This window comes from Rhizobium rosettiformans W3 (assembly GCF_004912135.1).
Taxonomy (GTDB): Bacteria; Pseudomonadota; Alphaproteobacteria; order Rhizobiales; family Rhizobiaceae; genus Allorhizobium; species Allorhizobium rosettiformans.
In genome coordinates this window covers 1-55855 of sequence record NZ_STGU01000009.1, presented here as the reverse complement: position 1 = coordinate 55855, position 55855 = coordinate 1, and the positions used below count along the sequence as shown (strand labels likewise).

At 62.3% G+C, this 55855-nt stretch carries 55 protein-coding genes and 1 riboswitch; of the genes, 35 read left to right on the top strand and 20 right to left on the bottom strand.

Going from position 1 to position 55855, the window contains the following annotated elements; genetic code table 11:
- Positions 1 to 39: 39 nt before the first annotated feature.
- Positions 40 to 2358 (top strand): Tex family protein, encoded by a 2319-nt coding sequence (locus tag FAA86_RS16260; RefSeq protein ID WP_136542244.1) that lies wholly within the window; start codon positions 40 to 42, stop codon positions 2356 to 2358.
- Positions 2359 to 2417: 59 nt separating this feature from the next.
- Here FAA86_RS16260 and FAA86_RS16255 read toward each other — a convergent pair whose 3' ends face one another.
- Both FAA86_RS16255 and FAA86_RS16250 read right to left on the bottom strand, forming a co-directional pair.
- A complete protein-coding gene (locus tag FAA86_RS16255; RefSeq protein WP_167495019.1) occupies positions 2418 to 2738 on the bottom strand; it encodes a TraR/DksA family transcriptional regulator in 321 nt (106 codons plus the stop codon).
- Between the two features lie 25 nt (positions 2739 to 2763).
- Complete coding sequence (locus FAA86_RS16250; RefSeq protein ID WP_136542242.1) at positions 2764 to 3174, bottom strand: universal stress protein; 411 nt, start codon at positions 3172 to 3174, stop codon at positions 2764 to 2766.
- A 213-nt stretch (positions 3175 to 3387) separates the two neighbouring features.
- Between FAA86_RS16250 and FAA86_RS16245 the strand changes: the two genes are divergently transcribed.
- The 6 genes from FAA86_RS16245 to FAA86_RS16220 all read left to right on the top strand — a co-directional run bounded on the left by FAA86_RS16245 (position 3388) and on the right by FAA86_RS16220 (position 8347).
- Positions 3388 to 4269 (top strand): VOC family protein, encoded by an 882-nt coding sequence (locus FAA86_RS16245; protein WP_136542241.1) that lies wholly within the window; start codon positions 3388 to 3390, stop codon positions 4267 to 4269.
- A gap of 146 nt (positions 4270 to 4415) precedes the next feature.
- A complete protein-coding gene (locus tag FAA86_RS16240) occupies positions 4416 to 5486 on the top strand; it encodes an AI-2E family transporter (RefSeq protein WP_210309845.1) in 1071 nt (356 codons plus the stop codon).
- 66 nt (positions 5487 to 5552) lie between these two features.
- On the top strand, positions 5553 to 6428 hold the full coding sequence (locus FAA86_RS16235) for a metallophosphoesterase (protein ID WP_136542239.1): 876 nt from the start codon (positions 5553 to 5555) through the stop codon (positions 6426 to 6428).
- 167 nt (positions 6429 to 6595) lie between these two features.
- Positions 6596 to 7039, top strand: coding sequence for a c-type cytochrome (locus FAA86_RS16230; protein WP_113460666.1), 444 nt, complete (start codon positions 6596 to 6598; stop codon positions 7037 to 7039).
- 90 nt (positions 7040 to 7129) lie between these two features.
- Positions 7130 to 8047 carry a cytochrome c gene (locus tag FAA86_RS16225; protein WP_136542238.1) on the top strand — a complete coding sequence of 306 codons (918 nt, stop codon included), beginning with the start codon at positions 7130 to 7132 and terminating at the stop codon, positions 8045 to 8047.
- A 75-nt stretch (positions 8048 to 8122) separates the two neighbouring features.
- Positions 8123 to 8347 (top strand): hypothetical protein, encoded by a 225-nt coding sequence (locus FAA86_RS16220; protein WP_113460664.1) that lies wholly within the window; start codon positions 8123 to 8125, stop codon positions 8345 to 8347.
- A 13-nt stretch (positions 8348 to 8360) separates the two neighbouring features.
- On the opposite strand, the gene FAA86_RS16215 is transcribed toward FAA86_RS16220, so the two are convergent.
- Together FAA86_RS16215 and FAA86_RS16210 are read right to left on the bottom strand one after the other, a co-directional pair.
- Positions 8361 to 8930, bottom strand: a complete 570-nt coding sequence (locus FAA86_RS16215) for a DJ-1/PfpI family protein (protein ID WP_136542237.1) — start codon at positions 8928 to 8930, stop codon at positions 8361 to 8363.
- Positions 8931 to 8960: 30 nt separating this feature from the next.
- Complete coding sequence (locus tag FAA86_RS16210; RefSeq protein ID WP_136542236.1) at positions 8961 to 9449, bottom strand: GNAT family N-acetyltransferase; 489 nt, start codon at positions 9447 to 9449, stop codon at positions 8961 to 8963.
- 262 nt (positions 9450 to 9711) lie between these two features.
- Between FAA86_RS16210 and FAA86_RS16205 the strand changes: the two genes are divergently transcribed.
- Both FAA86_RS16205 and FAA86_RS16200 read left to right on the top strand, forming a co-directional pair.
- Positions 9712 to 9978: a ribbon-helix-helix domain-containing protein gene (locus FAA86_RS16205; RefSeq protein ID WP_136542235.1), complete on the top strand. Its 267-nt coding sequence runs from the start codon at positions 9712 to 9714 to the stop codon at positions 9976 to 9978.
- Position 9979: 1 nt separating this feature from the next.
- Positions 9980 to 10309, top strand: a complete 330-nt coding sequence (locus tag FAA86_RS16200) for a type II toxin-antitoxin system RelE/ParE family toxin (protein WP_136542234.1) — start codon at positions 9980 to 9982, stop codon at positions 10307 to 10309.
- A gap of 49 nt (positions 10310 to 10358) precedes the next feature.
- Here FAA86_RS16200 and FAA86_RS16195 read toward each other — a convergent pair whose 3' ends face one another.
- On the bottom strand, positions 10359 to 10772 hold the full coding sequence (locus tag FAA86_RS16195) for a MerR family transcriptional regulator (protein WP_136542233.1): 414 nt from the start codon (positions 10770 to 10772) through the stop codon (positions 10359 to 10361).
- Positions 10773 to 10853: 81 nt separating this feature from the next.
- Between FAA86_RS16195 and FAA86_RS16190 the strand changes: the two genes are divergently transcribed.
- On the top strand, positions 10854 to 11576 hold the full coding sequence (locus tag FAA86_RS16190; protein WP_136542232.1) for a cation efflux transmembrane domain-containing protein: 723 nt from the start codon (positions 10854 to 10856) through the stop codon (positions 11574 to 11576).
- A gap of 71 nt (positions 11577 to 11647) precedes the next feature.
- Here the strand turns inward: FAA86_RS16190 and FAA86_RS16185 are convergent, their stop codons facing one another.
- The 3 genes from FAA86_RS16185 to FAA86_RS16175 form a co-directional block, all read right to left on the bottom strand.
- Positions 11648 to 11965, bottom strand: coding sequence for a hypothetical protein (locus tag FAA86_RS16185; protein WP_136542231.1), 318 nt, complete (start codon positions 11963 to 11965; stop codon positions 11648 to 11650).
- 220 nt (positions 11966 to 12185) lie between these two features.
- Positions 12186 to 14294 carry a S9 family peptidase gene (locus tag FAA86_RS16180; RefSeq protein ID WP_136542230.1) on the bottom strand — a complete coding sequence of 703 codons (2109 nt, stop codon included), beginning with the start codon at positions 14292 to 14294 and terminating at the stop codon, positions 12186 to 12188.
- A gap of 88 nt (positions 14295 to 14382) precedes the next feature.
- Entirely contained in the window at positions 14383 to 15270 is an 888-nt protein-coding gene (locus tag FAA86_RS16175) for a branched-chain amino acid aminotransferase (RefSeq protein ID WP_136542229.1), read from the bottom strand.
- Between the two features lie 288 nt (positions 15271 to 15558).
- On the opposite strand from FAA86_RS16175, the gene FAA86_RS16170 reads away from it, so the two are divergent.
- Both FAA86_RS16170 and ubiA read left to right on the top strand, forming a co-directional pair.
- The gene (locus FAA86_RS16170) at positions 15559 to 16356 is read left to right on the top strand and encodes a MipA/OmpV family protein (protein WP_136542228.1); all 798 of its coding nucleotides are present in this window, start codon (positions 15559 to 15561) and stop codon (positions 16354 to 16356) included.
- Positions 16357 to 16436: 80 nt separating this feature from the next.
- Entirely contained in the window at positions 16437 to 17390 is a 954-nt protein-coding gene (ubiA, locus tag FAA86_RS16165) for a 4-hydroxybenzoate octaprenyltransferase (RefSeq protein WP_136542227.1), read from the top strand.
- Between the two features lie 133 nt (positions 17391 to 17523).
- Here ubiA and FAA86_RS16160 read toward each other — a convergent pair whose 3' ends face one another.
- Positions 17524 to 18090 carry a DUF6101 family protein gene (locus tag FAA86_RS16160; protein WP_113460696.1) on the bottom strand — a complete coding sequence of 189 codons (567 nt, stop codon included), beginning with the start codon at positions 18088 to 18090 and terminating at the stop codon, positions 17524 to 17526.
- Positions 18091 to 18441: 351 nt separating this feature from the next.
- Here FAA86_RS16160 and FAA86_RS16155 point away from each other — a divergent pair, with 351 nt between their 5' ends.
- From FAA86_RS16155 to modC, 4 genes are all read left to right on the top strand, one after another.
- On the top strand, positions 18442 to 20625 hold the full coding sequence (locus tag FAA86_RS16155) for a DUF1217 domain-containing protein (RefSeq protein WP_136542226.1): 2184 nt from the start codon (positions 18442 to 18444) through the stop codon (positions 20623 to 20625).
- 107 nt (positions 20626 to 20732) lie between these two features.
- A complete protein-coding gene (modA, locus tag FAA86_RS16150) occupies positions 20733 to 21518 on the top strand; it encodes a molybdate ABC transporter substrate-binding protein (RefSeq protein WP_183954589.1) in 786 nt (261 codons plus the stop codon).
- A 49-nt stretch (positions 21519 to 21567) separates the two neighbouring features.
- Entirely contained in the window at positions 21568 to 22260 is a 693-nt protein-coding gene (modB, locus tag FAA86_RS16145; protein WP_425467443.1) for a molybdate ABC transporter permease subunit, read from the top strand.
- The gene (gene modC / locus FAA86_RS16140) at positions 22260 to 23345 is read left to right on the top strand and encodes a molybdenum ABC transporter ATP-binding protein (RefSeq protein ID WP_136542223.1); all 1086 of its coding nucleotides are present in this window, start codon (positions 22260 to 22262) and stop codon (positions 23343 to 23345) included. The genes modB and modC overlap by 1 nt, the downstream gene beginning before the upstream one ends.
- 15 nt (positions 23346 to 23360) lie before the next feature.
- Here modC and FAA86_RS16135 read toward each other — a convergent pair whose 3' ends face one another.
- The 3 genes from FAA86_RS16135 to FAA86_RS16125 are packed head-to-tail and all read right to left on the bottom strand — an operon-like array spanning position 23361 to position 26177.
- Positions 23361 to 23747, bottom strand: a complete 387-nt coding sequence (locus FAA86_RS16135) for a winged helix-turn-helix domain-containing protein (RefSeq protein ID WP_136542222.1) — start codon at positions 23745 to 23747, stop codon at positions 23361 to 23363.
- Positions 23748 to 23751: 4 nt separating this feature from the next.
- On the bottom strand, positions 23752 to 25179 hold the full coding sequence (locus tag FAA86_RS16130; protein WP_136542221.1) for an FAD-binding oxidoreductase: 1428 nt from the start codon (positions 25177 to 25179) through the stop codon (positions 23752 to 23754).
- A 5-nt stretch (positions 25180 to 25184) separates the two neighbouring features.
- Positions 25185 to 26177, bottom strand: coding sequence for an L-threonylcarbamoyladenylate synthase (locus FAA86_RS16125; RefSeq protein ID WP_136542220.1), 993 nt, complete (start codon positions 26175 to 26177; stop codon positions 25185 to 25187).
- Between the two features lie 219 nt (positions 26178 to 26396).
- Between FAA86_RS16125 and FAA86_RS16120 the strand changes: the two genes are divergently transcribed.
- Positions 26397 to 27476: a GGDEF domain-containing protein gene (locus tag FAA86_RS16120; RefSeq protein ID WP_136542219.1), complete on the top strand. Its 1080-nt coding sequence runs from the start codon at positions 26397 to 26399 to the stop codon at positions 27474 to 27476.
- 16 nt (positions 27477 to 27492) lie between these two features.
- Here the strand turns inward: FAA86_RS16120 and FAA86_RS16115 are convergent, their stop codons facing one another.
- Positions 27493 to 28098, bottom strand: a complete 606-nt coding sequence (locus FAA86_RS16115) for a DUF6656 family protein (RefSeq protein WP_136542218.1) — start codon at positions 28096 to 28098, stop codon at positions 27493 to 27495.
- A gap of 304 nt (positions 28099 to 28402) precedes the next feature.
- Positions 28403 to 28606, top strand: a riboswitch (cobalamin riboswitch).
- A gap of 104 nt (positions 28607 to 28710) precedes the next feature.
- Here FAA86_RS16115 and FAA86_RS16110 point away from each other — a divergent pair.
- The 7 genes from FAA86_RS16110 (at position 28711) to minE (ending at position 34441) form a co-directional block, all read left to right on the top strand.
- Entirely contained in the window at positions 28711 to 29955 is a 1245-nt protein-coding gene (locus FAA86_RS16110) for an aromatic ring-hydroxylating oxygenase subunit alpha (protein WP_136542217.1), read from the top strand.
- Between the two features lie 2 nt (positions 29956 to 29957).
- Positions 29958 to 31043, top strand: a complete 1086-nt coding sequence (locus tag FAA86_RS16105; RefSeq protein ID WP_113460644.1) for an FAD-binding oxidoreductase — start codon at positions 29958 to 29960, stop codon at positions 31041 to 31043.
- A gap of 223 nt (positions 31044 to 31266) precedes the next feature.
- On the top strand, positions 31267 to 31686 hold the full coding sequence (locus tag FAA86_RS16100; protein ID WP_167495013.1) for a BA14K family protein: 420 nt from the start codon (positions 31267 to 31269) through the stop codon (positions 31684 to 31686).
- Positions 31687 to 31891: 205 nt separating this feature from the next.
- Positions 31892 to 32380, top strand: coding sequence for a BA14K family protein (locus FAA86_RS16095; protein WP_113460642.1), 489 nt, complete (start codon positions 31892 to 31894; stop codon positions 32378 to 32380).
- Positions 32381 to 32568: 188 nt separating this feature from the next.
- Positions 32569 to 33339 (top strand): septum site-determining protein MinC, encoded by a 771-nt coding sequence (gene minC, locus FAA86_RS16090; RefSeq protein ID WP_136542215.1) that lies wholly within the window; start codon positions 32569 to 32571, stop codon positions 33337 to 33339.
- 29 nt (positions 33340 to 33368) lie between these two features.
- Positions 33369 to 34184, top strand: coding sequence for a septum site-determining protein MinD (minD, locus tag FAA86_RS16085; protein WP_136542214.1), 816 nt, complete (start codon positions 33369 to 33371; stop codon positions 34182 to 34184).
- The gene (minE, locus tag FAA86_RS16080; protein WP_113379454.1) at positions 34181 to 34441 is read left to right on the top strand and encodes a cell division topological specificity factor MinE; all 261 of its coding nucleotides are present in this window, start codon (positions 34181 to 34183) and stop codon (positions 34439 to 34441) included. Before minD ends, minE begins: the two co-directional genes overlap by 4 nt.
- A 108-nt stretch (positions 34442 to 34549) precedes the next feature.
- On the opposite strand, the gene FAA86_RS16075 is transcribed toward minE, so the two are convergent.
- Positions 34550 to 36460: a PhoX family protein gene (locus tag FAA86_RS16075; protein ID WP_136542213.1), complete on the bottom strand. Its 1911-nt coding sequence runs from the start codon at positions 36458 to 36460 to the stop codon at positions 34550 to 34552.
- Between the two features lie 394 nt (positions 36461 to 36854).
- Here FAA86_RS16075 and FAA86_RS16070 point away from each other — a divergent pair, with 394 nt between their 5' ends.
- The 5 genes from FAA86_RS16070 to FAA86_RS16050 all read left to right on the top strand — a co-directional run bounded on the left by FAA86_RS16070 (position 36855) and on the right by FAA86_RS16050 (position 43260).
- Complete coding sequence (locus FAA86_RS16070) at positions 36855 to 38633, top strand: acyl-CoA dehydrogenase family protein (protein ID WP_136542212.1); 1779 nt, start codon at positions 36855 to 36857, stop codon at positions 38631 to 38633.
- Positions 38634 to 38780: 147 nt separating this feature from the next.
- Positions 38781 to 39539, top strand: coding sequence for a crotonase/enoyl-CoA hydratase family protein (locus tag FAA86_RS16065; RefSeq protein ID WP_136542211.1), 759 nt, complete (start codon positions 38781 to 38783; stop codon positions 39537 to 39539).
- Positions 39540 to 39731: 192 nt separating this feature from the next.
- Positions 39732 to 41822 carry a methyl-accepting chemotaxis protein McpU gene (gene mcpU, locus FAA86_RS16060; RefSeq protein ID WP_136542210.1) on the top strand — a complete coding sequence of 697 codons (2091 nt, stop codon included), beginning with the start codon at positions 39732 to 39734 and terminating at the stop codon, positions 41820 to 41822.
- 214 nt (positions 41823 to 42036) lie between these two features.
- Positions 42037 to 42342 carry a hypothetical protein gene (locus FAA86_RS16055; protein WP_136542209.1) on the top strand — a complete coding sequence of 102 codons (306 nt, stop codon included), beginning with the start codon at positions 42037 to 42039 and terminating at the stop codon, positions 42340 to 42342.
- A gap of 96 nt (positions 42343 to 42438) precedes the next feature.
- Positions 42439 to 43260: an alpha/beta fold hydrolase gene (locus FAA86_RS16050; protein ID WP_136542208.1), complete on the top strand. Its 822-nt coding sequence runs from the start codon at positions 42439 to 42441 to the stop codon at positions 43258 to 43260.
- 39 nt (positions 43261 to 43299) lie between these two features.
- On the opposite strand, the gene FAA86_RS16045 is transcribed toward FAA86_RS16050, so the two are convergent.
- From FAA86_RS16045 to FAA86_RS16030, 4 genes are all read right to left on the bottom strand, one after another.
- The gene (locus FAA86_RS16045; protein ID WP_246035114.1) at positions 43300 to 44820 is read right to left on the bottom strand and encodes a peroxidase family protein; all 1521 of its coding nucleotides are present in this window, start codon (positions 44818 to 44820) and stop codon (positions 43300 to 43302) included.
- Between the two features lie 140 nt (positions 44821 to 44960).
- Positions 44961 to 46211: a class I SAM-dependent RNA methyltransferase gene (locus FAA86_RS16040; RefSeq protein WP_136542207.1), complete on the bottom strand. Its 1251-nt coding sequence runs from the start codon at positions 46209 to 46211 to the stop codon at positions 44961 to 44963.
- Positions 46208 to 47014, bottom strand: a complete 807-nt coding sequence (locus tag FAA86_RS16035) for a TlyA family RNA methyltransferase (RefSeq protein ID WP_136542206.1) — start codon at positions 47012 to 47014, stop codon at positions 46208 to 46210. Before FAA86_RS16035 ends, FAA86_RS16040 begins: the two co-directional genes overlap by 4 nt.
- Positions 47015 to 47330: 316 nt before the next feature.
- Positions 47331 to 47732, bottom strand: coding sequence for an acyl-CoA thioesterase (locus FAA86_RS16030; RefSeq protein WP_136542205.1), 402 nt, complete (start codon positions 47730 to 47732; stop codon positions 47331 to 47333).
- Between the two features lie 177 nt (positions 47733 to 47909).
- Here FAA86_RS16030 and FAA86_RS16025 point away from each other — a divergent pair, with 177 nt between their 5' ends.
- The gene (locus FAA86_RS16025; RefSeq protein ID WP_136542347.1) at positions 47910 to 48845 is read left to right on the top strand and encodes a histone deacetylase family protein; all 936 of its coding nucleotides are present in this window, start codon (positions 47910 to 47912) and stop codon (positions 48843 to 48845) included.
- Positions 48846 to 48847: 2 nt separating this feature from the next.
- Positions 48848 to 49099 (top strand): exodeoxyribonuclease VII small subunit, encoded by a 252-nt coding sequence (locus FAA86_RS16020; RefSeq protein ID WP_136542204.1) that lies wholly within the window; start codon positions 48848 to 48850, stop codon positions 49097 to 49099.
- Positions 49100 to 49197: 98 nt separating this feature from the next.
- Here the strand turns inward: FAA86_RS16020 and FAA86_RS16015 are convergent, their stop codons facing one another.
- Positions 49198 to 50169, bottom strand: a complete 972-nt coding sequence (locus tag FAA86_RS16015) for a TerC family protein (RefSeq protein WP_205910042.1) — start codon at positions 50167 to 50169, stop codon at positions 49198 to 49200.
- Positions 50170 to 50598: 429 nt separating this feature from the next.
- Here FAA86_RS16015 and FAA86_RS16010 point away from each other — a divergent pair, with 429 nt between their 5' ends.
- The 3 genes from FAA86_RS16010 to FAA86_RS16000 all read left to right on the top strand — a co-directional run bounded on the left by FAA86_RS16010 (position 50599) and on the right by FAA86_RS16000 (position 54151).
- Complete coding sequence (locus FAA86_RS16010) at positions 50599 to 51555, top strand: TAXI family TRAP transporter solute-binding subunit (RefSeq protein ID WP_136542202.1); 957 nt, start codon at positions 50599 to 50601, stop codon at positions 51553 to 51555.
- 92 nt (positions 51556 to 51647) lie between these two features.
- A complete protein-coding gene (locus FAA86_RS16005; RefSeq protein WP_136542201.1) occupies positions 51648 to 53780 on the top strand; it encodes a TRAP transporter permease in 2133 nt (710 codons plus the stop codon).
- Positions 53777 to 54151, top strand: a complete 375-nt coding sequence (locus tag FAA86_RS16000; RefSeq protein ID WP_136542200.1) for a DUF1850 domain-containing protein — start codon at positions 53777 to 53779, stop codon at positions 54149 to 54151. Before FAA86_RS16005 ends, FAA86_RS16000 begins: the two co-directional genes overlap by 4 nt.
- 37 nt (positions 54152 to 54188) lie before the next feature.
- Here the strand turns inward: FAA86_RS16000 and FAA86_RS15995 are convergent, their stop codons facing one another.
- Complete coding sequence (locus FAA86_RS15995) at positions 54189 to 54554, bottom strand: response regulator (RefSeq protein WP_113460694.1); 366 nt, start codon at positions 54552 to 54554, stop codon at positions 54189 to 54191.
- A gap of 243 nt (positions 54555 to 54797) precedes the next feature.
- On the opposite strand from FAA86_RS15995, the gene FAA86_RS15990 reads away from it, so the two are divergent.
- The gene (locus FAA86_RS15990; protein WP_136542199.1) at positions 54798 to 55724 is read left to right on the top strand and encodes a pirin family protein; all 927 of its coding nucleotides are present in this window, start codon (positions 54798 to 54800) and stop codon (positions 55722 to 55724) included.
- The last annotated feature ends 131 nt before the right edge of the window (positions 55725 to 55855 follow it).

Below are 55855 nucleotides of genomic sequence, written 5' to 3'. Positions count from 1 at the left end.
TTGCCAACGAAAGTCTGCTCAGCACAAGACGGATGACCCATGGCCGACGACATCAAGAGCATTGCCGCCCTCATCGCCACCGAGATCAACGCCCGTCCCGACCAGGTGACGGCCGCAGTTGGTCTGCTGGACGAGGGCGCGACGGTCCCCTTCATCGCCCGCTATCGCAAGGAAGTGACCGGCGGTCTCGACGATACCCAGCTGCGCAATCTCGCCGAACGGCTGATCTATCTGCGCGAGCTCGCCGCCCGCCGCAAGTCGATCTTCGAGAGCATCGATAGCCAGGGCAAGATGACGGATGAGCTTGCCCGCAAGATCGCTTCGGTGACGACCAAGGCCGAGCTCGAAGACCTTTATCTGCCCTACAAGCCCAAGCGCCGCACCCGCGCCGAGATCGCCCGGGAGAAGGGGCTGCAGCCGCTCGCCGATGCGATCCTCGCCGACCGCACGAGCGACCCGCAGCAGCTCGCAGCCGATTACATCACCGAAGAGGTGCCGGACGTGAAGACGGCGCTCGAAGGCGCCCGCGACATCATTGCCGAGCAGATCTCGGAAAACGCCGATCTCATCGGCCGCCTGCGCAACGACATGAAGGATCGCGCGATCCTCTATTCGAAGCTCGTCGACGGCAAGGCCGAGGCTGGCGCCAAGTTCGCCGATTACTTCGACCATTCCGAACGCTGGGCAACCGTCCCCGGCCACCGCGCGCTTGCCATGCTGCGCGGCTGGAACGAGGAATTTCTGTCGCTGTCGATCGAAGTCGATCGCGATGACTCGGCCCCGGTGAAGCCCAGCCAGCGCATGATCGCCAGCGCCTATCAGGTCGCCGGCAAAGGCCCCGCCGACCAGTGGCTCCTCGAGGTCGCCGGCTGGACCTGGCGCGTCAAGCTTTCCGTGTCCCTCTCGCTCGACCTGATGCGCGAACTGCGCGAGCGGGCCGAGGAAGAGGCGATCCACGTGTTCGCCCGCAATCTGAAAGACCTGCTGCTGGCCGCCCCCGCCGGCTCACGCCCGACCATGGGCCTCGACCCCGGCATCCGCACCGGCGTCAAGGTCGCCGTCGTCGATGGCACCGGCAAGGTGGTGGAAACGACGACCGTCTATCCCTTCCCGCCCAAGAACGACATTCGCGGCACGCAGGCGGAGCTTGCTTCGCTCATCCGCAAGCACAAGGTCGAGCTGATCTCGATCGGCAATGGCACGGGCAGCCGCGAGACGGAAAAGCTGGTGGCTGATATGCTGGCGCAGTTCCCGTCGACCGCGCCGAAGCCGACCAAGGTCATCGTCTCGGAAGCCGGCGCCTCGGTCTATTCGGCCTCGGAAACCGCTGCCAAGGAATTCCCCAATCTCGACGTGTCGCTCCGCGGAGCCGTCTCGATTGCGCGTCGCCTGCAGGATCCGCTTGCCGAACTCGTCAAGATCGAGCCGAAGTCGATCGGCGTCGGCCAGTATCAGCACGATGTCGACCAGGGCAAACTCGGTCGCTCGCTCGATGCCGTCGTCGAAGATGCGGTGAATGCCGTCGGCGTCGATCTCAACACGGCATCCGCCCCGCTGCTTGCCCGGGTCTCCGGTCTCGGTAAGACGACGGCGGAAGCCATCGTTGCCCATCGCGATGCCACCGGCGCCTTCGAAAGCCGCAAGGATCTCCTGAAAGTCCCGCGTCTCGGTGCCCGCACCTTCGAACAATGCGCCGGCTTTTTGCGTATCCCGAATGGCAAGGAGCCGCTCGATGCCTCCTCGGTGCACCCGGAAGCTTATGGCGTGGCAAAGAAGATCGTCGCCGCCTGCGGCCGGGACCTCCGCTCGCTGATGGGCGACAGCGCGACGTTGAAGAGCCTCGACCCCAAGCGCTTCATCGACGAGCAGTTCGGTCTGCCGACGGTCAAGGACATTCTCGCCGAACTCGAAAAGCCGGGCCGTGACCCGCGCCCGTCCTTCAAGACGGCAACCTTCGCCGAAGGCGTCGAGGAGATCACCGATCTCAAGGTCGGCATGACGCTCGAGGGCACGGTCACCAATGTCGCCGCCTTCGGTGCCTTCGTCGATATCGGCGTGCATCAGGATGGCCTCGTCCACGTCTCCCAGCTTGCCGATCGTTTCGTCAAGGATCCGCATGAGGTGGTGAAGGCCGGCGATGTGGTGAAGGTCCGCGTCGTCGAGGTCGACGTCAAGCGCAAGCGCATTGCGCTCACCATGCGGAAAGACGGCGGCGAGGCGCAACAGCCCTCGATGCGCGGTGACGCCCGCGGCAATGCCAATGCGATGAAGCATTCGAACGCCCGCCCGCCGAAGCCGGAGCAGCCGGCCATGGGCGGTCTCGGCGCCGCGCTCGCCGAGGCCATGCGGAAGAAGTAAACGAGAAACAGGCCGGAGCTCATCACTCCGGCCTGCCCATCGCCCCCGAAAGGCACCTCTCAAATAGTCGCTGCACAATCCTTGCAGAAAGGTGTGTGCGGCACGGCCTTAAGCCGCTCCATCGAGATCGGCTCGCCGCATTTCATGCACTGACCATACCGCCCCTTGGCAATCCGGTCCAGCGCGGCATCGATAGCCCTCAGTTCTTCCTCGCCCACCTGGCCGAATTCCTCCAGCACTTCGTCGTTTTCCGCCTCGGTCGCGCGTTCGGCACTGTCGGCGCTTTTCAACGTGCCGAGGTCATTGTCGATTTTCTTCAGCCGACGCTCGATCTCGTCCTTGCGGGCCAAGAGGATCCGCTCGAAATGGGCTGTGTCCATGGCTTGTACGGGATTGTCCATCGTCTCACCTGTCGACCAGAACCGAAATCTTGGAATGACGAACGACCCGGTCGGCCGTCGCGCCGATGAAGTAGTTGGAGAAATCGGGCACGTGCGACCCGACGATGATCAGGTCCGCCTTGTGCTCCTCGGCCGTTGCCAGGATTTCACGGGCCGGAGCGCCGGATCGGATCTCGATATGCGCCTTCACCTCGGCCTTTTCCTTTATCGCGACAAGCTTGGCCTTGGCGTCATTGATCGCACCTTCGATCAGGTCAACCGGCACGTCGATCGCGAGATAGCCGGGGATGTCCTCAATGATCGTGAGCAGCACGATCTCGCCACCCTCGTCCAGCAGGGACTTCGCCTTCGCCAGGATCTTCTCGCCGATCTCGACGGCTGCCGGATCGACCGGGACGATGATCTTCTTGTACATCTTGCTCTCCTTTGGCACCCGCCGGGTGTTTCCTCTTTATGGACTGAAGATGCGTCTCGGGAGCGCGAGCCGCATTGATCAGGATCAACTTTGGGACGGGTTGCTTTGTCAACTTTTGTCGAACGAAGTTTCGAAGAAATGCGATCTTCTGTGAACGAACGATCTGCACCATATTTTCGTAAAGCGCCGCCTCAGGCTGCAGGAGAAAACCCCATGACCGCCGCATCGAACGAACTCACCTCTTTCGCCACAAGCCGCCCCGTCCATGTCGGCCGTGCGCACCTCGTCGTGCGCGATCTCGATACGATGGCTGGCTTCTACGAGAAGGCGCTCGGCATGAAGCGGCTCGAAACGAGCGAGAGTGGCGTCGAACTCGGCGCTGGAGATCACGTCCTGCTGACGCTGACAACGCGGGGTGATGCGGCTCCCGCGCCCCGGAATGCCGCCGGCCTCTTTCACAACGCGTTCCTGATGCCGGATCGCGCCGAGCTTGCCCATTGGCTGGCGCATACTGCCAATCTTGGCCTGCAGTTCGACGGCGCGAGCGACCATCTGGTGAGCGAGGCAATCTATCTCTCCGACCCGGAAGGCAACGGCATCGAAGTCTATCGGGACCGCAAGCCCGAGGAGTGGACGTATCTCGCCGATGGCACGGTCGAGATGGACACGCGCCGGCTGGATCTGCAGGCGCTCTACGACAGCGCGGCAAAGACGCCCTGGGCCGGCATGTCGCCGGACGCAGCCCTTGGCCATATCCATCTGCAGGTTGGGAACGTGCCGGAAGCGGACCGCTTCTACGAAGGTGTGCTCGGTCTGAAGAAGATGGCGAGCTATCCGGGCGCAAGCTTCTACGCCTCCGGCAGCTACCACCACCATGTGGCGGCCAACATCTGGAACAGCCGCAACGCGCCGGCTCGCACCGGTGCCATGACCGGCCTGCAGGATTACGAACTCGCCTTCAACGACAAGGCTGTTCTGGACGGTGTTCTCGCCACGCTCGAGGGCCTCGAAATCAAGGTGGGCCGCACCGCGCGGGGCTACCACCTGCGGGATCCCTGGGGCATCGGGCTGACCCTGGTCGCACCTGCGGCCTGATCACCTCCGGATCCGCTGCAAGCCGGCGCGATCCGGCGTGGAACGGATATTGTTCCCGAACGTTGAAGGACGTCGCCCAGGGGGAACAACGTCATGTCGCCAATCTGCAGCCGAGACCATTTTCTGCCGGGGAGCGCCCGGTGAACATGCAGGTCAACCATCGGCACACGCCATCCCGCAAGGTCCGTTTCAAGAAGACGGGCCTTGATTACGTCGTCTCCTGGTCTGTGATCGGGCTTTTCCTGATCTTCGCCCTAATCGCGCTGCATCTCGCGTCCTTCATCCTCATCCCGCTCACCATGGCCGTGGTCGTCGGTCTGATCCTCGGCATTGCTGCCGACCGTCTCGGCAAGCTGGGTGTTCCCCCGACGCTGACGGCAATCATTCTTTCTGGGCTCTTCCTTGTGGTGCTTCTCGTATTGATCAGCATCGTCTGGACGCCGATCGCCATGCTGATCGAGAACGGACCGGACATGGTCAACCAGGTGATCGCCTATCTCGAGCAGATCCCGTGGATGGAGCGGCCTCTGGCGATCCTGTCCCGTGGACCGGACTCGCTCGAGACCATGATGGAAAACTCCGGCACGATTCTCTCGACCATCGCAGCCGGTGTCACGCCGGCCTTGCTGCAGGTCTTCATTTTCATCGCCGGCCTGCTGCTTTTTCTTTCCTGCCGGCTAGCGCTCCGCCGCGAACTGATCCGCGCTTTCGCGGATCGCGCCCGCCGCCTGAAGGCCATTCGCCTCCTGAACGAGGTTGAGGAGGCGCTTGGCTATTATTTTGCCACCGCCGTCATCGTCTATGGCCTCTTCGGTGTGGCAGCCGGCATCGTCGCCTGGCTTGGTGGACTCGGAACACCGGCGCTCTGGGGAGTGGCAGCTTTCCTGTTGAGCTTCATCCCCTTCCTCGGCATCGCCATGGTGACGATTGCCATGGTGATCGGCGGGCTCCTGGTGCACGAAAGCCTGTTCTGGGGGCTGATGCCCGCTTTCATCTTCTTCGTGCTGGACGGCTTCCTGGAGAACCTGCTCATCCCGGCCGTCATGGGCAAAAGGCTTCAGATGAATGCCTTCATGCTGTTTGGCGCGATTGTCTTCTGGACATGGCTCTGGGGCGCTGTCGGCGCCATGCTCGCGGTTCCGCTGACCCTCATTTGCATGACCCTCTATGCCGGCATCATGCCCCAGACGAAAATACAGCCGAACCTGCCCGGCTAGTCTCGCCTGTCATCTCGTCGTCATCGACAAGTCCTAGGCACCGCTTGAAACGAGCGGTGCCCATACATGACAAACGACCTCCCCCGCCTGCGGCTCGGCATTATCGCCGATCCGCAATATGCCGATCTTGATCCAAACCCGGTTCTCGACCGCCACTTCCGCCAGTCTCTGCCGAAGCTGCGGGAGGCGGTTGCGCACTTCAACACGCAGGCGCTCGATGCCGTCCTAGTGCTGGGAGACCTCATCGATCGCGGCTGGGACAATCTCGCGCCGGTCCTGGAAATCCTCGAGGGTCTTGCGGCGCCACGCATGCTGCTGCCCGGCAATCACGACTTTCTCGTCACGCCGGATCGTCTGCCCGACGTCCACGCCGCCCTTGGCATGCCGGCCCCCTATCACGAGGTGCGGATCAGGGGCCTGCGTCTCCTCGTAACCGACGGTAACGAGATCTCGCTCTTCGCGCCGCCGGAAGGCGATCCCCGGCGCGACGAGGCAAAGCAGCGTCTCGCCGGGTTGAAAGCGAAGGGCGCGCCCAATGCCCAGGAGTGGAATGCCGGTATCTCCAGTCGACAGATGAACTGGATCGCGGACCGGCTTTCGGCCGCGCAAGCGGATGGAGAGAAGGTGATCCTGCTCGGCCACTATCCCCTCCATCCCTTTTCGGATCATTCTTTGTGGGATGCCGAGGAACTGACCCGGCTTGTCACGGCATCGCCTGCCGTACTGGCCTATCTCTGTGGCCATCAGCACACCGGAAACTACGCCGAAAAAGACGGCGTCCACTTCGTCAATTTCAAAGGCATGGTGGATACCGAGCACGAGAATGCTTTCGCCGTGCTCTCGGTTTTCGAGGACCGCATCGAGATATCAGGGCATGGTCGCGAGCCGGATCGGCGGCTCGATCTGGTGCGTGAAAAGCGGCGTGTCGGCGTGGCTTCCTGACAGTTTGCTGACAGGCGCCTGACGCGAATTCGTCATAAATATCCGAAAGTTGATCGGGGGGTGACTTATCACTCCTTTGTGACTTCAATCGGCTCTCCCAAGCCTGCAAACATGTGTCGCCCGCAAATGATCGCCGGTGCGCCCGGCCGAACTCTGGAGAAAAGCTGATGAAGTTGAAAGTTGTTCTGTCCGCTGCGGCGGCGATCTGTCTTGGCGTGTCCGCAGCGATCGCTGCGGGCGAACCGCAGGTTGTCCGTCAGGAAGAGATGAAGAAGGTCGGCGGCGCCATGGGCACGCTCGGCGGCATTGCCAAGGGCGAAAAGCCCTATGATGCCGAAGCCGTGAGAGCAGCCCTCACCACGCTGGTCGAGGTCAGCAAGACCTTCCCCGATCACTTCCCGGCCGGCAGCGAAACCGGCATGGACAGCGAGGCTGCCCCGGCGATCTGGCAGAACATGGATGACTTCAAGGCAAAGTCCGCCAAGCTCACCGCCGCTGCTGAAGCGCAGCTCGCAAGCTTTCCGGCCGATCAGGCAGCCGTCGGCGCGGCCATGCAGGCCATTGGCGGCACCTGTGGCGATTGCCACCAGACCTACCGCCTGAAGAAGTAAGAGCTTTGCGGCGGGCGGAGTCCGGCTGATCCGGATCGCCCGCCGATCTGCGCTCTGAAGGGCGACGCGTGGTTATGATGGAGGCCTTTGATGGCATCGACTTGGGTCAAGGGATTGGGTGCGCTCGCCGTGCTCGGGATTGCCGGTTTCGGTGGCTTCCTGGTCGTCACGGCACCTGACCGCCAGGACCCGTCCGTCTGGGCCAATCTCGGCGAGCCGGATGTCGCCCATGGCCGCGAAGTCTTCTTCGCCGGCGGTTGCACGAGCTGTCACGCGCCGGCGGGAGCCACGGGCGATGCGCGGCTGACCCTGTCAGGCGGAGCGCCACTGAAGAGCGATTTTGGCACCTTCCACGCCCCCAACATATCGAGTGACCCGGAAGCCGGCATCGGCGCCTGGACGCTTGCCGAGTTTGGCGATGCCATGACCCGCGGTGTGGGTCGAGAGGGCGAGCATCTGTACCCGTCCTTCCCATACGGCTCTTATGCCCGCATGACGCCCGAGGATATCAACGACCTTTACGGGTTCATGAAGACGCTGCCCGCAAGCGACGCCGTCGCGCCGCCACATGAACTGGGTTTCCCCTTTAATCAACGTCTCGTGCTGGGGGGCTGGAAGTTCCTCTATTTCACCGATGCGCCTCGGGTCGAGCTCGCCGATGCCTCCGACATGGTCAAGCGCGGCCAATACCTGGTGGAAGGCCCAGGCCATTGCGGCGAGTGCCACACACCCCGCAACGCGCTTGGCGGCTTCCTCTCCGGCCAGTGGCTCGCCGGGGGACCCAACCCGGAAGGGGAGGGCACCATCCCGAACATCACGCCGGGCTCAAAAAGCATGGGCTCCTGGGGCGAGGGCGATATCGTCACCTATCTGGAAACCGGCTTCACCCCCGACTATGACAGCGTCGGCGGCTCGATGGTCGAGGTGCAGAAGAACATGGCCGAGCTTCCCGCCTCAGACCGCGAGGCGATCGCCGCCTATCTGAAAGCCATCCCCGCGGTTCAGTAAGCTCGCATAGCCTGTTCAGCATCGCGCAAGCCTTGCCTGTCATCATCCTGTCGTCGAAATGACTTCGGAGGGGATATGAGCATCGAACGCCGGCGGATGGAGAATGCGCTCCGGTCCTTGCTCGACAACTACCCCGATCCGGCCCTGCATCGCTGGGTGGACGAAACGGTCCGGGCCTTCGAAAAGCGTCTCTCTGCCATTGTCGATCCGCGCGAACGCGACCATGCCCAGCAGGCGGCTCTGATCCTGATCAAGACGACCCTGCAGAAATGGTCGGAAAACCCGCCCGTCCGGCACTGATCCGGCTTGTTGCTCAGCCGCGATGCTCGGCGGCGAACAATGCCAGTTCTTCCTGCGCTTCCGCGCCATAGAGATCGAGGGCCTTCAGCACCTCGATCGTAAACGTATCGGGTGACGACCCGGCTGCCGTGACGATCTTCGCATCCAGGACCGCCTGAGGCTGGTCGAGATAGTGGGCTTCACCTCGATAGCCGGGATATTTCTTGTGCGAGGCGAGCGCATTTCCGGTATGCGCCACATCATTGAGAACACCCGTCGCAGCCAGCGCGCTCGCCGCAGCGCAGATGCCGCCCAGAACCTTCCCCTTGTCGCGAAACGCCGTCGCCAATGCCGTGAAGTCATATGCCACGCCCTTTTCCCAGGCATAGCCGCCGGGAATGATCAGTGCGTCGAACCGCTCGGCATCGATCGCATCGAACCCGATATCCGGTGTCACCTTCAGGCCGCCCATCGATGTGACGGGCTTGCCATCCGGGCTTGCGGTCAAGACCTCGCAGTCGAGCCAATAGCGGGCTGCTGCCATCAGGAGCGCCGGCTCCCAGTCTGCGTAGTCGTTCTGCAGGGCAATCACGATACGGGGCATGGATAAATCCTCGCGTGCGGAATGGAAAGTTCAGCTGAGCGCCTGCAGGTAACGCATGCCGGTGACCGGGCGCGGAATGAAATCCATGTTCTCGTAGAAACGGTGGGCGGCGAAGTTGCCGGTCGCGGCAGAGACGGAGAGGAAGTCGCAACCGGAAGCGCGGGCGATCTGGCGGGCGCGGTCGACGAGATGCTGCCCGATGCCGTTCCCGCGCTGGCCGTCACAGACGAAGAGATGGTGCAGTTCCATGCCGCGCTTGCCTTCCTGCGCCTTGTAGAGCGGCACGAGGATCGCGTAGCCGATCAGGCCTTCGCCGCTGTCGGCGACCAGCGCCTGGATCCAGGGCATCGGGCCGAACAGGTCGCGCTCCAGCACCTCGGGCGTCATCGCCGAGGCATCACCATGGTGCATGGCGAGGGCGGCAATCATCGCATTGAGTTCCGGCAGGTCGCGCGGCTTCGCATGGCGGATCGCCACGATCGGCGGGCGGGGCAGGGTGAGGTCAGTATCTTCGGTCATGTCACTTTCCCTTGGTCTCTTCTCGTGCCGTCAGGGGGAAAGTCGTCCGGAAAACAACAAGGCCGCCTGACGGCGGCCTGTTGACAATGTGATCTTGTCGGGCCGCCGGTTACCGGTAGGCCCAAAAATACGTGCAGGTGATGTTTGCGCGAATATCGATCATGGCCGGTGTGATGCGCCAGTTTAAATCGATTGTCAACGGGTGGCGTGGGTGTTTCAGGCTTGATGATATGTTATAGGTTGAGCATGGGAGTTCGCAAACATGACGATCAGTCTGAAGCTTGACGATGATGACCGCGAAAGGATCGAACGCCAGCTTGCAAGCGGTCGGTTCGCCGATGCCTCAGCCGTGGTCAGTGCCGGGCTGGAATTGCTTGATGAGCTTGATGGTGCGAGAGATTGTTGGCTCGACGTCGAGATTCCTGCTCGTTTCGCCGATGCCGAACAAAATCCCGATCGGCTGATCTCTGGTGACGAGGTATTCGCGCGACTTGAGGCACGCCACCGCAGTCGCGTGAGTAACCGGTAAGATGACCCGGCCGCTGATTATTCATCCGGATGCGGCCGGAGAGCTCAACGACTTGTACGATTACATCGCCGAACACTCCGGTCCGGACAGGGCGTGGGGCTATGTCAGCGCTATAAAATCCTTCCTCGTTGATCTCTGCGCTTACCCCGAGCGCGGAAGTCTGCGGAGCAGCGCGGTGGACGGGCTGCGGATCATAGGCTTCCGCCGGCGACTGAGCATTGCCTTCGTCGCGCGCGACGGTGACGTCTTGGTGCTCGGCTTCTTCTATGCCGGTCGCAGTATTGATGCCGCACTGCTCGCCCAGCGGGTTAATCTGACCGAGGGGCGTTGACAATCAACGCTCCGCCCCCAACCCGGCGCTTGACCGTGAGCATTGGCTATCAATGCTCATGCTCGCAAAGCCCGTGATCGGACAGCGCCCGGATTACATAACAATCGCCGACGGTGTGGCAGTCGGCATGCGATACGATCCGCGCCAGTTCCGCCTCCAGCTTCTTCAGTCGAGCGATCTTCTCCTGCACCTCCTCCAGCTGCTCGCGCGCGATCTGATCCGCCCGCTCGCAGGGCTCTTCCGGGTGCCGGCTGAGCGTCAGGAGTTCCCGGATCGCCTCGATCGGAAAGCCGAGATCGCGCGCGTGGCGGATGAAGGTCAGCCGATCGAGGTCGTTCTTTTCATAACGCCGCTGATTGCCCTCAGTCCGGTCGGGTGCCGAGATCAGCCCCATCTGCTCATAGTAGCGGATGGTCGGCACCTTCACCCCCGCGCGCCGCGAGAGATCTCCGATCGAAAACATGAAAATTACCTCTTGAACCTCTAGTGACTAGAGATCCTATCTTGGCGTCATGACCACATCAAGACGTGAAGGATCGATGCGATGAGTGTTGCCTGCGGACATGACCATGCCCCTTTCGATGGCATGTCGGAAACCTATAAACGCCGCCTGTGGATGGTGATTGCCATCAATGCCGCGATGTTCGTGGTCGAGATGACGGCCGGCCAGATGGCGCGTTCTCAGGCCCTGCAGGCAGACGCCTTGGACTTCTTCGCCGATGCCGTGACCTATGGCATCTCGCTGGCCGTCATCGGTGCGACGCTGAAGACCCGCAGCATGGCGGCTGCCGCCAAGGGTGTCAGCCTCTTCCTGATGGGGCTGTGGGTCTTCGGCTCCACGATCTGGCGGGTCTTTCAGAATGGCGTGCCGGAAGCCCCTGTCATGGGCGTCATCGGCCTTCTGGCGCTGGCGGCCAATGTCGCGAGTGTTCTGCTTCTGATGCCCTACAAGGACGGCGACGCCAACGTCCGTTCTGTCTGGCTCTGCTCGCGCAATGACGCGATCGGCAATGTCATCGTGATGATCGCAGCCCTTTGCGTCTGGGGCACGGCGACCGCATGGCCGGATCTGATCGTCGCCGGCATCATGGCAGGCCTCTTCCTGAATTCCTCGATCCAGATCCTCACCCAGAGTTATCGCGAGTGGCAAGCGGGCGAGGCCATCTCCCTGTCATCCTCCTGCTGTGGACCGGCAGGCGGATCTTGCGAGGCGGGCCACGATCACGACCATGATCACGAATATGGCCACCACCACAGCCACGCCTGAGATCCGGCGCCCAGACGCAAGAAGGCCGGCCTGGCATCATGCCGGCCGGCCTTCTTGACCGCATCGTCTCATCAGAATTCCTGATAGGGCGAGGGGGGTATCTCGTATTCGCGGTAGGCTGCTTCCACCATCTGCACGCGGGAATCGGCCGGCGAGCGATCGCGGCTCTGCGTGTTGCCGATATCGACGACCGCCTTGCGCGAGCCTTCCACCGTCCAGAGCGCAGACGCGAGCTGGTTCGACAGAAGCGTGCTGGAGAATGTGCTGGCTCCGGTCGCGCGGCCGGTGGGTGTCGCAGGCGTCTCGGGTGCAGCATCCTCGGTACCGACCGTGCTCGGCACGTGACGGCTTTGATAGGAGTAGCTGCTCAGGCCGCTTTCGATCCTCATGGCAAGAACCTCGGTTGAGAAATTAACCTTTTGTTAACTTTTCAACCTTGCGCGAAGCTTGCGTCCCGCATTGCATTATGACGATTGGCCCTTGCGCAACGACGCGACTGAAAGTACGCGCCGAATCAGGAATGTCAGCCTTGGCTGTTTCAGGCATTGCCGAAACAATGCCCAAAACGCACCCGTCATTGCTTCTAGAATGTGACCGGCGTCACCGCCTTTACATTTTACCCGCCACCTTGATCGCATAGGCATATTCGAACGCGATCTCTTCCAGCCGCTGGAAGCGCCCCGACTTGCCGCCATGGCCGGCGGCCATGTTGGTCTTCAAGAGGAACGGACCAGCCTCCGGTGCGGTCTCGCGCAGCTTCGCGATCCACTTGGTCGGCTCCCAATAGGTCACGCGCGGGTCGGTGAGGCCCGAAAGCGCGATGATCGGCGGGTAGGGCTTCTTCTCGACATTGTCGTAGGGGCTATAGGCCGCGATCCAGCGATATTCCTCTTCCGACTCGATCGGGTTGCCCCATTCCGGCCATTCCGGCGGGGTGAGCGGCAGGGTGTCATCGAGCATGGTGTTCAACACATCGACAAAGGGCACGGCGGCGATGATGCCGGCGAATTTATCCGGCGCCATGTTGGCGACCGCTCCCATCAACATGCCGCCGGCCGATCCACCTTCGGCGATGATCCGGTCGTATGCGGTGAAGCCTTGCCTTACAAGGTGGTCGGCGGCAGAGATGAAGTCCTTGAAGGTATTGACCTTCTTTTCCATCTTGCCGTCTTCGTACCAGGAGAAGCCCTTGTCCTTGCCGCCGCGGATATGGGCGATGGCATAGACGAAGCCACGGTCTGCCAGTGACAGGCAATTGGTGTTGAAGCCGGCGGGGATGGTGATGCCATAGGCGCCATAGCCATAGAGCAGGCAAGGCGCCGAGCCATCGAGCGGCGTGTCCTTGCGATAGAGCAGGGTGACCGGCACCGTCTCGCCGTCATGCGCTTCGGCGAACACCCGGCGGGTGACATAGTCTCCAGGGTTATGGCCCGACGGCACTTCCTGCGTCTTCAAAAGTGTCCGCTCGCGCGTGGCCATGTTGTAGTCGAAGAGCTGGCTCGGCGTCGTCATCGACGAGTAGGAGAAGCGGATGACGTCGGTGTCATATTCCGCGGCCCCCTGAAGACCCAGCGAATAGGCTTCCTCGGCAAAGGCGATCGAATGCTCCTCGCCGCTCTTCCGGTCACGGATCATGATGACGGGTAAGCCCTCGCGGCGCTCCAGCCAGACGAGATGGCGGGCGAAGGCCATGTGGTTGAGGATCAGACGGCCCGGCTCGTGCGGGACCACCTCTTTCCAGTTCGCCTTGCCCGGTGCCGTTACTGGCGCCTCGACGATCTTGAAGTCTTTCGCGCCATCGGCATTGGTCAGGATGTAGAAGACGTCGCCGCCTTCCGTCATCGAATATTCGACGCCTTCCTCGCGTTCGGCGACCAGAACCGGCTCGGCCATCAGGTCCTTGGTCGAGAGCAGACGGTATTCTGAGGTTTCGTGGTCATGGATGTCGATGAAGATGAAATCATCGAGCAGCGAGCCGCCGACACCCATGAAGAAGCCCGGGTCCTTTTCCTCATACACGAGACGGTCAGACGACTGCGGCTGGCCGACGATGTGGTGGAAGACCTTGGACGGCCTGTGGTTCTCGTCCTGCAGCGTATAGAAGAAGCTCTTTCCATCCGGCGCCCAGACCCCGCCGCCGGCAGTGTTTTGGAGCACGTCGTCGAGGTCCTGCTTGGTGGCGAGATCGCGGATCCGCAGTGTGTAATATTCCGAGCCCTTGTCGTCATAGCCCCAGATCCCGAAGGCATGGTCGGTCGTATGGTCGATGCCGGACAGGCGGAAGTAATCCTTGCCCGCAGCCTCCTTGTCACCGTCGAGCAGCAACTCGCGGATCGCTTCGTCCTTCGGATTGCCGTCGCGCGGGATGCGGAAATAGCGCGGCTGTTCGCCACCGGTGACGAAGGCCGAGCCATAGGCGAAGGGGCCGTCCTTCATCGGGATCGATGAATCGTCCTCCTTGATGCGGCCCTTCATCTCGACAAAGAGCTGCTTCTGCAGCTCCTTCGTGTCCGCCATCGCCGCTTCCATGTAGCTGTTCTCGGCTTCCAGGTAGGAGCGGATTTCCGGATCGAGGATCGAGGTGTCCTTGAACATCGCCTGCCAGTTGTCGGCCCTCAGCCACGCGTAATCATCCGTGCGGGTGATCCCATGACGCGTGTCGGTGACGGGCTTCTTTGCGACAGTCGGCGGAGCGGGCAGGTTCTTGAAGACGGACAAGGGAGATCCTTCCGGAAAATGGAACAGCTGAAGATCATCGAGAGATAGAGAGGCGGCGCGGCGCGATCAAGCGCCGCGGCAATGGGGATCAGCCGTCCGTGCCAGCCGTCGACTTCGCCCAATCCATGTAAAGCTCCAGCGCCTTGCGGGTCACCGGGCCTTCCTGGAACTGCGCATCATCGAGCCGCGTCACCGGCACCACCTTGGAGTAATTGCCGGTCTGGAAGACCTCGTCGGCATTCATGAAATCCTCGACCGACAGCGTCGCTTCGCGCACATCGAAGCCGGCCTGGCGCAGCAGGCCCATGATGCGGGCGCGGGTGATGCCGGCGAGGAAGGTGCGGTTGGCGGCGGGCGTGAAGACCACGCCATCCTTCACCATGAAGACGTTGGAGGATGCCGTCTCCACCACATTGCCGTTCATGTCGCGCACCAGCGCATTGTCGAAACCGCGTTTGCGCGCATCGATGATCATCCGGCCGGAATTGGGATAGAGGCTGCCGGTCTTGGCGTCCGTCATGGCGCATTCCGGCGTCGGGCGGCGGAAGGGCGAGACCGTCAGCGAAGAGGGCTTGGCGGTGTGCATGGGTGCCTCGAACAGGCAGAGCGCAAACCGGGTCGATTCCGGATCGGCGGCGACCACGGAGCCCGCCTGACCATGCTCGGCCCAGTACATCGGCTTGATGTAGATCGCCGTCTTGCCGTCGAACTTCGCAATACCCTCCCAGGCAAGGCGCTCGATCTCTTCCGCCGCCATGGTTGGCTTCATGCCCATGTTTTCGGCCGAGCGGTTGACGCGCTGGCAATGCAGGTCGAGATCCGGCGCGATGCCGTCGAACCAGCGCGCCCCGTCGAACACCGTCGAACCCAGCCACATGGCATGCGAAACCGGTCCGATCAGCGGCGGGTTGCCGGCAAACCAGTCTCCGTCGACATAGGTGAAGGTGGGGGTGCGTGCGGATGTATCGACAGCCATTGCGGGTCTCCTGTTCTCGTTGCTTCGCAGCAAAGGCGCCCAGCGGCTGAAGGTCAAGGCGAAACACGTCATCGGGACACAAATCCGCAATGTTCGGTTCTTGTGCGGCGATTTCCACGCAAATTCAGCAGCTTGAGTGATCGATCGATCAATGCTGCTGATGAAGCGAGTTGAGGCCAAGGTCGCAATTCGCGTGGTTAAAGAACCCGTAACGGATTCCTGAAATATTGATCGAAGTTGAGATCGCGATCTTCGGGTCTTTTGTTCTGCGTTTTCTTGGGGGTCACCATGAACAAGGTGCGTATCGTCGCCTGTCTTGCCGCGTCCGTTGCGGCCACGTCTTCACCGGCACTTGCCGAAGGCTTCTTCTCCGGCAACTGGTATGTGACACTCGGCGGTGCCGGCATCTCGGCTCCGACCTTCGAAGGCGCCAAGGACAACAAGTTCTTCTTCTCCCCGATCATCTCTGTCGGACGAGGCGATGCCCCGCGCTTTTCCTCGCGCAACGACAGTCCGAGCTTTGCGATCTATGACACCGATGTGCTGCGCGCCGGTGTCGTCGGCAAGTTCGTCCGCGGTCGCGATGCCGGCGACGACAAAGCCCTGCGCGGCCTGTCCGAGGTCAATTGGGGCGGCGAACTCGGTGGCTTCGCGGATGTCTATGTCACGGACTGGCTGCGTGCCCGCGCCGAACTGCGCCAGGGTATCCGGGCCCATGACGGCCTTGTCGCCGACATCGCGGTCGATGCCTTTACCGATATCGCACCGGACCTCCGCGTTTCCGCCGGCCCGCGCATGACCTTCGCCACCAGCGGTTATACGGATGCCTATTACGGGGTGAACGCGGCCGAATCCGCCGCTTCGGGCTTGAGCCAGTACGATCCCGATGGCGGCATCACGTCTTATGGTGCAGGCGGCGCGATCACCTGGGCCGCCACCGACAAGCTCTCGATGAGCGCCTTCACCGAATACAAGCGCCTGGCAGGCCCTGTCGCCGACTCGAGCCTCGTCGAAGAGCGTGGCAGCAAGAACCAGCTGATGTTCGGCGTCTCCGCCAGCTACAAGTTCGGCGTCAGCTTCGACTGACGAAAGGCCGCAGCCGATTTTCGAGCCGGGAGGGCAGGGGGCGGTTTTCTTAGGTCTGCCCATGCTCTATCAACAGGGGCATGAGCACAGCCGATCCGAACATTGATCGCGTCATCGACGCGCCCTCCGACAATTTCGTCTATCGCGTATTGCCGCGATGGCTCTGGCCGCATGCCCAGCTTGCCCGCTGGGACCGGCCGATCGGCTGGCAGCTCCTGATGTGGCCGTGCTTCTGGTCCTCGGCGCTCGCGGCCAATGCGCTTGCCGCCGAAGGCCGGTTGAATGCAGGGCTCTTTATCTTCCACCTCGTGCTCTTCTTCATCGGCTCGGTCGCCATGCGCGGGGCCGGCTGCACCTATAACGATCTCGTCGACCACGACATCGACAACATGGTGGCCCGCACGCGCTCGCGTCCCTTGCCGTCCGGACGGATCAGCCGCCGCAATGCCAAGATCTTCATGGTCGTGCAGTCGCTGGTTGGTCTCGCCGTATTGCTCTGCTTCAACAGCTTCTCGATCGTGCTCGGCATTCTCTCGCTGGCGGTCGTTGCGATCTATCCCTTCGCCAAGCGCTTCACCGACTGGCCGCAATTCTTCCTCGGGCTTGCCTTCTCCTGGGGTGGCCTCATGGGCTGGGCCGGGCTGCACGGCAATCTCTCGCTAGCCGCGATCCTCGTTTATCTCGGCGCGGTCGCCTGGACGATCGGTTACGACACGATCTATGCCCATCAGGATCGCGAAGACGATGCCCTGGTCGGCGTGCGCTCTACGGCGCGCCTCTTCGACCGGGATACCAAGATCTGGCTCACCGGCCTTTACGGCCTGACGCTCATCCTTCTGCTTTCGGCATTTCTGGTCGGCGGTGCGGCTTTCCCCGCGATCATCGGCTTGCTTGTTGCAGCGGCGCTGTTCGCCTGGCAGATCAAGGTGCTCGACATCGACGACGGTGCCCAGTGCCTCGCGCTCTTCAAGTCGAACAACCGGGTTGGTCTCATCATTTTTCTCGGCCTTGTCGTGGCCATTCCCTTCGCCTGATCTCTCTTCAGGCTGCGCTAATACAAGGGCCAATTTCGTTTCATTTCGAAACGCCGGCGGACAATTACCCTCAAAAGCAAGAGGCCCAGAAGTTGTCTTCCGGGCCTCTTTGATGTTCGGTCCTGGGACAGGATCAGTTGCGGGCGATGATTTCCTTTCCGGAAATCTTCATGGTTACACCCAGCTTGCCGGTCGTGCGGCGCACGAGGAAACGCGGGCGGCGCTCTGCAAAATAGGAGTGGCGGCGACGCGGCTGCGTCTCCTTGGTGCGAACGTCGCCCAGATGATCTTCGAGCGGGCGGGCAACGCCATCGGCTTCGACCATCAGCATGGGAATGCGGAAGGCATCTGCCCAGCCGCGCCAGTCGGCGGCGATATCGCAGAGATCGTGGGCCACGAGCAGCGGAATGCAGAGATCCGGATCTTCGTGATGCAGTTCGAGCGTTACGGTCACCTCGCCGTCGCCATGGTCAATGGCACGCGCGGCAACGCCCTTGAAGGCGCGGGTCGGAAGAGCGAAGGAAAGCGGCAGGCCGCTGCCGGGGAGGATCTTGCGCAGGACTGCGCCGCGTTCATCGATGGTGATCGTGACGTCGCCAAGCGCGCCGCGCAGGGCATAGGTCACCTGCTGAGGGAACCGCGCAGGGTCCAGTCGCAAAGTGGCACCGGCCCATGCTGGCTTCAAAACCGTGTTCGTCATCTTCATGCTACCCTTGTTTTACCCGAGAGCGCGTCATGTGCTCGTCTGTTCGGGACTTTTCGTCCTCTGTGGGGTCAACATAGCCAGCCGCTGTTGGAGACAGCTTAAAAGACGCGGTAAAGAAAACCTTGCGCAGTCAAATGGTTAGTTTTGTCACACCGGTCACGGTTTCGAAAAAGTGAAATTCCGCTCCGATCTGTTCCACGGCGGAACGTATGCTTGCGCTGAGGCCAGGCGGCGCGGCGAAGGGCGTTGAAACTCATTTCGCTTCTTCACCATTCCATAAAGCTTGAGGCAAGGATTTCGCGCCATACTGTGATTCGCGCGCGATACGTTCTCTAAGGAATCCTGATGGTCTCGACCTATCTGAGCTACAATCTCGTCAACCGTGACATCAAGGCGAGCCTCAACCGCACCGCCTCTGATCCGGTCGTCGCGCGCCAGACGGAGTATTTCAAGGAGAACATCGGCAAGGTGAGCTCGCTCGAGGAATTCCTCGACGACTACCAGCTCTATTCCTATGCGATGAAGGCCCATGGTCTCGAAGAGATGACCTATGCCAAGGCTTTCATGAAGAAGGTGCTGGAAAGCGATCTCTCGGATGAAAACAGCTTTGCCAATCAGCTGACCGACGAGCGCTATCGCAACTTCGCTGCATCCTTCCAGTTCTCCGCCCAGACCACCGATCTCCAGACCGATGCCCAGCAGGCCGAACTCCTGGAGAAATACGAGGCGTCACTGGCGGAGGAGAGCGATACGCTCGAGGCCGAGTCCTTCTATTACGAAGCGATGATCGACAAGGTCACCAATGTCAGCGGCCTCGTCAACAACAGCCGCCTGATGACTTTCGTGCTCGACGCCTATGGCATCGACGGCACCTATTACACCAAGGATCATCTGACGCAGATCCTGACCAGCGACACCTCGGATCCGGACAGCTACGTCAACCAACTCGTCGCCAACGGGTCAGCCAATGCCGCAAGCTTCCTCAAGCTCGCAGAGGCCTTCGACTTCAATGCGGATGGATCGCTTGCGGGGGCGACGGCCCAGACAGCGGCCCAGAAGGAGCAGACCGTCTCGCTCTATGTCGACGAAGAGCAGACCTACGTCACCGACTACTACCGCCAGCGCGAGCGCGCCTATTATGAATCGAAGATCTCGACGATCACGAGCGTCGATGAGCTGACGTCCGACAGCCGCCTGTTCAACTATGTCCGCACGGCTTTCGAACTCGGCTCCGTGTCGGCCTCCACCTTCAAGTCGATCGTCACCAGCGACACCTCGGATCCGGATAGCTACGCCGCCACCAATGGCGGGGATGCCTGGGTGGCGATTGCCGGCAAGTTCAACTTCGCCAGCGATGGCACGGTCGAATCCGGCATGACCGCGCAGGGCTCCACCCAGCTCGCCTCCACGCATTCAGGCTTCTCGACCCTATACGATGACGCAGACGAAGAGCGGAAAGACGCTCTGATCGACCTCTTCAAGACCAATATTTCCGAAGCAGAGAATGTCGACGACCTCTTGTCCGACACCACGATGCGCCTGGTCCTGCAGCGCACCTTCGGTTTCGAAGCGAACGAATTCTCCAACAGCGAGTTGCGCAAGGCGCTGACCAGCGACTTCACCGACCCGAACAGCTACGCCAACAAGTCGAAAGACAGCCGCCTGATCGAGATGTCGAAGCTCTTCAACTTCGACAGCGAAGGCAATGCCGCCGTGCCGCTTCAGGCTCACAACTCGCTGACGGCGACGATGATTGCCAAGCAGTATGTGATCAACGAGGTTCGCTTCCTCGAAGACCCGGAAAAGACGGAAGTCCGCGAAGCCGCGACCAAGAAGGCCGAGGTTTATCAGGAGAAGATCCAGTCGATCGACTCGGTCAGCGAACTGCTCGCAAACCGCGAAGTAGTCGATGTGGTGATCGGCGCCTTTGGTCTGGAAGCGGACGACGTTACCGACGACTTCCTCAAGCAGATCTTCGGCTCCGACCTTTCCGACCCCAAGAGCTTCGTCGACCAGCAGACCGACAGCCGCTGGGCCGAACTCGTCGCCTCCTTCAACTTCGACGCCGAAGGCAATCTCACCCGCGAGACGATCGGCACGATCCAGCAGCGCGGCGAGACCATGGAAACGGTCAACAAGTATCTGCGCCAGACGCTGGAAGAGACCGAAGGCGAGAGCAACGAGGCTGTCCGCCTGGCGCTTTACTTCCAGCGCACGGCACCGACGATCACGGATGCCTACGGCCTCATCGCCGACGATGCGCTCATGGCGGTCTTCCGGACCACGTTCGGCTTCTCGGACGAGTTCTCCAACATGGATGTGGACCAGCAGGCGCGCATCATCGGGGAGAACCTGGAGCTTTCCGACCTGCAGGATCCGGCCAAGCTGGAACGCCTGCTGCAGCGTTACTCGGCCATGTACGATACCGAAAACGCCACCTTCAGCGACCCCGCAATCTCCATCCTGAGCGGCGGCAGCGGCAGCATTTCGGCCGATCTCCTCTTCAGCCTCGCCCAGCTGAAGGCCTGATCTCGCATCATCGCGACAACCCGCCGGCCTCTTGTCGGCGGGTTTGTTTTTGTCTATCGATATATCCATTGGGATATATCGAAATGGAGGCCACCCTGATACGCCTGATGAAGACAACTGCACTCGCGCTTTCCGCACTGCTTGCCGTGACCGCGACGAGCTTGGTGGCAACAGCCGTACACGCCGAAGAGCCCGTCACGGTCTTCGCGGCGGCGAGCCTCAAGGAAAGTGCTGAACAGGCGGCCGCCGTCTGGAAGGCTGCAGGCGGAGGCGAGGTCACCTTCTCCTTTGCGGGAAGTTCAGCACTGGCCAAGCAGATCGAGGAAGGCGCGCCGGCCGATATCTTCATTTCCGCCGACCTCAAATGGATGGAACATCTGGACAAGGCCGGCAGAGTGAGGGGCGATACCCGCGTCAATCTGCTCGGCAATCGCATCGTGCTGGTCGCGCCGAAGGATTCCGCTGTCACGGCCACCATCGCTCAGGATTTCCCTCTCTCCGATCTGCTCGGGGATGAACGCCTCGCCATGGCCAATGTCGATGCGGTCCCCGCTGGCACCTATGGCAAGGCTGCACTCCAGAACCTTAATGTCTGGGACAGCGTGCAAGACAAGGTGGCGCAGGCAGAAAACGTCCGCGCGGCTCTACTGCTCGTCTCGCGGGGCGAGGCGCCGCTCGGCATCGTCTATGAGACGGACGCCAAGGTTGATCCGGGCGTGAAGATCATCGACCGTTTCCCCGAGGCGAGCCACCCGGCAATCATCTATCCGGCCGCCTTGACGACGGATGGCAAGAACCCGCGCGCCGCCAAGTTCCTGGCTTACTTGCAGGGCGCGGACGCCCATGCCATCTTCACCGCCGCGGGCTTCACCGTGCTGGCGAAGAACAACTGACCTTCGATCGACTGAAGCCGAATTCTGCAACGCATCCGGGATGTTACATTTGACGCTGACGGCCGAAGAATGGACCGCGATGCTGCTCAGCCTGAAGGTCGCGACTGTCGCCGTGGCCTTTTCGCTGCCGCTGGGCCTGCTGGTCGCCTGGCTTCTCTCGCGCAAGGAGTTCTGGGGCAAATCGCTTTTGAACGGCCTCGTGCATTTGCCGCTGATCCTGCCGCCTGTCGTCACGGGTTATCTGCTGCTGATCACCTTCGGCAGGCGAGGAGCGGTCGGCGCCTTCCTGGAGCAGTCTCTCGGCCTCGTCTTCTCCTTCCGCTGGACCGGGGCGGCCCTTGCCGCCGCCGTCATGGGCTTCCCGCTCCTGGTACGCTCCATCCGCCTCTCGCTCGATGCCGTCGACCGGAGGCTCGAAGCCGCTGCCGCCACCCTCGGCGCGCCACCCCCTTACGTCTTCGTCACCGTCACCCTGCCATTGATCCTGCCCGGCATCGCCGCCGGAGCGATCCTCGCCTTTGCCAAGTCCATGGGCGAGTTCGGGGCCACGATCACCTTCGTCTCCAACATTCCCGGCGAGACGCAGACGCTGGCCGCGGCGATCTACACCTACACCCAGGTGCCGGGCGGTGATCTCGCCGCTATGCGGCTGACCCTGATCTCGATCGTTCTGTCGCTCGGTGCCCTGATTGCCTCCGAATTCCTGTCGCGGCGCATCGCCGCTCGAGTCGGAGCGGCCTGATGCTGGAGCTTGCCATCCACCACCGCCAGGGCGATTTTGAGCTGCAGGCCGACCTGACCCTGGGCGAGGGGCTGACGGCACTCTTCGGCGCTTCCGGTTCGGGCAAGACCACGCTGATCAACATCATCGCGGGCCTCATCCGTCCGGAGGATGGTCGCATCCTCTTCAATGGCGAGACTTGGAACGAGAAGGGCATTTTCCTGCCGCCACACCGCCGACGCATCGGCTATGTCTTCCAGGAAGGCCGCCTCTTTCCGCATCTGACAGTCCTGCAGAACCTGCGCTACGGCGAGGGCCTGCTGCCGCGCGCCGAGCGTCGCGAGGACCTCGACCGCATCGCCGCGCTTTTAGGGATTGCCGATCTGCTCGACCGCCGCCCCGCCCATCTCTCGGGTGGCGAAAAGCAGCGCGTCGCGCTCGGCCGCGCCCTGATGGCAAGCCCGAAGCTGCTCTTGATGGACGAGCCTCTGTCGGCCCTCGACACTGCGCTCAAGGCGCAGATCCTGCCCTATATCGAGCGCATCCGCGACGAGTTCGGCGTGCCGATTATCTATGTCAGTCACTCGGCGGAGGAGGTGGCGCGTCTCGCCAATGCTCTGGTAACCTTCAAGGGTGGCAGAGCGAGCGCGGTTGGCCGTCCTAACGAGGCCCTGGCAACGGTCGCGCAGGCCTCGGGCGATCTGCCGGCCGGCAATTTCATCGAGGCGGAGATCACCGCTCACGACGAGACCGACGGCCTGACAGAGGCAAGCTCTACGGCGGGCCGGCTTATACTACGCCGCACGCCCCTTCCCATCGGCACGCGCGTCCGTGTCTTTATCCCGGTCTCGGATATCGTCGTGGCGACGGAACCTGGCGAGGGCCTTTCCGCCCTCAATCGGCTCTCGGGCCGAGTCCTTGCCGTCGATGACGGATCAGGGGCGAGCGTCACGCTCACCATCGACTGTCACGGCCAGACGATCATCGCCGAGGTCACACGCCGGTCCCTGCGCCAGCTGGCGCTGGCTCCGGGAAAGCCGGTCCATCTGCTTTTCAAGACGGTTTCCATCGCGTCCGAAGGCCTCTTCCGGCAGGTCCTGCCCTGAGCGAAGGCAGGCCGCTCAGCTGTCGTCTTCGTTCTTTTGCCCTGCGGGAACGAAGTCATGCGATTGCATGGCCTCCAGCCAGTCGAGATCCGACGAAAGCGCCTTACGGCTTTCGGCGTCCATCCGCCGGCAGGCCTTAAGCAGCGTCTCGCCGAACGGCGTCAAACCCGCGCCGCCGCCGCTTTTTCCCCCGTGGCGGGTGAAGATCGACGGCTCCTTGAACATCCGGTTGATCTCGTCTGCGAGCAACCAGGATCGGCGATAAGACATGCCCATGGCAGCCCCCGCCGCCCGGATCGAGCCGTGCTCCTCGATCAGCGCCAGGAGCTGTGCCTTGCCTGGCCCAAGCCGAGCGCCATTGGCGAGATCGATCCGGAGCGAAAGGCGAGGGGAGCCGGTCATCGGATCAGCCGATCACCTTGCCGGGGTTCATGATCCCGGCGGGGTCGAAGGCCTGCTTGATGCGCCGCATCAGCTCCGTCTCGATCGCCGGCCGGCTGGCCGCAAGCTCGTCGCGCTTCAGTTGGCCGACACCATGCTCCGCCGAAATCGAGCCCGTATGCTTGTGCACGACCGCATGCACGACGGCATTGACCTCGCGCCAGCGGGCAATGAAGGCGGCCTTGTCGGCGCCGACGGGCTGGCTGATGTTGTAATGGATATTGCCGTCGCCGAGATGGCCGAAGGCACAGATGCGGGCATCCGGCATCAGCGCGTGGACGGCGGCATCCGCTTCCGCAAGAAATGCCGGAATGCGCGAAACGGGCACAGAAACGTCATGCTTGATCGAACCACCCTCCGGCTTCTGCGCATCCGACATGCTTTCGCGCAGATGCCAGAAGGCATCTTGCTGCGCGATCGAACTTGCGATCGCGGCATCCGAGACGAGCCTCGCCTCGAAGGCGTCTGCCAGCAGCTCCTGCATCATGGCCTCGGCGGTCTCAACCGAGTCCGAGGTCGAGATATCGACCAGCGCATACCAGGGGTGAATGGAAGCCAGCGGATCCCGCACGCCGGGGATATGTCTGGTCGTGAACTCGATGCCGATCCGCGGCATCAGTTCGAAGCCTGTCAGTGCGGATCCGCAGCGCTGCGAGGCCTTCTCGAAGAGCTGAAGCGCAGCTTCGGGCGAGGCGAGCCCCACATAGGCGACCTGTTTGCCACGCGGGCGCGGCACCATCTTGAGCACCGCACCGGTGATGATCCCGAGCGTGCCCTCCGCGCCGATGAAGAGATCGCGGAGATCATAGCCGCTATTGTCCTTCTTAAGCCGCCGCAGCCCGTCCCAGATCTCCCCCGTCGGTAGCACCACTTCCAGCCCAAGGCAGAGCTGACGCATATTGCCATAGGCGAGCACGGCCGTGCCGCCAGCATTGGTGGCGAGATTGCCGCCAATCCGGCATGATCCTTCGGAGCCCAGCGACAGCGGGAAAAGCCTGCCATGCGCTTCGGCTGCTTTCTGCACGTCCGCCAGGATCGCTCCGCCATCGGCGATGATTACGTCGGCAACCGGGTCCACCTCCCGGATCTTGTTCATCCGCTCCAGCGAGAGCAGCACATCCTGACTGTCTTCGCGCGGCACCTGGCCGCCCACGAGGCCCGTGCGCCCGCTGACGGGCACGATCGCCGTCCCGGTCTCAGACGCAAGCTTCATGATCGCAGAGACTTCCGCCGTCGACCCAGGCTTCAGAACCAGCGGCGAGGCGCCCTGATAGAGGCCGCGGTTTTCGGTGAGATAAGGCTTGATGTCGTCGAGAGACGTCAGCGCGTTCGTCTCACCGACAATGTCGATGAAGGCGCGCAGACGTTCGGCAAGGCTCAGGGTCACGTTCATCTCTGTCATTCCTCCGTGCCACGCGGGGCTGCTGCCCGCATCAGCCGGTCGTTGATCGCCTCGCCCAATCCCTCGTTCGGGATCGGTGCAACGGCAATGCCCTTCGCGCCGCTCGCATCCGCCCGCTTCAGGTAGTCGAAAAGATTGCTCGCGGCTTCGGCAAGGTCGCCCGCGGGGCTGAGGTTGAACAGCGCTTTGGCTCCCGCTGCTCCGGATATGTCGCCGGAACCGAAGGCGATCAAGGCCTCGTCCTGGCCCACGCTCGTCGCGTTCAGCCGCACCGAGGCGTCGGGCGCATAATGCGAGGCCAGCATGCCGGGCGCTTCGATCGCGGCTGTCCCGGACGCCTTCGGCCGGCTGATCACCGTGCCAAGGACCGCTTCGATCGCCTCGACCGCGATGCCACCGGGCCTCAGCAGCCGCACGTCGCCGCCCTTGACCTTCACGATGGTCGATTCCACGCCGACAGGGCAGGCGCCGCCATCGATGATCACGTCGATCTTCTGTCCGAGGTCCGCCGCCACATGCTGTGCCGTGGTCGGGCTGATCCGGCCTGAGGAATTGGCGCTGGGTGCGGCGAGCGGCCGGCCCAGATTGCGAATAAGCTCGGCGGTAAAGCCGACAGGCACACGGATGCCGACGCTATCCAGGCCGGCGGTCGCCAGCGGATGAATACCGGAATTCTCCTGGAGCGGGAGAACCAGCGTCAGCGGCCCGGGCCAGAAGGCCTCTGCGAGTTTCCGGGAGAGCGGATCGAACACGGCATTGCGCTCTGCCATGGCAAGATCCGCCATATGGCAGATCAGCGGGTTGAAGCGCGGACGCCCCTTGGTTTCGTAGATCGAGGTGATCGCAGCGGGATGCGTGGCGTCGGCCGCAAGCCCGTAGACGGTCTCGGTCGGGATCGCGACAGGCCTCTGGCGCATCAGCACCTCGGTGGCCGCCGTGATGGCCTCCGCCCTGTCCTTGTCCGTTGCGATCGGGATGATCCGCGCCATTTTTAAGATGCCTTCCGGTCTGCCTTTGCCCGTCCTTATCGCCTGCGCGACGAGCCGGCAAATCCCTTTTTCAGCGCGATGGACCGCAGTTTCCACCCTATTTTTTTATGGGGGTGGCAAGACCTCTCAAATTTTAACTACCGACGTAACCGAAAGAAAGAGAACTTCGCCTATGGTCAGGCCAAGAGACGGGAAAGCCTCATTCGGGGAAGTGGACAGATGCAGCAAGTCAAGAATCCTGCCGCCAGCATTGCGCTTCGCGTCGCCACCGCCATGCATCAGATGGGCATCGACGGTCTGCCGCGCAATTACGAACTGGTCTATGAAGCCTATTCCGGCAGCAATCCGGAACTGGTGCGTGAGTTCATCGCGCTCGGCAAGGTCAAGACTCAGGAAGCGCTCGACGAACTCGGCCGCAAGTATCTGCCGCATCACCACGAAGATGGTCTGCTGAGCCGCCAGAACGGCCAGGTTCGCGCCGAGATGAGCAACTTCATTTCGCTCCTCAACGAGGAAAAGATCTCGCTCACCGATTACGGCCGCGTCATCGGTCATGCCTCGAAGACCATCCTGACCGAAGCCGACCTCGAAGGCACGCCGCTCGGCCAGTCGATCAAGATGCTGAAGGCCGCGACCGAGAAGCGTGCGCATCAGAACAGCAATGTCGTGCGCGCCGTGGTCGACAAGACGGCAGCGCTCGCCGATCTGCAGCGCGAGGCCGAAGAGGCCGAAGCCGCCAAGTTCGTCGACCCGGTCACCCGCCTTGCCTCGCGCCGCGCCTTCAACAAGGCTGTCGCCAAGATCTATGCAAACCCGGAAATGCCCGTCCTTTGCGGTGTCGCCATCGGCGAGATCGATGATTATGCCCGCATCCAGGAGCAGATGGGCCCGGCCGTGGCCGAACGCTTCCTGATGCAGGTTGCCAAGGTGCTCGAGGCCGTCTCCGGCGGTGGCGACCTTGCCTGCCGCTTCGATGCCGGCCGCTTCGGTCTGCTGCTCTACACCTCCGATCAGGAGGAAATCACCCGCGTGGTCGATCTCGTCCGCGCCAAGCTGAAGGCCACCAATTTCGTCGGCTCGTCGAGCGGTGCCCGCGTCGGCCAGCTCACCATGTCCTTCGGCATTTGCTTCTCCGAGCAGGCCCCGAATGCCTTCGACTTCACCAACTTCGCGGAAAAGGCGCTCGCCACCTCCAAGTCGGCCGGCGGTAATACCGTCACGGTCTATGGTGCGAACGACTATGTCTCGAAGGATTGGCTGATCTACAAGAAGAAGCCCGTCGGCGGTTTCGGCGCCTGATCGGGGACGCCAGCCTTTAAAGCTTTGCGATGATCTTCCTGAGCTCGGCGTCTCGCGCGCCGAGCATCAGGACGTTTCTGAGCGCCTCTTTCGGGTCGACCGTCTGGAACAGGAGCCCGTTGTCGCGGAAGGAACGATCGATCGTCATCGCCTTTGTTTCTGCCTCCGGCTTGATCGCCACGGCAAAATACATCCGCCCGTAATTCTGCTTGATCTGCTCGAAGAAAACTTCCTCACCGCCGATATCCGCCAGAAAGTTGGCGATGTAGAAGGCCCACTTCACATCGGCATATTGCGCAAAATTCGTGCGCGCCGCCGTCACGTGACAGTAACCGAGATGCGGGCTGTTGTTCAGCGTGCGGTGAAAGATGATCTTGGGGAACTTGATCGAACGGTGAAAGCTGTTGATCCGTTCATGCGTGGTTTCCGCAGCCCGCTCCAGCCGGCGTCCCGTCCGCGCCGCGACTTCCTCATAGGTCAGGTAGCGGCGTTCATCCGGCAGCCAGTCTTCACGGCTGCGCGAAATCCGCCCGGTCCTGAGGAACTCGGAATGGACGGCCTTGGCGGGCGGCGGCGCCTTCGTTTCCGCTTTGGGAGCCGCGTAGTATCTCAGTTTCTGCATCTTGACGCTCTGACGGTACCCGGACTGACTGCTGGAGCTTAGCGCAGCATGGTTAATCATGATTTGATGGTACTTTGCGCCTCGGAGGTTTCCTGAGGCTTGCCGCAGCGCAAATCTTGCAATCTGCTCTGCAATCGCCCGTTTGCGCCACGCTGTTTCGAAAGGTTTCTTGTCGAATACTGCAGCACGCGGAAATCAAAGGAGATTTTGCTCTCTTCCCTCTATTTCACAGGGCTGTGGCCATGTCGCAAACGATTTCAGCCGTGTCGTTTCGCAGTGCAGCGCGTGACCCGGCCCTGTGATTAGATGCTGGCAAGCTCGAGGTGCCGCCCTGGTAGGGAAGGGCGGGAAATCGGGAAGCCGGTCAAAATCCGGCGCTGCCCCCGCAACGGTGGTGGAGAATGCGTTTTGGCAAAAGGCCACTGGGAGAAATCCTGGGAAGGCGCCGACGCGGTCCGCAAATGGACCACTCCTGAGCCCGGAAACCAGCCTTGGCAGACGGACATTTGAGGTTGCGGAGGGCGACCGGAGATAGCCATGCGCAGCGCCTGTTCAAGGCGGTGACGGGCTGCGCTCTCTTCTCCCCCGAGTTTTTGAAAGCACGAGGACGACATGGACCTGCAGGCCAATGTGCTGCGTCAGTTGAAGAACCGCCGCGAGGGTTTCTCCCTCGAACAGCCCTTCTATATCGACCAGGATTACTTCAAGCTCGACATGGAGATGATCTGGTATCGCGACTGGCTGTTCATCGGCCATGACTGCGAGATCCCCCGCGCCGGCAACTATTTCACCGCCCAGATCGGCGACTATCCCGTCGTCATCGTGCGCGGCAAGGATCAGGTGATCCGCGCCTTCCACAACACCTGTCGCCATCGCGGCCACCGCGTCTGCACGCAGGACAAGGGTGCCTCCGCCAAGCTCGTCTGCCCCTATCACCAGTGGACCTACGACCTCGACGGCTCACTCGTCTTCGCCCGCCAGATGGGCGAGAATTTCGACAAGGCCGAGTTCGGCCTGAAGACCGTGCATTGCGAAAGCGTCGCGGGCTACATCTTCGTCTGCCTCGCTAACGAAGCCCCCGACTTTGCCCCCGTGCGCGCCTCGATCGAGCCCTACATGGCGCCGCACCGGCTCTGGGAAGCCAAGGTTGCCCACAAGAACACGATCATCGAGAAGGGCAACTGGAAGCTCGTCTGGGAAAACAACCGCGAATGCTACCACTGCGCCGGCAATCATCCGGAGCTCTGCCGCACCTATCCGGAAGCGCCGACCGCAACCGGCGTCCAGGGGGCAGGCGACGACCCGTTTATTTCCGAGCACTGGGCACGCTGTGAGGCGGCCGGTCTTCCGTCCACCTTCAAGATGGATCCGTCCGGCCAGTTCCGCACCGCCCGCATGCCGCTGATCCAGGATGCCGAGAGCTACACCATGTCGGGCAAGCGCGCCGTGAAGAAGCCGCTCTCCGCCGACGTGCCGATCAGCCATATCGGCACCATGCTGCTCTTCCACTATCCGACGACCTGGAACCACATTCTCGGCGACCACGCGATCTCCTTCCGCGTCCTGCCGCTGTCGGCCGAAGAGACCGCCGTCACCACCACCTGGCTGGTCAACAAGGATGCGGTCGAAGGCGTCGATTACGACCTCGAAGAGCTGACCCATGTCTGGAACATGACCAATGACCAAGACCGCTCGATCGTTGAGGAAAACGCCTTCGGCATCCGCTCACCGGCCTATGAGCCTGGTCCCTATTCCGTCGATCACGAAGGCGGTGTCATGCAGTTCGTCGAATGGTATTCCAACTTCATGGTGAGCCGCCTTCAGGGCGACAAGGCTCGCCTCTCCGTGGTGGCCTGATCATGAACATTGCCGTCACCCAGTATCGCCATGTCGATGAGATGCGCCCCTGGTCCGACCGGGAGCATCTCCTCGAATGTGTCGCCGTCACGCCGGAAGCCGCCGACGTGATGACCTTCACCTTCAAGCCGAACAAGCCGGGCCTCTGGTTCCGCTACATGCCGGGCCAGTTCGTCACGCTCGAGATCCCCGTCGGTCCCGAGCCGGTGATGCGCACCTACACGCTCTCCTCCAGCCCGTCGCGGCCCTACACGATCGCCGTGACGGTCAAGGCGCAGAAGGAGAGCATCGGCACCCGCTGGATGTTCGACAACCTGAAACCCGGCATGGCGCTGAAGGCTTTCGGCCCGCTGGGTGACTTCTCCTATGCCAAGTATCCGGGCAAGAAGTACCTCTTCATTTCGGCCGGCTCAGGCATCACGCCGATGATGTCGATGACCCGTGACCTGAGTGACCGTGCCCCCGACAGCGACATCACCTTCCTGAACTGTGCGCGCTCGCCCGATGACATCATCTTCCGCTGGGAGCTGGAGGCCAAGGCGCGCGACATGCCGAACTTCCAGCTCGGCTTCATCATCGAGCAGCTGGGCCGCGGGCAGCTCTGGTCGGGCCTGAAGGGCCGCATCGACAAGGCAAAGATTGCGCTTCTCGCCCCCGACTTCCTCGAGCGCACCGTCTTCTGCTGTGGTCCGGCGCCGTTCATGGCAACCGTGCGCGAAGCGCTCGAAGGTGCAGGCTTCGACATGAAGCAGTACCATGAAGAGGCCTTTCAGCCGGTCAAGCCGGAGCCGATGGTGGTTGTTGCCGACCATGGCGATGGCGAGCAGGCAACCAAGGTCACCTTCGCCATGTCGGGCAAGGATGGCCTTTGCGCGCCCGGGCATACGGTCCTTCAGGCAGCCCGTGCGGCCGGTGTCCGTATCGGCGCGGCCTGCGAATCCGGCCTCTGCGGCACCTGCAAGGTCATGAAACTCTCGGGCGAAGTCGAAATGGACCACAATGGCGGTATCCTCGATGACGAGATCGAGGAAGGCTACATCCTCGCCTGCTGTTCGCGACCGAAGGGCGATATCGAGATCGAGGCTTGAGCGGACGCGGGTCGATCAACTGTATGTGAAGAGAGGGCGGTTTTGGATGGGAAGCGCCCTTTCTCCTGTCATGACGAGCGCACAGGGGACGCGTGCTCTTGCCGCCCGGTTCAGGCCGGATTAGCATCCTCTGATGGAGCCTCCGGCCGCCAGAAGCGGCTAAGCGTTGGCCATGATGGCGGGCGCAGAGGAAGGCAGCTCCGCACAAAAAGGGGGATCACGCATGAAGCTTGTTTCTGCTCTCGCCGCCGCCTGTCTCGCCGTCGCCGGCTTCATGATGACCGGCACCGCCGCCGATGCCGGCGGCATCGAAGTCCGTATCTACGAACGCCACACGAGCTATCGGCATTACGAGCGGGTCACCGTGTTCTCGCGCCATCACGGCTATCGCGCCCATGGCTACCGGCTGCATCGCCCGGGTTATGTCTATCACAGAGGCCTGTGGTTCTCGCCGCGCTCGATGCGAGCGGGCGTGATCGTTGACCGGCCGATCCCGCGCCGCCATGTGGTGCATTACGGTGGTGCACTCACCCAGCATCACTACAGCTGGTGCGCGGATCGCTACCGCTCCTACCATTGGCGCAGCAACACCTTCCAGCCGTATCACGGGCCGCGTCGAACCTGCGTGTCGCCCTATTCCTGAGGGCGTTTCCGGAACAAAAGCTGAGCTCCCCCGTTGACGGGCACTTGCGCGCCGGAGCGGTCATGGAACCGCCACGCGCGGAGCGCGAGCCATGAACGGCATGTTAATTCTGAGTTCAGGCTGGCCCCGTTAACGTTCGTTTCAAGGTCGAGGCCCGGATGTTCATCCGGTTCCGACGACCGGGAAACATGCAGGGAGAAACATCATGAAGACTGCATTCAAGACGACCGCCGTCGCCGCGCTCGCCTCGATCATGGCCTTTACCGGCATGATCCCCGCCCAGGCGCAGGTCATCCGTCCCGCGGCCCCCATTGCCGCCACCACCGATGCCACCGCGGTACAGTATCGTGACCGCTATGAGCGTCGTATCGACCGCCGCATCGACCGTCGTATTGATCGCCGCATCGACCGCTACGAGCGCGCGCACTACTGGCGCGGTCACCGCGGTTACCGTGAGCGCCGTGCAGGCTATCGTTACCACAATGGCTACTGGTACCCGTTGGCAGCCTTTGCAGCCGGTGCGATCATCGGCGGCGCAATCGCCAACCCGCCGCGCGCTGCAGCACCGGTGGGCAACGTGAACCCGCGGCACTACCAGTGGTGCGAGGCGCGCTACCGGTCTTATGACGTGCGCTCCAACACGTTCCAGCCGTATAACGGCCCCCGCCAGCAGTGCCTGTCGCCCTACTATTGATCGATAGCTCCCGCTGATCCGGCTTCCTCGAGAAGCCGGAAAGGGTTAACATCAAGCCGCCCCGGTGCTAGCCGCGGGCGGTTTTTTCGTGAGCACGATCCGCCTGTTTCCTAACGGCAAAATCCCGGCGTTAACCATTTGTTAACCAAATCAGCACTACTCCTTTCATCAACGATTTGTTTACGTAGATGACCAAAGTGCTAACCGAACCACGCTCCATCCGCATCAAGGGAAGATCCTTCCTGGCCGTCGTCCTGACGCCGGATCCACCGTTCGACGACTGGCTTGTCCGGCTCGATGACCTCGCAGCCCGTTCGGCTGGCTTCTTCCTCGGTCGCCCCGTGGTTCTCGACGTCTCCGACATCGAAATCGACAAGCCTCAGCTGAAGGCCCTGATCGCCGAGCTCGCGGCGCGCAATGTTTCGATCATGGGCATCGAAGGCGGACGCCCCTCGCTCGTCGAACCGGGCATGCCGCCGCAGCTGAAGGGCGGAAAGCCCGCGGCCGACTACGAGGTGCCGCGCGAAGAGGCAGCCGAACCTTCCGATGCAAAGCCCAAGGGCAAGGCCGAGAAGAAGCCCGCCGAACAGGCGGCACCACAGATCGCGGTGCAGCAGAGCCCCGTCTCGGCGCCCTCGCTGATCGTGCGCGAAACCATCCGCTCCGGCCAGTCGGTCATCTACACCCAAGGCGACGTCACGGTCATCGGCTCGGTCCAGTCCGGTGCCGAAGTCATCGCCGGCGGATCCGTCCATATCTACGGCGCGCTGCGCGGCAGAGCGCTCGCCGGATGCGTTGGCAATGCCGACGCAAGGATCTTCTGTCGTAAGTTCGAATCCGAGCTGGTTGCAATCGACGGCGTCTACGCGATGACCGACGACATGGATCCAGAATTGAAAGGGCATCCAGTTCAGCTTTGGCTGGAGGGGGATGCAATCATGACAGAAAGAATGACGTGAACTTGAGCGGGGATAGACAGGAGAACCACATGGGCAAGGTGATAGTCGTGACATCCGGCAAGGGCGGGGTCGGCAAGACCACCTCGACGGCCGCTCTCGGTGCAGCGCTGGCGCAGCGCAACGAAAAGGTCGTCGTCGTCGATTTCGACGTGGGCCTTCGCAATCTCGATCTGGTGATGGGCGCCGAGCGACGCGTCGTCTACGACTTGGTGAACGTGATCCAGGGTGACGCCAAGCTGCCGCAGGCGCTCATCCGCGACAAGCGGCTGGAAACGCTCTTCCTGCTGCCCGCCTCGCAGACCCGCGACAAGGACAACCTGACCGCCGAAGGCGTCGAGCAGGTCATCACCGAGCTGAAGAAGTATTTCGACTGGATCATCTGCGACAGCCCGGCTGGCATCGAACGCGGTGCGACGCTTGCCATGCGCCATGCCGACATGGCCGTCGTCGTCACCAATCCGGAAGTCTCTTCGGTGCGCGATTCGGATCGCATCATCGGCCTTCTCGATTCCAAGACGCTCAAGGCCGAGCGCGGCGAGCGCATGGAAAAGCACCTGCTGCTGACCCGCTACGACGCCAACCGCGCCCAGCGTGGCGACATGCTGAAGGTCGACGATGTGCTGGAGATCCTGTCGATCCCGCTGGTCGGCATCATCCCGGAAAGCATGGACGTGCTGCGCGCCTCCAACATCGGTGCGCCTGTCACGCTCGCTGACGCCCGCAGCGCCCCGGCCATGGCCTATTTCGATGCTGCCCGTCGTCTGGCCGGCGAAAACGTTCCGATCACCATACCTGGCGAGAAGCGTGGTCTCCTCGACAAGATCTTCGCGCGGAGGGCCGCATGAGCATTTTCTCCCTGTTCCGGAAACAGCGTTCCGCCCCGATGGCGCGCGAACGCCTGCAGGTCCTGCTCGCCCATGAGCGCGCCTCGCTCGAAAGCGATCTGGTGGCCGTCCTGCGCGAGGAAATCCTTGCCGTGATCGCCAAGCATGTCGAATTCGACCGCGACAAGGTGCAGATCAAGATGGACCGCGACGAGGACGTCTCGATCCTCGAGATCGACGTCGAGATCCCGCGCAACGCGCAGCGCCTCGCTGCCTGATCAGACCATTCTCTGAAATAACAAAGGCCGCCGCCGGTATCCCCGGTCGGCGGCCTTTTCATTGGGTGACGAGGGCAGGGCGGTTGTGCCGCCCTGCCTTTCGCGACGTCAGCCGATCTTGGCGTTGTCGTCCTTCTTGATCGCAACGATCGTCGAGCGCGGCAGCTTGCCTTCGCCATCCGGGAACGGCGCGTCGGGATGCTGGATGCCGGCAAACATGGTGCGCTTGTCGGCCGACCAGGTGAGGCCGGTCACTTCCGAACCCTTCGGGCCGGTCATGAAGCGCTCGATGCGGCCTGTGACCGGGTCGCCGGCGAGCATCTGGTTGTTGCCCTGACCGGCGAAGTCGCCCTCGTTGGAGTCTTCGCCGTCGGTCTGGATCCAGACGAGACCGGTCGAATCGAACATCATGCCGTCAGGCGAGTTGAACATGTTGCCTTCGTTGATGTTGGACGAGCCGGCATAGGCGTCCTTGTGCACGACCGGGTTGCCGGCCATGGCGAACAGGTCCCACTTGAACGTGGTGCTGGTGTGGTCTTCCGCATCCGGATACCAACGGACGATCTGGCCATACTCGTTGCCGGCGCGCGGGTTGACGGCGTTGACGTCCATGACGTCGCCGCCGGCATTGGTCCGCATCTTGCCGTCTTTCATCACGGCGCGGTTCGAGTTGTTGGTCAGGCAGCAATAGGCTTCGATCGCAACCGGGTTGATCGCGACCCATTCCGGACGGTCCATGGTGGTGGCGCCAACCTTGGACGCGGCCTGACGGGTGAAGACGGCAATTTCATCGGCCTTCATTCCGGTGGTTTCCGGCGTCAGAGCCAGCCATTCGCCGGTGCCTTCGTCAGAGAACTTGGCGACATAGAGCGTGCCTTCGTCGAGCAGCTTGGACGTGTCGCCGCCCGGGACATAGATGCCGTTGGAGACGTACTTGTAGAGGAACTCGCCACGCTCGTCGTCGCCCATGTAGACGACCACGCGACCGTCGCGTGCGACGGCGACGGCGGCGTTTTCATGCTTGATGCGGCCAAGCGCCGTGCGCTTGATCGGCGTGGAAGAGGCATCCGACGGATCGATCTCGACGACGTAGCCGGCGCGGCGCGGCTCGTTCGGGTTCTTCGCAACGTCGAAACGCTCGTCGAACTTTTCATAACCGTAGCGGGTCTCGGCCACGATGCCGTAGCGCTTGTAGTCGTCGGGCAGCTTGAACTCGGCATTGGTGGTGCCGAAGTAGCCGTTGAAGTTCTCTTCGCAGGTGAGGTAGGTGCCCCACGGCGTCTTGCCGGCGCCGCAGTTGTTGAAGGTGCCAAGACAGTCGACGCCATTGGGATCTGCTGCGGTCTTGACCAGATCCGAGCCAGCGGCTGGGCCGGAAAGCTTCATCGGCGTGTTGTGGTGTATACGACGATTAAACGGGCTGTCGACAACGATCTGCCAGCCGTCGGCGCCTTCGGTCACTTCCATGACGGTCACGCCCTGCATGTTCTGCAGGATCTTCACGTCGTCGAGCGACTGCGGCATGCCTTCCGGCGCGTGCGGCAGGTTGGTTTCGTTGTTGACGTATTCGTGGTTGACGGCGATGACCTGATGTTCGCCGATCACGAAGAGCTCCATGCCATCGGTGTTCTCGCCGAAGACCTTGTCGGAGTTTTCAAGCGAAACGCCCTTCATCGGGTCGATGTCGGAGGCGGTGGAGAAAAGCGGCTGACCCCACTTGGCAAGCGGCTTCCAGCTATAGCCTTCCGGAACGTGAACGGTGTTGTCGGTGGCAATCGGGATCGGCTTGAAGGCGAAGCGCGACGCTGCTTCCTGCGCCTGGGCCGAGGTAGAGCTCATCAGGTTGCCGAGCGTGCCCATGGCGGCTGCAGCAGAGCCCATGGCCAGGATGCCGCCGAGGAAGCCGCGGCGGGAGACGGCGCGTTCAACGACGCGGTCGAAGTCGGTCACGGCCGGCGGCGGATTGTGCAGCTCGTCCCACTCGTCCCACGAGAGATGATTGGTGTTGGTTTCGGTCATGGCAGAGCCTCCTTTGGTTGAAGTCCACCCTCCGACTAGTCAGCCCTGATAACAGTGATGTGACGAAATCCGGGCAACACAGTAGATGTGAAAAGCCTGATTTAGGTAGCTCCATCGGGGAAGGGCACGCTGCGATTTTTAAGTCTTTGACCGGCCTTGCCTTTGGCGCCGGGAGCCGAGCAGCGCTCCACGTCTCCGTTCACGCAGCTTTGTTCCACAAACTTCAGGCGCCCAATCCAGCCGCCTCAATGCGGTTGTGACAGGACGGGATGACGCATGCAAAAGATTTGACGTTTACGTAAAAATCAATTAGCCAGAAAGACGAATGAGCCGCGCCTCCTGGGTGGGAGTCTGGGCGTGGCCTTGAACCATACGCCAGTTGGAGGAGCACGTCATGTACAAGGCGCCCGTTGAAGAGATCGCGTTCACCCTGAAGCACGTCGCGGGCCTGACCAAGGCCATCGAAGACGGCAAGCTGGGCGAATTGAGCGACGACCTTGTCGATGCCATTCTCTCCGAAGCCGGACGTTTTGCCAGTGACGAAGTCGCACCGCTCGCCGAGATCGGTGACCGCCAGGGCGCACGCTTGGTCGACGGCAAGGTCATCGTGCCCGATGGCTGGGACACACTCTACCGCGCCTGGGCCGAAGGCGGCTGGAACTCTCTGACGGCTGCGGAAGAATTCGGCGGCCAGGCACTTCCCCATATGCTGAATGTCGCAGCGCTGGAAATGTGGAATTCCGGCTCCATGGGCTTTGCGCTTGGGCCGACGCTCACCATGGGAGCTGTCGATGCCGTCACCGCCCACGGCTCCGACGAGCTGAAGGCGAAGTATCTGCCGAAGATGGTCTCCGGCGAATGGACCGGCACCATGAACCTGACCGAGCCCCATGCCGGCTCCGATCTCGGCGTCATGAAGTCCCGCGCCGAGCGTCGCGACGACGGCACCTACCGCATCTTCGGCCAGAAGATCTATATCACCTGGGGCGAGCACGACATCACCGAGAACATCATCCATCTCGTTCTCGCCCGTCTTCCCGATGCACCCGCCGGCACCCGCGGCATCTCGCTCTTCCTCGTGCCGAAATATCTCGTCAACGATGACGGTTCGATCGGTGCCCGCAACGACCTCTACTGCCATTCGCTGGAGCACAAGCTCGGCATCCATGGCTCTCCGACCTGCACCATGATCTATGGCGACGGCAAGTTCGGCGACGAGCCGGGCGCGATCGGCTATCTGATCGGCGAGGAAAACAAGGGCCTCGCCTGCATGTTCACCATGATGAACAATGCCCGCCTCGCCGTCGGCATGCAGGGTGTCGCCATTTGCGAAGCCGCCACCCAGAAGGCCGTGCAGTATGCGAAGGAGCGCACCCAGGGCAAGGCACCCGGCTGGACGGGGCAGGGCATGTCGCCGATCATCGAGCACCCGGATGTCGCCCGCATGCTGGTGACGATGAAGGCGCTGACTCAAGGATCCCGCGCCATCTGCTATGTCTGCGCCCACGCCACAGACATGAGCCACCATGCAGACGGCGACGAAGCCCGTCACTGGGCCGAACGCGCCGCCTTGCTCACCCCGATCGCCAAGTCCTTCGCCACCGATGCCGGCGTCGATGTCGCCTCGCTCGGCATCCAGACCCATGGCGGCATGGGCTTCATCGAGGAAACCGGTGCTGCTCGCTTCTGGCGCGACAGCCGCATCGCCCCGATCTATGAGGGCACCAACGGCATCCAGGCCGCCGACCTCGTGACGCGCAAGCTGCCGCTGTCGAACGGCAACCATGTCCGCGGCTACATCACCGAGCTGAAGCAGGTGGTCAACGCCGTGCGCGCTTCCAACCTCGAGGCTTTCGGCGAAACCGCCGCCCGTCTGGATGCCAGCCTGTCTGATCTGGAAGACACCACCGAATGGCTGCTCTCCCAGCTCGCCGCCGGCAATGCCTCGGCAGCGCTCGCAGGCGCAACCCCTTACCAGCGTCTCTTCGGCCTCGCTCTGACCGGCGTTTACCTCGCAAAGGGCGCCCTTGCCGACGAGGAACACGGCCGCGACAACCGCCTGGCGCTCTGCCGCTTCGCCGCCGAGAACCTGATCGCCGAGACCGCGGCCCTGAAGGACCGCGTCATCAACGGCGAGGCAAGCCTCAACGCTGCCAAGGCGCTGTTTGCATAAGACGCTGGCCGCGGGTCCTCTTCTCCCCGGCGGGGAGAAGGTGGCCGAAGGCCGGATGAGGGGGAGGCGAAGCCTCGCAAGACCCCCTCATCGCCTCGCATTCGCTCGGCACTTCTCCCCGGTGGGGAGAAGAGAAGGAGAACCCCCATGACCGACCACATTGAGATCACCCGCCCGGAAGCCCATCCCGGCGTGCTCGTCCTGCGCTTCAACCGGCCGGACAAGAAGAACGCCATCACACAGGCGATGTACGAGAAGCTGACCGCTGGCCTACTCGAAGGCGAGAATGACGAAGCGATCCGCGCCATCGTCTTCCTCGGCACCGAGGGCTGTTTTTCCGCCGGCAACGACATGGCCGATTTCCTGAGCTTCGCCATGGCCGGCGCGGTCGGCGAACCGGCGGCCTTTGGCCTTCTCAACGCCCTGACCGAAGTCACCAAGCCACTGGTCTCGGGCGTCGACGGTCTGGCAATCGGGATCGGCACGACGCTGCACATGCATTGCGACCTGACGGTCGCCTCCGACCGCAGCCTGTTCAAGACCCCCTTCGTGGATCTGGCGCTGGTGCCGGAAGCCGCCTCCAGCCTGATTGCCCCGCGCATCATGGGCCACCAGCGCGCTTTCGCCATGCTCGCCGCCAGCGAAGGTTTTTCCGCCGAACAGGCGCGTGAGGCTGGCCTTATCTGGAAGGTCGTCTCGCCGGATCAGGTCGAGGCCGAAACCTTGAAGATCGCCTCGTCGCTCGCATCCAAGCCCCCGGCCGCGATGAAGATCGCCCGTGCCCTGGTCAAGGGCAGTGTCGACGAAGTCCGCGCCCGCATGCAGGAAGAGCTTCAGCACTTCGTCTCCCAGCTGAAAAGCGCAGAGGCACGTGCCGCATTCGAAGCGTTCATGATGAAACGCTGAAGAATCGATATGTCGTATGTGAGGCCTACTTATTTTTCGGTCTTCGCTTAAGTACCCATTAAATCCTGCAGGGTATTCGTGGGGTAGCGGTTCCATAGACCGCTTCCTCACCATGATGGTGCCGTGATCGCACAATGCCCCATGACATCCCCGCGCCGCAGTTGCGCGGAGAGTTTTTGCAGGACCGTACCCGTGAAGACCAGTTCCAACCTGATGACCAAGATCCTGGTGGTCGCCTCCCTCGTGGTGGTCGCCGCCCTGTCCGGTTTCTCCTTCTATATCGACAGCCTCCAGCGCAACGCGACGAGTGCGGCCGTCAAGAGCGAGATCGATAGCTCCGGTCTCCAGGCTTCGCAGAGTATCGCGAACTGGCTCGGCGCCCGTGTGATGCTGACCGAGCTCGCCGGCAATGCCGCGGCCAAGGCGCCCGATGCGGCTGCCATCACCGCCGCTTTCGACAACCCGGTCCTGATCCGCGAATTCATGTCGACCTATGTCGGCGACGAGCAGGGTGTGTTCACAAGCGTGCCGAACCAGCCCCTGCCGGAAGGTTATGACCCCCGCAAGCGCCCGTGGTACCAGGACGCAGTCAAGGCCGACAAGATGGTCCTGACCGACCCCTATGCCGACGCCTCGACCGGCAACCTGATCATCAGCGCCGCGATCCCAGTGAAAAAGGACGGCGAGCTCTACGGCGTTGCCGCTTCGGACTTCTCGCTCACCTCGCTCGTCGACATGGTCAATTCCGTCGACATGGGCGGCAAGGGCTCCGCCTTCCTCGTCAAGCAGGACGGCACGATCCTCGTCCATCGCGATGGCAACCTCGTCACCAAGACGTTGAAGGATGCCTTCCCCACCAACACGCCTTCCGTCGGCGCTGGCATCATGGAAACCACCTTCGCCGATGCCAACGTGCTGGTCTCCTTCCTGCCGATCAAGGGCCTGCCGCGCGACGACTGGTATCTCGGCGTCCAGATCGACCGCGATCTCGCCTTTGCCGCGATCGGCGAATTCCGCACGGCCGCAGCCGTCGCCACCCTTGTCGGCGTTGTCGCCATGATCGGCATTCTCGCCGCCCTCCTGTCGCGCCTCGTGGTTCGTCCGGTGGTCGACATGACCGGCGTCATGGGCAAACTCGCCGGCGGCGATGTCTCGGCCGAGATCCCGGGCACCGCTCGCAAGGACGAGATCGGCCAGATGGCCGCCGCCGTCGCCGTCTTCCGCGACAACATCATCGAGCGTGGACGCCTCGCCCGCGAAGCGGACGAAACCCGCACCCTGACCGAGCAGGAACGCCGCGAACGCGAAGCCGCCAAGGCGCGTGAGGCCGAGCAGGTGTCCTTTGCCGTGCATTCGCTGGCCGATGGCCTCGGCCGCCTCGCCAATGGCGACCTCGTCTCGCGCATCGAAACCCCGTTTGCCGGTGACCTCGACCGCCTGCGCGTCGACTTCAACGCCTCCGTCGAAAAGCTGCATGATGCGCTCGCCACCGTCGGCCGCAATGCCCGCGCCATCGACGGCGGTGCTGCGGAAATTCGCTCGTCCGCCGACAACCTCGCCCGCCGCACGGAGCAGCAGGCAGCCTCGGTCGAAGAGACGGCCGCAGCGCTGGAAGAGATCACCACCACCGTCAAGGACAGTGCCCGCCGTGCCGAGGAAGTCGGCCAGCTGGTGACCCGCGCCCGTGCCGGTGCGGAGAAGTCCGGCGAGATCGTCGAACGCGCTGTCGATGCCATGCAGGGCATCGAGAAGTCCTCCGGCGAGATCTCGAACATCATCGGCGTGATCGACGAGATCGCCTTCCAGACCAACTTGCTCGCGCTCAATGCCGGCGTTGAAGCCGCACGCGCCGGTGAAGCCGGCAAGGGCTTTGCCGTCGTTGCCCAGGAAGTGCGCGAACTCGCCCAGCGTTCGGCGACTGCCGCCAAGGAGATCAAGGCCCTGATCAGCGCCTCGGGCGACCAGGTCAAGCATGGCGTCGAACTCGTCAACGAGACCGGCAAGGCGCTCGACGTGATCGTCCGCGAGGTCCAGGAGATCAACGGCCACGTCAACGCCATCGTCACCGCCTCGCGCGAACAGTCGACCGGCCTGCAGGAGATCAACACCGCCGTCAACACCATGGACCAGGGCACTCAGCAGAACGCCGCCATGGTTGAAGAACAGACGGCGGCAAGCCATGGCCTGGCCCAGGAAGCGGCAGCGCTGACAGCGCTCCTCAACCAGTTCCGCATCGATGATCGGGCTGCTGGAAGCTCCGCAGGCCAGCGTCGCGCCGCCTGATCCGGCACACGAACGACCTACATGGGAACGGCGCCGCTCTGGCGCCGTTTCTGTTTTCGAGCTGGAAGCTGGTTCAGCCTGTGTTCAGTCTTTCACGCTAGTCTTTGCAACCATGCTGGCGCTCGGCTGTTCGGGTTTTATCCGTGGTGGCTCGAGGGTCATCGTTTTCTTCGAACTCCAGCTGTCAGCTGTCACCTGTTTTGCCGAGGTTTTTATGTTGCGTTTGTTCTGTGTCGCACTCAGCCTGCTCGTCATCGCCGCACCGGCTTCCGCCGAGATGGCCATAAGCCCTTCGCTCCCGCTTGTGCTCGTCAACGATTCCAACGATGTCATCAGCGAGACGCAGAACACGCCGCGTCAGAACCAGCCGGTCCGCCCCCAGCGCTATATCTGCGTCATCGACCAGTCGGGCAACATCGGTGGCGGCGGACAGGTGTCCTGCCCGGCAAACCCCGGTCGGGTCGGCGGTCGCTGCCGTTGCTCGAACGTGACTGGGTCGGGCACGCTTCTCACCTACTGAGGCCTGCCAGCTCTCTTTCGTCGCCGTGAGCGCCTTGGCGCGGAACCGCTGCGAGCGTAACCCGTTCCCTGTTCGCAACAAGCGAAAGGTGACGCAATGCCCCGTATCAAAACCCGCGATGGTGTCGAGCTCTATGTCAAGGATTGGGGCGAGGGCCGTCCGGTTGTCCTTCTGCATGGCTGGCCTTTGACGGCAGACACCTTCGATGATCTTTCCAAGGCCATCGCCGATGCGGGCATGCGGGCGATCTCCTATGATCGCCGTGGCTTCGGCCGTTCCGAACAGCCCTTCGACGGCTACAATTATGACACGCTGTCCGACGATCTCGCCGATGTCATGAGCTGGGTCGGCGCCACGGACGCAACCCTTCTCGGCTTCTCCATGGGCGGCGGCGAGGTGGCCCGCTACATGTCGCGTCATGGTGGTGCCAATCTGCGCTCCGCAATCCTCGTGTCATCCGTGGTCCCCTACATGCTGAAGACGGAGGACAATCCGCAAGGGACCCCGCAAGAAACCTTCGACGAGATGACCGAGGGCATGGTCGATGACCGCGCCCATTTCTTCGCGAGCTTCTTCAAGGACTTTTTCGGCGTGGCCATGTTCGACAAGGCCGTCAGCGACGAGATGCTCGAATGGGCAGAGCGCCAGGCGATGATGGCAGGGCTCGAGCCGACGCTGGCCTGCGCCAAGGCCTTCGCGACGACGGACTTCCGCCCTAATCTCGCAAGCTTCAATGTCCCGACCCTGGTCATCCATGGCACAGACGACAAGACGGTGCCGATCGATGCCGCCGGTCGCGCCGCGGCCAAAGGCATCGCCCAGTCGACCCTGATCGAATATGAGGGCGCCCCCCACGGGCTGTTTGCCACCCACAAGCAGCGCTTCATCGAGGACGTGGTCAACTTCCTGCGCCGCTAAACGTCGAAGGCCTCCCCGGTTTTGCCGGGGAGGCGGAAATCAAGCCTCCCCTTTGCCATCCCCCACCGGGTTGATGTCATCGACGAATTTGACCAGGTCCGCCATGGTGAAATCACCGGGCGTGTCTCCCAGATGCGGCGTCCAGTTCGAGCGTTTTTGCATGAAAGAGTTTTGATCGCCATGGACGAGGCCGAGGAAGGTTTCGGCGATGATCGTTGACCCTACGGGACCGAGCCTCGTTCCGCTGTGCAGCTGTTCGGCTTCTTTTAGGATGTAGTACCAGAGCGGCGTTGCCTTGTGGAAACCAAGCCGCGCGGCCGTCTCGCCGTCATCCCCCATGGCCAGCTTTGCTTCGCTCAATGGTTCGAAACCCATGGCGCGCGCCACGTCCTGTCCTGACGGAAGACCTATTTGCGAACCGCGCCTTAAGTTGCGGAAAGGCAGCACAAACCGCCGTGCGGCTACGGTCGTCATGTCCGCCGGATGGTCGGGGAGCGTGTGCAGGGCGGGCACGATGAGCGGATCGATCCGGCGGGCGCGATTGAGTGTGAAATCGTCTTGAGGAGGCGTGTTAAGGTCGAAAAAGCGTCGCCAGTCGATGACCCAATTGGAGGGAAGAGCACGCAGGGGGCCGAGCGGGGAAGGAGGTGTCTCCGGTGCCAGCTCGCCCGCGATTTGCCCGGATTTGCCTGTGAAAATGAACATGAGGTCCAAAGTGCCATCCGTGAACCCGCCCGGTCGGAAAACGGCATTGTGGCTGTAGCTCTCGCGAACCATGGAATGCCCCAGCCGATAGGCGGCCGCAGCGAACTCCGCCGGCATATAGGGCCGACTGCGGAAGCGATAGAATCGTCGGCCTTCATGCTTGATCCGTCGGATCAGCCCGCGCTCGGTCAGGCGCTCGACGAAATCAAAGAGCACGATCCACTGGTAGTGCCAGGTGACGATGCGCCGAGCTTCGGTAAACAGTTCCTCGTCGGACAGGCCTTTGGTCGTCTTTTTCACATGCTCGACCACGGCATTGTGGAATTTAAGCATCAGCAGGTGAAACTGCGCCACCAGCAGGTTTTCGTCATTGCGCTCGTCGAAGATCAGCGCGCGGCCGTGGGCGTTGCGCGGCAGGTCGTTGCGCAGTTCCGGGATTGTCCCATTGAAGCCCGCGGAGGCCACGGCCTTCCCGATGAGGAATTTCGGGCCCGGTTGCTTGCGGATGTCCTCCTTGGCGTAAAGATAAGGGTGCAGGCCTGGTCCGTCGCCATAAAGCGAATCGAGATCCAGCGCTGGGGTGCGGAAGTTTTGCGTCGCGAGCGGATCGGCGCGCTGCTTGTCTAGCGGCGTCGTGTCGAGCGTGATGTCGTGATCGACGAATTGGCCAAGATAAGTGTAGCCGGCGGGCAGCTCCGGATGATCATCGGTGTCGCCCCTGGTATCGCGCATCGCCTTTGCCAGCTCAAAAAGCGCGTCGTCCTCGGCATGAAGCGACCGAAGCCGCGGAAACATTTTGCCGAACTTTCCGGGATCGCCATTGCCGGCGAGCGCCTGCAAGGATTCACGGCTCATGCCGCGAACGCCATGTCCGTGGGCTGCGACTTCAGACATCGTCATTCCCCCTCTGATGACATACTTCTCTAGCAAGCCATCAGAGATGAATATCTTGGGTGGCGCAAGAAACTTAACACAACCCAAAGGCGCATCAATTGCTATTTCTTGCTGAGGGTGGCCACAGCCTCGACATGCGGGGACCAGAGGAACTGGTCGATCGGCGTCACCTGATCGATGCGGTAGCCGCCGGCAGTCAGGATCGCGAGATCGCGTGCCAGCGTCAGCGGATTGCAGCTGACCGCCACGATCTTCTTCACCTGGCTTTTCGCAAGCTCTGCACACTGAGCCTCGGCACCCGCCCGGGGCGGGTCGAAGACGACGGCGTCGAAGGCCTTGAATTCGGAGGTCATCAACGGACGCCGGAAAAGGTCGCGCCGCTCCACGGTCAAGGGCTTCAGGCCTTGCGTGTTGCGGGCGGCAAAGTCGAGCGACTTCACGGCCTTTTCATCCGATTCCACCGCATGCACGGCAGATGAGCGCGCCAGCCGCAGGGCAAACGTGCCGATGCCTGAGAAGAGGTCCGCGACCTTCTTCGCCTTGCCGATATGGGCAATCGCAAGGGCTGCCATGTGGTCCTCTGCCTCGCGCGTCGCTTGGGTGAAGCCGCCGGGCGGTAGCACGACGCGGGCTCCGGCGAAGTCCAGCAGCGGCTTCTGCGGCTCGATGACGATCTCGCCATTGGCCGATACGCGGGCAATGCCCTTGAGCTTGATCACCGCATTGGTCACCGCGCGCCGCGCCTGATCGCCAAGCCCGCCACGCAGGCCATCGAGCGAGATATCGAGGCCGGTGGTCGTTTCGGTGACCGTTATGCGGAAGTGTTCCGCCCCGCAGGCATTGGCGATGATCTTGATCGCGTCCAGCCGGGAGATCAGCCCGTCCGACGCGATAGGACATTCCTCGACCGGCACGACATGATGGGTCTCTGCCTGCATGAAACCCATGACCAAGCCGTCACCGCGACGTCGTGCCGTGAAGACGAGGCGCCGCCGCTGATGCGGATGAGCCTCGAAGATCTCGCCCACCGGCGCCTCGATCCCCTTCGACTTCAGGGCGTCGATCAGCACCTGCCGCTTGAAGGCATTGTAGGCGGTTTTGGCCATATGCTGCAGCGAACAGCCGCCGCAGATGCCGCCGACGCCATCGGGCCCGAAATGCTTGCAGGGCGGCTGAACCCGGTCGGGCGAGGGGCTGGCGATCGACATGATCGTGCCCTCGTTCTTTACCCGCGCAATGGAAACGGTCTCGCCCGGCAGCGAGAAGGGCACGAAGACCGGGCCATCCGAGCCATGGGCAATGCCATCGCCCTTGGCGCCGAGACTGGAAATGGTGACGGTTTCGGCGCTCATGCCTCGTCCTCTTCAGCGTCGAGATCCTCGTCGTCGTTCGGGTCACCATGGAGCGGCTTGACGCCGGCAAGCAGGAATTCTTCGTTGCCGTCGCCGCCAGCGATCGGGGAGGGGATGAGGCCAAGGCTCGTCCAGCCCATGTCTTCCGTCAGCCAGCGCTCGAGTTCGGCCGCCACGAGCGGAGCCGTCTCCGGTTCTTTCAGCAGACCCGCCTTGCTGATCGCCTCGCGACCGGCCTCGAACTGCGGCTTGACAAGCAAGAGGCAGTGCGCGCCGGGCTCGGCCTGGTCGAGAGCAGGGGCCAGCGCCAGCTTCAGCGAGATGAAGGAGACGTCGGAGACGAGGAAGTCGAAGGGCTCCTCGTCATAATCTTCCGGCTCGAGATAGCGGGCATTGAGCCCTTCGAGATTGGTCACGCGCGGATCGCTGGCCAGTCGCGGGTGCAGCTGATCATGCCCGACATCGATGGCCGTCACATGGGCAGCACCACGCTTCAACAGCACTTCGGTGAAGCCGCCGGTGGAGGCGCCGACATCGAGACAGTGGCAGCCCTCCGGCGACAGGCCGAAATGATTCAGCGCTGCAACGAGTTTGAGGGCCGCGCGCGAGACGTAATCCTGCGCAGGATCGTCGATTTCGAACTGATGGGTGGCGGCAAAGACGAGGCTGGGCTTCGACACCACCCTGCCGTCCACCTTGACCGTGCCGCGCTGGATGGCGTCACGGGAACGGGAACGGCTGGCGAAGAGGCCGAGGGCGACCAAGAGCTGGTCGAGGCGCTGGGGTTCAGGGAGCTTTTTCATGCCCCGTCAATGCGGTGAGATCCGCCGCCGCGCAAGTGTTTTTCGCCGCATCGACCCATCACCCGACCTTGCGCTCACAGGAGAGTTGCGATTTTCAATCGGTCGTCCATTCAGGGTTTCATTAGCGATGCTTTAAGCAATTGGTTCTAATGTTCACTGGCCGGCGCGATGCGATCCTCCCTCCCAAGCAGCGTGCTCCGACAAAGACTGCAGGCCTCCTCCTCCTTCTGGCCCGCAGGAATAGAAGCCCCCCGGTTTCGGGCCCGGGGGGCTTCATTCGTTTTTGGGATCTCGTTGAGAAGCGGGTGCCCGGAGGCTAGGGCACATACCGATACAGCCAGTCGCGGATGTCTTCGGGCAGCGCGACTGGTTCTGCCGTTTCGCCGTCTCGCGCCGTCCAGGTGATGTCGACTTCGGCCACGGTCTGGCCGTCCTTCTCCATCTGCACCTCGAAGCCGACCGATTTGCCGCCAATCTTGTCGACCTGCACGATCATGCGCACTTCATCTTCGACGCGCAGCGGCTGGTGCAGGCGAACCTCGAACTTCGTCGGGCTGTATTGCGGCTCGTCCTCGAGCGGCGGGCGGTAGCGCCAGAAATGCCGGACCGCCTCCTCGGCGTGAACGACATAGGCCGCAGCCTGCATCTCGCCGGTCGGGCCGATATCGCGATAGGCAACGACAAGCCCGCTCACCTCCACCCGCTCGATCTCGTCCATGCCCTCTCCCGAAATCTTCTTCTGTTGCCGGCATTTAACGGCATCGCGGCCGGCTTCACAAGGGAGCGCCGTTCGGGCCGCTGGGTGAGGAGCGCACGCAACTGGGTAAAACCGGGATGCGAGGTGGAAGATGACATGGCAGAGCATTATGTTCTGCCGGACCCCGGAAGGATCCCCATGGCCACCCGTCTTTACGAGAACCCGATCTTCCTCGAGCACAACACGCCCGAAGGCCACCCCGAAAGAGCCGATCGGCTGCGCTCGCTCAACATCGCGCTGGAACATCCGAACTTCGCCCGGCTGGAGCGGATCGAGGCGACCCAGGCGAATGAGGACCTGGTGACGCTCGCCCATCCCGAAGAGCATCTCTTCGCCGTCATGCGCGAGATCCCGGAAGAAGAGGATCGCATCAATCAGCTCGAGGCAGACACCTATGCCTCGCAAAAGAGCCTGCAGGTCGCATTAACTGCCATCGGCGGTGCGATTGCCGCCGTCGACGACGTCATGACCGGCAAGGCCGACAATGCCTTCGTCGCGGGGCGCCCGCCCGGCCACCATGCCGAAAAGACCAAGGCCATGGGCTTCTGCCTGTTCAACACGGTGGCGATCGCCGCCCGCCATGTGCAGAAGACCTACGGCGTCGAGCGCGTCGCGATCGTCGACTGGGACGTGCATCACGGCAACGGCACGCAGGACATTTTCTGGGATGATCCGTCCGTGCTCTTCTGCTCGATCCACCAGATGCCGCTTTATCCCGGCACGGGCGCCAAGGACGAGACGGGCAAGCACCGCAACATCGTCAATGCGCCGCTTTCGCCCAATGTCGGCTCGGACCATTTCCGCGAGGCCTTCAAGAGCCGCGTGCTGCCGGCTCTGCAGGATTTCGCCCCCGACTTCATTCTGATCTCCGCCGGTTTCGACGCCCATCACCGCGATCCCTTGGCGCAGATCAATCTGGTCGGCGAGGATTTCGACTGGGCGACGGGCAGGCTGCTCGAAGTCGCCGACCGTTTCGCCCATAACCGGGTCGTCAGCCTGCTCGAAGGCGGCTATGATCTCGAAGGCCTCGCCGAATCGGCAGGCCTGCACATCTTGAGACTGATGAAGGGTTGAGTATGTCCGACGCCGTAACCGCCGATCTCTCCGGCTATTCCTTCGAAAAGGCCGTGGCCGAGCTCGAAAGCATCGTCGCCCGCCTCGAACGCGGTGACGTGGCGCTCGACGAATCCATCGCGATCTACGAGCGCGGCGAACTCTTGAAGAAGCATTGCGAGCAGCTCTTGTCCGCCGCCGAAAATCGCATCGAAAAGATCCGCCTCGACCGCGCCGGCAAGCCGACCGGCGCTGAGCCGCTCGACGGCGCCTGATCAGCGGGCGGGTTTCCGCTCGCTTTTCTCCGCTGACCATCACACGCAAATGGCCCCTTTCGGGGCCATTCGTCGTTTTGGGGTATCCGAGTGAGGGATCACTCGGCCGGGTTCCGGACCTCGACGGTCTTGGGCTCTGCCGTCGCGGCACCGGTCCCGGTCTTCCACAGCGAATAGCCGACGCCGACACCGAGGATCAGGAAGGTGATGCCGAGCGACCACTCCGGCGGGAACTTCTCCCAGCCCATGCCCCAGGCGATGAAGATCTTCGAGCCGATGAACATCAGCAGCACCGAGAGCGCATATTTGAGATAGGCGAAGCGGTGCAGGATGGCATCCAGCGCGAAATAGAGGGCGCGCAGACCCAGGATCGCGAAGATGTTCGAGGTATAGACGATGTAAGGGTCGGTCGTGATCGTGAAGACGGCCGGTACGGAGTCGACGGCGAACACCAGGTCGGCGATCTCGATCATGACCAGTGCCAGGAGGAGGGGCGTCGCAAACCGCCTGATCTTGCCTGTCACGGGATCCGGCTTCTTCACGATGAAGTCGTGGCCATGGATCTCTTCCGTCACGTTCATTCGGCGCTTCAGGAAGCGGATGATGCCGTTCTCCTCGATCTTGTGCTCCTTGTCGGCAACGAAGAGCATCTTGATGCCCGTGAGGATCAGGAAGCCCGCGAAGAAGTAGAGAACCCAGTGATACTGGTCGACGATGGTGGCACCGAGCCCGATCATGATGCCGCGCAGCACGATGACGCCGAGGATACCCCAGAACAGCACGCGGTGCTGATATTCGCGCGGGATGGCGAAGAAGCTGAAGATCAGCGCGATGACGAAGATATTGTCCATCGCCAGCGTCTTTTCGACGACGAAGGCGGTCAGATACTGCGCCGTCGCGGTCGTATCCATCTGCCAGTAGATGAAGCCGGAGAAGGCGAGGCCCAGCGTGATATACATGGCCGAAAGCTTGAGGCTCTCGGCGATGCCGATTTCATGGTCGTTCTTGTTGAGAACGCCGAGGTCGAAGGCAAGAAGCGCCACGACCAGCAGGATGAACAGCAGCCACATCCACAGTGGCTTGCCGAGAAACAGAATGAGCAGGAGTTCCAAGTGTTTGACCTCTGTTGCATTGATCCGGCTCGATGCAATGCACGCACGGGTTCGCCAAGGAGAGGTCCGGTCCGGGCATGACATCGAGCGTGCTCGATGCGGTCCGACATCACGAGGGTAATCCGTCGTCAGAGGGGCCCGGTCCGCTCGCGGTAAATCGTGATAGGTCTCTGCTGTTTCAAGAGCGCGGGACAATAAAATGCACAAGAAAGCCACGATTGGCTTTTGCAGATATCTCCAGCCGTCCCAGCGGATGTCGGTTGCAAAACAGACCGTTTGGCCCGGGAGCAGGGCCGCCATTCGCCCGAACTGTCAATTTGTCGATTGACGCCCCTGTCTCGCCTCACCATGATGTCGCAATTGCAAACATTGTTTGGGAGGACAATCATGCATTTTTCAAGACTTAGCACCTTGGCCGCTGCCGCTGTGGCCGCGTCTGTCGCATTTGGCACATCCGGCGCGCGCGCCGAGCAATTCGTCAACGTGCTGACCGGCGGCACCTCGGGCGTCTATTATCCGCTGGGTGTCGCACTGTCGAAGATCTACGGCGAGAAGATCCCGGATGTCCGCACCCAGGTGCAGGCGACCAAGGCGTCGGTCGAAAATCTCAATCTTCTGCAGCAGGGCAAGGGCGAAATCGGCTTCTCGCTCGGCGACAGCGTCAAGCTGGCGGCCGAGGGCAATGCCGATGCCGGCTTCAAGGCGCCGCTCGACAAGCTGCGCGGCATCGCGGCCATCTATCCGAACTATATCCAGATCGTCGCCACCAAGGATTCCGGCGTCACCTCGCTGGCCGACCTCAAGGGCAAGAGTCTGTCGGTCGGTGCGCCCAAGTCCGGCACCGAGCTCAATGCCCGCGCCATTCTCGGGGCGGCCAGCATGAGCTACGAGGATCTCGGCAAGACCGAATATCTGCCCTTTGCCGAATCCGTCGAACTGATCAAGAACCGCCAGCTCGACGCGACGCTGCAGTCCGCCGGTCTCGGCGTGGCCTCGCTGAAGGACCTGTCGACCTCGTTGCCGGTCTCGCTGGTCGCCGTTCCCGCTGATGTCGCCAATGCGCTGGGCGCACCCTATATCGCCGCGACCATTCCGGCCGGCACTTACGAGGGCCAGACGGAAGACGTGCCAACGGTTGCCGTCGTCAACTTCCTGGTAACCCATTCCGAGGTGTCGGATGATCTCGCCTACGAGATGACCAAGCAGCTGTTCGAGAACCTGCCCGAGATGCAGGCTGCGCATAATGCGGCCAAGGACATCAAGCTGGAGGACGCCACCAAGGGCATGCCGATCCCGCTGCATCCGGGCGCCGAGCGCTACTACAAGGAAAAGGGCATGCTGTGAGCCCGCGAGCCTCTGAAGCTTTCTGAAGGGACCGGGCGGCTGCCATGCCGCCCGGTCCTTTGCCCTCGGCTTACCTTTTCGGACGGATTTCCATGAGCGCCTCGACTGCGGACCAGACCCTGTCGCATGAACCGAACACCCACGAGCAGCATTTTCCGGCCAGCGCCGAAGGCAAGCTGCTCTATGGCATTGCGGTTGCCTTCTCGCTGTTCCAGATCGCCACCGCCGCCCATCTGATCGACATGCCGAGCCAGTTGGTGCGCTCCACCCATGTCGCCTTCCTGCTGCTTCTCGGCTTCCCGCTGGTTGCCGCGAATGTCCGCAAAGGGGCCTTCTACACCGCGGGCGCCTGGGCGCTGGCGACAGCGGGTGTCGCCGTTGCCGTCTACCAATATGTCGAATACGAGCCGCTGATCCTGCGCGCCGGCGATCTCATCACCCTGGATCTCTATATCGGCGTGGTGGCCATCGCGACCGTCTTCATCGGCGCCTGGGTGATCATGGGCCCGGCATTGCCGATCATCTCGGGCCTTTTCCTCGCCTATTGTTTCTTCGGCCAGTATCTGCCGTCGCCGCTCAATCACCGCGGCTATGACTTCGCCCAGGTCATCGACCATATGGCCTATGGCACCGAAGGCATCTACGGCGTGCCGACCTATGTGTCCTCGTCCTACATCTTCCTGTTCATCCTGTTCGGCTCCTTCCTGGAGCGCGCCGGCATGATCAAGCTCTTCACCGACATCTCGCTCGGTCTCGTCGGCCACAAGCAGGGCGGCCCGGCCAAGGTCTCGGTCATCTCGTCCGGCCTGATGGGCACGATCTCCGGCTCCGGTGTCGCCAATGTCGTGACAACAGGCCAGTTCACCATCCCGCTCATGAAGCGCTTCGGCTATCGCCCGGCCTTTGCCGGTGGCGTCGAGGCGACGTCATCCATGGGTGGTCAGATCATGCCGCCCGTGATGGGCGCTGTCGCCTTCATCATGGCCGAGACGCTCGGCGTGGAATATGCCGAAATCGTCAAGGCGGCACTGATCCCGGCGATCCTCTATTTCGCCTCTGTCTTCTGGATGGTCCATCTCGAAGCCGGCAAGCGGGGCCTGAGCGGTCTCGACCCGAAGGACTTGCCCTCCGCCTCCGCCGCCATCCGCCGGCAATGGTATCTGCTGCTGCCGCTCGCTGCCCTCGTCTGGCTGCTCTTCTCCGGCTACACGCCGCTCTTTGCCGGAACCGCCGGCCTCGCCCTCACCATGCTGCTTATCCTCGGCAGCTCGATCGCCATCGGCATGTCGAATACGGCCATCCGCACCATCTTCTGGATCGGTATCGGCATCGCCGGTGCCTCCTTCTTCCAGTATGGCTTCCGCGCTGTCTTGATCGCCATCCTGGTGCTGATTGCCTGGAATTTCCTGGTCAAGGGCGGCCGGCAGGCGCTGAAGCTCAGCGTCGACAGTCTCGCCGATGGTGCCAAGACCGCACTTCCTGTCGGCATCGCCTGCGCCGTCGTCGGCATCATCGTCGGCACCATGACGCTGACGGGTGCGGCCAACACCTTCGGCCAGTTCGTCGTCGCGGTCGGCGAGCACAGCCTGTTCCTCTCGCTGATCCTGACCATGCTCACCTGCATCGTGCTCGGCATGGGCATTCCGACGATCCCCAACTACATCATCACCTCATCGATCGCCGGGCCGGCACTGCTCGAGCTCGGCGTGCCGCTGATCGTCAGCCACATGTTCGTCTTCTACTTCGGCATCCTCGCCGACCTGACGCCACCGGTGGCGCTCGCCTGTTTTGCCGCAGCGCCGATTGCGCGGGAATCGGGGCTGCGCATCTCCTTCGAGGCGGTGAAGGTGGCCGCTGCCGGTTTCGTCATCCCCTTCATGGCGGTCTACACGCCGGCTTTGATGCTGCAGGACGGAGGCCCGCTGGCCGAGGCTATCGGCTATCCGCTCGCCGTCCTCTACATCGTCGTCAAGGCCAGCCTGTCGATCGGTCTCTGGGGTGTGGCGGTCATCGGTTATCTCAACCGTCCGCTGCCGCTGTTGCACCGTCTGGTCGCTGCGGCCGCCGCCTTCTTCCTCGTTGCGGCCCTGCCGATCACCGACGAAATCGGCGGAGCACTGGTGCTGCTCTTTGGCCTGCTCGTATGGAAATTCCCCGGCAAGGCGCCCGCGCCGGTCGGCAACGCGCCACCCAAGATCGAGACTCCCAAGATCGAGACGTCATGAGCCTCTGCATCGCCCTTGCTGCCACCGTCCTGACGATCCCGACCACGAGCTTCACGCTGTCCTGGGTCCACTCGGTCGAAAAGGTCGAGTGGCGGGAGGAGTGGGCGGTGACGTCTGACGGGCTGCAGCTGAAGCAGGCGGGCGTCAAGGGATCGGGGGCCGGCATGGAGCCGGGGGAGGGGGCAATCCTCGAAGACGGCTGGTGGCGCTGGACGCCGCCACTGCCGCCACTTCCAGAGCTGCGGCTGGCCGCGTCTGGAAAAACGCCTGGCGGTTGGACACTTTGCCACGACGCTGGATGCATGACCTTGGGCATGAAGGCTGGCGAGGACAGCGTGATTACCGCCTGCACCCCGTCTGCCTCTCCCTGAGGTGTACCGCGTCGCAAGCAAGCTTCGCGCGGCCTCCTCAGCCGCTCAACCGTCCCACGGTATCGACAAGTTTGGCCGCTTCGAACGGCTTGACGATCCAGCCGGTGGCACCGGCCTTGCGGGCACGCTCCCGCTTCTGAGGATCGTTTTCCGTCGTCAGCACGAGGATGGGAATGGCTCGGTAACGATCGCTGCGGCGGATACGCTCGATGAAGCCGAAACCGTCGAGCCTTGGCATATTGATGTCGGTGATGATGAGGTCCGGAGCATTGCCTTCCAGAACTTCCAGCCCCTGAATGCCATCTTCTGCCTGCAGCGTCTCGTAGCCGGCGTTTTCAAGCGTTTGGGTCACCATGGACAGGATGGTCCTGGAATCATCAACGGCCAGAATTTTCTTCACCAAGATTGCCTCGCTTTCTTCGCGCTTCGCTGGAGCCATACTCAACCCTTCGAGAGGCTGCGACGATAATAGTTAGATATGCCTTATTTAGGATTAATTGACTTGAGTGCCGATCCAGACGCTGTAGCGCGATGGATGCCGCTGATGGGCTGAAAGTGAACGATGCGTCACCCGCGGACCGTCGATCCATCCTATGATCCGGCCGGAGACCTGATAACCTGAGACGATCTAAAACGGAGGTTTCCCATGTCCTTCTTCCCCGGCAATGACCCGGTCCCCGGTGATGCCTTTGCCTGCGACGCGATCGAGCACCTGATCATCCCCCGTTCAAGCGACATCGGTGGTTTTGCCGTGCGCCGCGCGCTTCCCTCCGTGCGCCGCCGTTTGGTCGGTCCCTTCATCTTCTTCGATCGCATGGGGCCCGCCGTCCTGAAGGCGGACGAGGCCATGGACGTGCGTCCGCACCCGCATATCGGTCTGTCCACCGTCACCTATCTCTTCGACGGTGAGATCAAGCATCGCGACAGCCTCGGCACCGAACTCGTGATCGCACCTGGCGACATCAATCTGATGACCGCCGGCTCCGGCATCGTCCATTCCGAGCGCACGCCGGAAAATCTGCGCGGTCACCCGCTTTCCATGTCCGGTCTCCAGACCTGGATTGCGCTTCCGGATCACCTGGAGGAGATCGATCCATCCTTCGCCCATACGGCCAAGGCGGACCTGCCGACCTTCAATGATCGCGGTGCTTCGGGCCGTTTGGTGATCGGGGGATTGGGCGGCCTGCGCTCACCGGTCACGACCTTCTCCGAAACACTTTACGTGGATCTGACGCTCGAGCCCGGCGCACGCTTTCCCTTCGACGCGAGCCAGGAGGAGCGCGCGCTCTACATTCTCTCCGGCGAGATCGAGGTCGCCGGCGATCGCTTCGCGCAGGACCAGCTTCTGGTCTTCCGCCCCGGAGACGAGATCACCCTGATCGGGGGCGCCGCCGGCTGTCATGTCATGCTCTTTGGCGGCGCGGCGATGGAAACGAAGAAACATATCTGGTGGAACTTTGTTTCGTCGTCCAAGGAGCGCATCGAACAGGCCAAGGAAGAGTGGAGAACCGGCCGTTTTGATATCGTTCCCGGTGACGAAGACGAGTTCGTGCCTTTGCCGGAGGGCCGTTGACAGCTATATAAGCGCTTGATGACGTGGAATTGCCCTGATCGTCGGGGGATGGTATCGCGCATCCAAACAGACTGAAGAGGCATCAGCCCGTGACATCCCTGCCCGATACGCCGCTCCTGGACAAGGTCAAG

Coding starts and splice junctions, on each gene's coding strand:
- FAA86_RS16225 (WP_136542238.1), top strand. CDS start 7,130: ATGGCATCGACTTGGGTCAAGGGATTGGGTGCGCTCGCCGTGCTCGGG.
- FAA86_RS16160 (WP_113460696.1), bottom strand. CDS start 18,090: ATGACGAACACGGTTTTGAAGCCAGCATGGGCCGGTGCCACTTTGCGA.
- FAA86_RS16005 (WP_136542201.1), top strand. CDS start 51,648: ATGAGCGCCTCGACTGCGGACCAGACCCTGTCGCATGAACCGAACACC.
- FAA86_RS16115 (WP_136542218.1), bottom strand. CDS start 28,098: ATGCAGAAACTGAGATACTACGCGGCTCCCAAAGCGGAAACGAAGGCG.
- FAA86_RS16155 (WP_136542226.1), top strand. CDS start 18,442: ATGGTCTCGACCTATCTGAGCTACAATCTCGTCAACCGTGACATCAAG.
- FAA86_RS16255 (WP_167495019.1), bottom strand. CDS start 2,738: ATGGACACAGCCCATTTCGAGCGGATCCTCTTGGCCCGCAAGGACGAG.
- FAA86_RS16055 (WP_136542209.1), top strand. CDS start 42,037: ATGTTGCGTTTGTTCTGTGTCGCACTCAGCCTGCTCGTCATCGCCGCA.
- FAA86_RS16190 (WP_136542232.1), top strand. CDS start 10,854: ATGAGTGTTGCCTGCGGACATGACCATGCCCCTTTCGATGGCATGTCG.
- FAA86_RS16205 (WP_136542235.1), top strand. CDS start 9,712: ATGACGATCAGTCTGAAGCTTGACGATGATGACCGCGAAAGGATCGAA.
- FAA86_RS16040 (WP_136542207.1), bottom strand. CDS start 46,211: ATGAGCGCCGAAACCGTCACCATTTCCAGTCTCGGCGCCAAGGGCGAT.
- FAA86_RS16185 (WP_136542231.1), bottom strand. CDS start 11,965: ATGAGGATCGAAAGCGGCCTGAGCAGCTACTCCTATCAAAGCCGTCAC.
- FAA86_RS16175 (WP_136542229.1), bottom strand. CDS start 15,270: ATGGCTGTCGATACATCCGCACGCACCCCCACCTTCACCTATGTCGAC.
- minE (WP_113379454.1), top strand. CDS start 34,181: ATGAGCATTTTCTCCCTGTTCCGGAAACAGCGTTCCGCCCCGATGGCG.
- FAA86_RS16130 (WP_136542221.1), bottom strand. CDS start 25,179: ATGAACGTGACCCTGAGCCTTGCCGAACGTCTGCGCGCCTTCATCGAC.
- FAA86_RS16020 (WP_136542204.1), top strand. CDS start 48,848: ATGTCCGACGCCGTAACCGCCGATCTCTCCGGCTATTCCTTCGAAAAG.
- FAA86_RS16010 (WP_136542202.1), top strand. CDS start 50,599: ATGCATTTTTCAAGACTTAGCACCTTGGCCGCTGCCGCTGTGGCCGCG.
- FAA86_RS16105 (WP_113460644.1), top strand. CDS start 29,958: ATGAACATTGCCGTCACCCAGTATCGCCATGTCGATGAGATGCGCCCC.
- FAA86_RS16070 (WP_136542212.1), top strand. CDS start 36,855: ATGTACAAGGCGCCCGTTGAAGAGATCGCGTTCACCCTGAAGCACGTC.
- FAA86_RS16215 (WP_136542237.1), bottom strand. CDS start 8,930: ATGCCCCGTATCGTGATTGCCCTGCAGAACGACTACGCAGACTGGGAG.
- FAA86_RS16200 (WP_136542234.1), top strand. CDS start 9,980: ATGACCCGGCCGCTGATTATTCATCCGGATGCGGCCGGAGAGCTCAAC.
- FAA86_RS16110 (WP_136542217.1), top strand. CDS start 28,711: ATGGACCTGCAGGCCAATGTGCTGCGTCAGTTGAAGAACCGCCGCGAG.
- modA (WP_183954589.1), top strand. CDS start 20,733: ATGAAGACAACTGCACTCGCGCTTTCCGCACTGCTTGCCGTGACCGCG.
- minC (WP_136542215.1), top strand. CDS start 32,569: ATGACCAAAGTGCTAACCGAACCACGCTCCATCCGCATCAAGGGAAGA.
- FAA86_RS16240 (WP_210309845.1), top strand. CDS start 4,416: ATGCAGGTCAACCATCGGCACACGCCATCCCGCAAGGTCCGTTTCAAG.
- FAA86_RS16135 (WP_136542222.1), bottom strand. CDS start 23,747: ATGACCGGCTCCCCTCGCCTTTCGCTCCGGATCGATCTCGCCAATGGC.
- FAA86_RS16210 (WP_136542236.1), bottom strand. CDS start 9,449: ATGACCGAAGATACTGACCTCACCCTGCCCCGCCCGCCGATCGTGGCG.
- FAA86_RS16260 (WP_136542244.1), top strand. CDS start 40: ATGGCCGACGACATCAAGAGCATTGCCGCCCTCATCGCCACCGAGATC.
- FAA86_RS16120 (WP_136542219.1), top strand. CDS start 26,397: ATGCAGCAAGTCAAGAATCCTGCCGCCAGCATTGCGCTTCGCGTCGCC.
- FAA86_RS16125 (WP_136542220.1), bottom strand. CDS start 26,177: ATGGCGCGGATCATCCCGATCGCAACGGACAAGGACAGGGCGGAGGCC.
- FAA86_RS16035 (WP_136542206.1), bottom strand. CDS start 47,014: ATGAAAAAGCTCCCTGAACCCCAGCGCCTCGACCAGCTCTTGGTCGCC.
- FAA86_RS16075 (WP_136542213.1), bottom strand. CDS start 36,460: ATGACCGAAACCAACACCAATCATCTCTCGTGGGACGAGTGGGACGAG.
- FAA86_RS16250 (WP_136542242.1), bottom strand. CDS start 3,174: ATGTACAAGAAGATCATCGTCCCGGTCGATCCGGCAGCCGTCGAGATC.
- FAA86_RS16000 (WP_136542200.1), top strand. CDS start 53,777: ATGAGCCTCTGCATCGCCCTTGCTGCCACCGTCCTGACGATCCCGACC.
- FAA86_RS16030 (WP_136542205.1), bottom strand. CDS start 47,732: ATGGACGAGATCGAGCGGGTGGAGGTGAGCGGGCTTGTCGTTGCCTAT.
- FAA86_RS16025 (WP_136542347.1), top strand. CDS start 47,910: ATGGCCACCCGTCTTTACGAGAACCCGATCTTCCTCGAGCACAACACG.
- modC (WP_136542223.1), top strand. CDS start 22,260: ATGCTGGAGCTTGCCATCCACCACCGCCAGGGCGATTTTGAGCTGCAG.
- ubiA (WP_136542227.1), top strand. CDS start 16,437: ATGAGCACAGCCGATCCGAACATTGATCGCGTCATCGACGCGCCCTCC.
- FAA86_RS16095 (WP_113460642.1), top strand. CDS start 31,892: ATGAAGACTGCATTCAAGACGACCGCCGTCGCCGCGCTCGCCTCGATC.
- FAA86_RS16220 (WP_113460664.1), top strand. CDS start 8,123: ATGAGCATCGAACGCCGGCGGATGGAGAATGCGCTCCGGTCCTTGCTC.
- FAA86_RS16195 (WP_136542233.1), bottom strand. CDS start 10,772: ATGTTTTCGATCGGAGATCTCTCGCGGCGCGCGGGGGTGAAGGTGCCG.
- FAA86_RS16170 (WP_136542228.1), top strand. CDS start 15,559: ATGAACAAGGTGCGTATCGTCGCCTGTCTTGCCGCGTCCGTTGCGGCC.
- FAA86_RS16245 (WP_136542241.1), top strand. CDS start 3,388: ATGACCGCCGCATCGAACGAACTCACCTCTTTCGCCACAAGCCGCCCC.
- FAA86_RS16045 (WP_246035114.1), bottom strand. CDS start 44,820: ATGAGCCGTGAATCCTTGCAGGCGCTCGCCGGCAATGGCGATCCCGGA.
- FAA86_RS16230 (WP_113460666.1), top strand. CDS start 6,596: ATGAAGTTGAAAGTTGTTCTGTCCGCTGCGGCGGCGATCTGTCTTGGC.
- minD (WP_136542214.1), top strand. CDS start 33,369: ATGGGCAAGGTGATAGTCGTGACATCCGGCAAGGGCGGGGTCGGCAAG.
- FAA86_RS16065 (WP_136542211.1), top strand. CDS start 38,781: ATGACCGACCACATTGAGATCACCCGCCCGGAAGCCCATCCCGGCGTG.
- FAA86_RS16050 (WP_136542208.1), top strand. CDS start 42,439: ATGCCCCGTATCAAAACCCGCGATGGTGTCGAGCTCTATGTCAAGGAT.
- FAA86_RS16100 (WP_167495013.1), top strand. CDS start 31,267: ATGAAGCTTGTTTCTGCTCTCGCCGCCGCCTGTCTCGCCGTCGCCGGC.
- FAA86_RS16235 (WP_136542239.1), top strand. CDS start 5,553: ATGACAAACGACCTCCCCCGCCTGCGGCTCGGCATTATCGCCGATCCG.
- FAA86_RS15990 (WP_136542199.1), top strand. CDS start 54,798: ATGTCCTTCTTCCCCGGCAATGACCCGGTCCCCGGTGATGCCTTTGCC.
- FAA86_RS16015 (WP_205910042.1), bottom strand. CDS start 50,169: ATGTGGCTGCTGTTCATCCTGCTGGTCGTGGCGCTTCTTGCCTTCGAC.